Origin of the sequence: Enterococcus sp. AZ040 (assembly GCF_050499185.1) — a bacterium.
In the GTDB taxonomy this organism is placed as follows: Bacteria; Bacillota; Bacilli; order Lactobacillales; family Enterococcaceae; genus Enterococcus_D; species Enterococcus_D entomosocium.
Genome location: NZ_JBMHEW010000001.1, coordinates 1848357 through 1906027, shown reverse-complemented (window position 1 = coordinate 1906027; position 57671 = coordinate 1848357). Strand labels below are relative to the sequence as shown.

General features: G+C 42.3%; 54 protein-coding genes (2 of these 54 cut by a window edge). 45 read left to right on the top strand and 9 right to left on the bottom strand.

Annotation, left to right across the window (positions count from 1 at the left end; all coding sequences use genetic code 11):
* From yqeH to IGK63_RS08785, 9 genes are all read left to right on the top strand, one after another.
* Positions 1 to 1049, top strand: partial view of a ribosome biogenesis GTPase YqeH gene (gene yqeH, locus IGK63_RS08825; RefSeq protein WP_034872547.1) — the 3' portion only. Its footprint begins 70 nt before the window's first position; only the last 1049 of its 1119 coding nucleotides appear in the window; its start codon lies beyond the left edge, outside the window; the stop codon is at positions 1047 to 1049.
* A gap of 15 nt (positions 1050 to 1064) precedes the next feature.
* Positions 1065 to 1376 carry a ribosome assembly RNA-binding protein YhbY gene (gene yhbY, locus IGK63_RS08820; protein WP_008378170.1) on the top strand — a complete coding sequence of 104 codons (312 nt, stop codon included), beginning with the start codon at positions 1065 to 1067 and terminating at the stop codon, positions 1374 to 1376.
* A gap of 12 nt (positions 1377 to 1388) precedes the next feature.
* Positions 1389 to 2030, top strand: a complete 642-nt coding sequence (locus tag IGK63_RS08815) for a nicotinate-nucleotide adenylyltransferase (protein WP_005235597.1) — start codon at positions 1389 to 1391, stop codon at positions 2028 to 2030.
* A complete protein-coding gene (gene yqeK, locus IGK63_RS08810; protein ID WP_016612183.1) occupies positions 2020 to 2619 on the top strand; it encodes a bis(5'-nucleosyl)-tetraphosphatase (symmetrical) YqeK in 600 nt (199 codons plus the stop codon). Before IGK63_RS08815 ends, yqeK begins: the two co-directional genes overlap by 11 nt.
* Positions 2620 to 2630: 11 nt before the next feature.
* Complete coding sequence (rsfS, locus tag IGK63_RS08805) at positions 2631 to 2972, top strand: ribosome silencing factor (RefSeq protein ID WP_034872545.1); 342 nt, start codon at positions 2631 to 2633, stop codon at positions 2970 to 2972.
* Complete coding sequence (locus IGK63_RS08800) at positions 2972 to 3700, top strand: class I SAM-dependent DNA methyltransferase (protein ID WP_016612181.1); 729 nt, start codon at positions 2972 to 2974, stop codon at positions 3698 to 3700. Before rsfS ends, IGK63_RS08800 begins: the two co-directional genes overlap by 1 nt.
* Positions 3701 to 3727: 27 nt before the next feature.
* Positions 3728 to 4894 carry a nucleotidyltransferase gene (locus tag IGK63_RS08795; RefSeq protein ID WP_016612180.1) on the top strand — a complete coding sequence of 389 codons (1167 nt, stop codon included), beginning with the start codon at positions 3728 to 3730 and terminating at the stop codon, positions 4892 to 4894.
* 79 nt (positions 4895 to 4973) lie between these two features.
* Complete coding sequence (locus tag IGK63_RS08790; protein WP_005225911.1) at positions 4974 to 5696, top strand: YebC/PmpR family DNA-binding transcriptional regulator; 723 nt, start codon at positions 4974 to 4976, stop codon at positions 5694 to 5696.
* A gap of 210 nt (positions 5697 to 5906) precedes the next feature.
* Positions 5907 to 6566: a hypothetical protein gene (locus IGK63_RS08785; RefSeq protein WP_034872543.1), complete on the top strand. Its 660-nt coding sequence runs from the start codon at positions 5907 to 5909 to the stop codon at positions 6564 to 6566.
* A 62-nt stretch (positions 6567 to 6628) separates the two neighbouring features.
* On the opposite strand, the gene helD is transcribed toward IGK63_RS08785, so the two are convergent.
* Positions 6629 to 8911: an RNA polymerase recycling motor HelD gene (helD, locus tag IGK63_RS08780; protein ID WP_016612178.1), complete on the bottom strand. Its 2283-nt coding sequence runs from the start codon at positions 8909 to 8911 to the stop codon at positions 6629 to 6631.
* Between the two features lie 140 nt (positions 8912 to 9051).
* Between helD and IGK63_RS08775 the strand changes: the two genes are divergently transcribed.
* The 12 genes from IGK63_RS08775 to rbfA all read left to right on the top strand — a co-directional run bounded on the left by IGK63_RS08775 (position 9052) and on the right by rbfA (position 19534).
* Positions 9052 to 9924, top strand: a complete 873-nt coding sequence (locus IGK63_RS08775) for an aminoglycoside 6-adenylyltransferase (protein WP_034872541.1) — start codon at positions 9052 to 9054, stop codon at positions 9922 to 9924.
* Positions 9894 to 10391: an ASCH domain-containing protein gene (locus IGK63_RS08770; protein ID WP_016612176.1), complete on the top strand. Its 498-nt coding sequence runs from the start codon at positions 9894 to 9896 to the stop codon at positions 10389 to 10391. The genes IGK63_RS08775 and IGK63_RS08770 overlap by 31 nt, the downstream gene beginning before the upstream one ends.
* A gap of 88 nt (positions 10392 to 10479) precedes the next feature.
* On the top strand, positions 10480 to 10656 hold the full coding sequence (locus IGK63_RS08765) for a 2-hydroxymuconate tautomerase (protein WP_005225916.1): 177 nt from the start codon (positions 10480 to 10482) through the stop codon (positions 10654 to 10656).
* Between the two features lie 310 nt (positions 10657 to 10966).
* Positions 10967 to 12907, top strand: coding sequence for a threonine--tRNA ligase (gene thrS, locus IGK63_RS08760; protein ID WP_005235617.1), 1941 nt, complete (start codon positions 10967 to 10969; stop codon positions 12905 to 12907).
* Between the two features lie 174 nt (positions 12908 to 13081).
* Entirely contained in the window at positions 13082 to 13516 is a 435-nt protein-coding gene (locus tag IGK63_RS08755; RefSeq protein ID WP_008378150.1) for a DUF4234 domain-containing protein, read from the top strand.
* Complete coding sequence (locus IGK63_RS08750) at positions 13501 to 13854, top strand: DUF2752 domain-containing protein (RefSeq protein ID WP_034695542.1); 354 nt, start codon at positions 13501 to 13503, stop codon at positions 13852 to 13854. The genes IGK63_RS08755 and IGK63_RS08750 overlap by 16 nt, the downstream gene beginning before the upstream one ends.
* A 207-nt stretch (positions 13855 to 14061) precedes the next feature.
* Positions 14062 to 14535, top strand: a complete 474-nt coding sequence (rimP, locus tag IGK63_RS08745; protein ID WP_008378146.1) for a ribosome maturation factor RimP — start codon at positions 14062 to 14064, stop codon at positions 14533 to 14535.
* 21 nt (positions 14536 to 14556) lie between these two features.
* Entirely contained in the window at positions 14557 to 15771 is a 1215-nt protein-coding gene (gene nusA, locus IGK63_RS08740) for a transcription termination factor NusA (RefSeq protein WP_016612175.1), read from the top strand.
* A gap of 16 nt (positions 15772 to 15787) precedes the next feature.
* Positions 15788 to 16084, top strand: a complete 297-nt coding sequence (gene rnpM, locus IGK63_RS08735; protein ID WP_005225922.1) for an RNase P modulator RnpM — start codon at positions 15788 to 15790, stop codon at positions 16082 to 16084.
* Entirely contained in the window at positions 16077 to 16379 is a 303-nt protein-coding gene (locus IGK63_RS08730; RefSeq protein WP_016612174.1) for a YlxQ-related RNA-binding protein, read from the top strand. The genes rnpM and IGK63_RS08730 overlap by 8 nt, the downstream gene beginning before the upstream one ends.
* A gap of 12 nt (positions 16380 to 16391) precedes the next feature.
* On the top strand, positions 16392 to 19151 hold the full coding sequence (infB, locus tag IGK63_RS08725; RefSeq protein ID WP_061054241.1) for a translation initiation factor IF-2: 2760 nt from the start codon (positions 16392 to 16394) through the stop codon (positions 19149 to 19151).
* Between the two features lie 32 nt (positions 19152 to 19183).
* Entirely contained in the window at positions 19184 to 19534 is a 351-nt protein-coding gene (gene rbfA, locus IGK63_RS08720) for a 30S ribosome-binding factor RbfA (RefSeq protein ID WP_005225925.1), read from the top strand.
* 51 nt (positions 19535 to 19585) lie between these two features.
* Here the strand turns inward: rbfA and IGK63_RS08715 are convergent, their stop codons facing one another.
* Positions 19586 to 20164 carry a phosphatase PAP2 family protein gene (locus IGK63_RS08715; protein ID WP_005235629.1) on the bottom strand — a complete coding sequence of 193 codons (579 nt, stop codon included), beginning with the start codon at positions 20162 to 20164 and terminating at the stop codon, positions 19586 to 19588.
* Positions 20165 to 20286: 122 nt separating this feature from the next.
* Between IGK63_RS08715 and truB the strand changes: the two genes are divergently transcribed.
* The 4 genes from truB (at position 20287) to iadA (ending at position 25315) form a co-directional block, all read left to right on the top strand.
* Positions 20287 to 21213: a tRNA pseudouridine(55) synthase TruB gene (truB, locus tag IGK63_RS08710; protein WP_008378131.1), complete on the top strand. Its 927-nt coding sequence runs from the start codon at positions 20287 to 20289 to the stop codon at positions 21211 to 21213.
* A 2-nt stretch (positions 21214 to 21215) separates the two neighbouring features.
* Positions 21216 to 22169, top strand: coding sequence for a riboflavin biosynthesis protein RibF (gene ribF, locus IGK63_RS08705; RefSeq protein WP_034872685.1), 954 nt, complete (start codon positions 21216 to 21218; stop codon positions 22167 to 22169).
* 239 nt (positions 22170 to 22408) lie between these two features.
* A complete protein-coding gene (gene yfcC, locus IGK63_RS08700; RefSeq protein WP_172634731.1) occupies positions 22409 to 24100 on the top strand; it encodes a putative basic amino acid antiporter YfcC in 1692 nt (563 codons plus the stop codon).
* Positions 24101 to 24130: 30 nt separating this feature from the next.
* On the top strand, positions 24131 to 25315 hold the full coding sequence (gene iadA, locus IGK63_RS08695; RefSeq protein ID WP_005235636.1) for a beta-aspartyl-peptidase: 1185 nt from the start codon (positions 24131 to 24133) through the stop codon (positions 25313 to 25315).
* Between the two features lie 136 nt (positions 25316 to 25451).
* On the opposite strand, the gene IGK63_RS08690 is transcribed toward iadA, so the two are convergent.
* On the bottom strand, positions 25452 to 26318 hold the full coding sequence (locus tag IGK63_RS08690; RefSeq protein ID WP_005235638.1) for an aldo/keto reductase: 867 nt from the start codon (positions 26316 to 26318) through the stop codon (positions 25452 to 25454).
* 117 nt (positions 26319 to 26435) lie between these two features.
* On the opposite strand from IGK63_RS08690, the gene IGK63_RS08685 reads away from it, so the two are divergent.
* From IGK63_RS08685 to IGK63_RS08635, 11 genes are all read left to right on the top strand, one after another.
* Positions 26436 to 27083 carry a hypothetical protein gene (locus IGK63_RS08685; protein ID WP_005235640.1) on the top strand — a complete coding sequence of 216 codons (648 nt, stop codon included), beginning with the start codon at positions 26436 to 26438 and terminating at the stop codon, positions 27081 to 27083.
* Between the two features lie 443 nt (positions 27084 to 27526).
* Entirely contained in the window at positions 27527 to 28717 is a 1191-nt protein-coding gene (gene hemW, locus IGK63_RS08680; protein WP_051154609.1) for a radical SAM family heme chaperone HemW, read from the top strand.
* Positions 28718 to 28899: 182 nt separating this feature from the next.
* On the top strand, positions 28900 to 29943 hold the full coding sequence (hrcA, locus tag IGK63_RS08675; RefSeq protein ID WP_005225934.1) for a heat-inducible transcriptional repressor HrcA: 1044 nt from the start codon (positions 28900 to 28902) through the stop codon (positions 29941 to 29943).
* Positions 29944 to 29981: 38 nt separating this feature from the next.
* Positions 29982 to 30569, top strand: a complete 588-nt coding sequence (gene grpE, locus IGK63_RS08670; RefSeq protein ID WP_005235647.1) for a nucleotide exchange factor GrpE — start codon at positions 29982 to 29984, stop codon at positions 30567 to 30569.
* Positions 30570 to 30621: 52 nt separating this feature from the next.
* Positions 30622 to 32451: a molecular chaperone DnaK gene (gene dnaK, locus IGK63_RS08665; RefSeq protein WP_005235649.1), complete on the top strand. Its 1830-nt coding sequence runs from the start codon at positions 30622 to 30624 to the stop codon at positions 32449 to 32451.
* Between the two features lie 126 nt (positions 32452 to 32577).
* Entirely contained in the window at positions 32578 to 33747 is a 1170-nt protein-coding gene (gene dnaJ, locus IGK63_RS08660; RefSeq protein ID WP_005235650.1) for a molecular chaperone DnaJ, read from the top strand.
* 187 nt (positions 33748 to 33934) lie between these two features.
* Positions 33935 to 35035: a glycerol dehydrogenase gene (locus IGK63_RS08655; protein ID WP_008382170.1), complete on the top strand. Its 1101-nt coding sequence runs from the start codon at positions 33935 to 33937 to the stop codon at positions 35033 to 35035.
* A 406-nt stretch (positions 35036 to 35441) separates the two neighbouring features.
* Entirely contained in the window at positions 35442 to 36407 is a 966-nt protein-coding gene (locus IGK63_RS08650) for a PLP-dependent cysteine synthase family protein (protein WP_016611883.1), read from the top strand.
* A complete protein-coding gene (locus IGK63_RS08645) occupies positions 36397 to 37542 on the top strand; it encodes a cystathionine gamma-synthase (protein ID WP_016611882.1) in 1146 nt (381 codons plus the stop codon). The genes IGK63_RS08650 and IGK63_RS08645 overlap by 11 nt, the downstream gene beginning before the upstream one ends.
* Before the next feature lie 2 nt (positions 37543 to 37544).
* Positions 37545 to 38189: a class I SAM-dependent methyltransferase gene (locus IGK63_RS08640; RefSeq protein WP_218193077.1), complete on the top strand. Its 645-nt coding sequence runs from the start codon at positions 37545 to 37547 to the stop codon at positions 38187 to 38189.
* Between the two features lie 12 nt (positions 38190 to 38201).
* On the top strand, positions 38202 to 38657 hold the full coding sequence (locus tag IGK63_RS08635; RefSeq protein WP_008382180.1) for an S-ribosylhomocysteine lyase: 456 nt from the start codon (positions 38202 to 38204) through the stop codon (positions 38655 to 38657).
* 95 nt (positions 38658 to 38752) lie between these two features.
* Here IGK63_RS08635 and IGK63_RS08630 read toward each other — a convergent pair whose 3' ends face one another.
* From IGK63_RS08630 to IGK63_RS08620, 3 genes are all read right to left on the bottom strand, one after another.
* On the bottom strand, positions 38753 to 39172 hold the full coding sequence (locus tag IGK63_RS08630; RefSeq protein ID WP_242691938.1) for a hypothetical protein: 420 nt from the start codon (positions 39170 to 39172) through the stop codon (positions 38753 to 38755).
* A 66-nt stretch (positions 39173 to 39238) separates the two neighbouring features.
* Entirely contained in the window at positions 39239 to 39445 is a 207-nt protein-coding gene (locus IGK63_RS08625; protein ID WP_429972479.1) for a hypothetical protein, read from the bottom strand.
* A 168-nt stretch (positions 39446 to 39613) separates the two neighbouring features.
* Positions 39614 to 40156, bottom strand: a complete 543-nt coding sequence (locus tag IGK63_RS08620) for a hypothetical protein (RefSeq protein WP_016611878.1) — start codon at positions 40154 to 40156, stop codon at positions 39614 to 39616.
* Between the two features lie 390 nt (positions 40157 to 40546).
* On the opposite strand from IGK63_RS08620, the gene IGK63_RS08615 reads away from it, so the two are divergent.
* Positions 40547 to 40786, top strand: a complete 240-nt coding sequence (locus tag IGK63_RS08615; protein WP_008382185.1) for a hypothetical protein — start codon at positions 40547 to 40549, stop codon at positions 40784 to 40786.
* A 51-nt stretch (positions 40787 to 40837) separates the two neighbouring features.
* Here IGK63_RS08615 and IGK63_RS08610 read toward each other — a convergent pair whose 3' ends face one another.
* Positions 40838 to 41575, bottom strand: a complete 738-nt coding sequence (locus IGK63_RS08610) for an amino acid ABC transporter ATP-binding protein (protein WP_005235668.1) — start codon at positions 41573 to 41575, stop codon at positions 40838 to 40840.
* Position 41576: 1 nt separating this feature from the next.
* Entirely contained in the window at positions 41577 to 43730 is a 2154-nt protein-coding gene (locus tag IGK63_RS08605) for an amino acid ABC transporter substrate-binding protein/permease (RefSeq protein ID WP_034872683.1), read from the bottom strand.
* 270 nt (positions 43731 to 44000) lie between these two features.
* On the opposite strand from IGK63_RS08605, the gene uvrB reads away from it, so the two are divergent.
* The 7 genes from uvrB to whiA all read left to right on the top strand — a co-directional run bounded on the left by uvrB (position 44001) and on the right by whiA (position 54054).
* The gene (gene uvrB / locus IGK63_RS08600) at positions 44001 to 45992 is read left to right on the top strand and encodes an excinuclease ABC subunit UvrB (RefSeq protein ID WP_008382187.1); all 1992 of its coding nucleotides are present in this window, start codon (positions 44001 to 44003) and stop codon (positions 45990 to 45992) included.
* Positions 45993 to 46005: 13 nt separating this feature from the next.
* Positions 46006 to 48822, top strand: a complete 2817-nt coding sequence (uvrA, locus tag IGK63_RS08595) for an excinuclease ABC subunit UvrA (RefSeq protein WP_016611875.1) — start codon at positions 46006 to 46008, stop codon at positions 48820 to 48822.
* A gap of 308 nt (positions 48823 to 49130) precedes the next feature.
* Positions 49131 to 50384, top strand: coding sequence for a hypothetical protein (locus IGK63_RS08590; RefSeq protein WP_016611874.1), 1254 nt, complete (start codon positions 49131 to 49133; stop codon positions 50382 to 50384).
* A 3-nt stretch (positions 50385 to 50387) separates the two neighbouring features.
* Positions 50388 to 51098: an amino acid racemase gene (locus tag IGK63_RS08585; protein ID WP_005235674.1), complete on the top strand. Its 711-nt coding sequence runs from the start codon at positions 50388 to 50390 to the stop codon at positions 51096 to 51098.
* A gap of 113 nt (positions 51099 to 51211) precedes the next feature.
* The gene (gene rapZ / locus IGK63_RS08580; RefSeq protein WP_016611873.1) at positions 51212 to 52102 is read left to right on the top strand and encodes an RNase adapter RapZ; all 891 of its coding nucleotides are present in this window, start codon (positions 51212 to 51214) and stop codon (positions 52100 to 52102) included.
* The gene (locus IGK63_RS08575; protein WP_008382192.1) at positions 52099 to 53100 is read left to right on the top strand and encodes a gluconeogenesis factor YvcK family protein; all 1002 of its coding nucleotides are present in this window, start codon (positions 52099 to 52101) and stop codon (positions 53098 to 53100) included. Before rapZ ends, IGK63_RS08575 begins: the two co-directional genes overlap by 4 nt.
* Positions 53101 to 53118: 18 nt before the next feature.
* Positions 53119 to 54054 carry a DNA-binding protein WhiA gene (gene whiA / locus IGK63_RS08570; RefSeq protein ID WP_005235679.1) on the top strand — a complete coding sequence of 312 codons (936 nt, stop codon included), beginning with the start codon at positions 53119 to 53121 and terminating at the stop codon, positions 54052 to 54054.
* A gap of 88 nt (positions 54055 to 54142) precedes the next feature.
* Here whiA and IGK63_RS08565 read toward each other — a convergent pair whose 3' ends face one another.
* Positions 54143 to 54658 (bottom strand): DsbA family protein, encoded by a 516-nt coding sequence (locus IGK63_RS08565; protein WP_016611872.1) that lies wholly within the window; start codon positions 54656 to 54658, stop codon positions 54143 to 54145.
* Between the two features lie 227 nt (positions 54659 to 54885).
* Between IGK63_RS08565 and nifJ the strand changes: the two genes are divergently transcribed.
* On the top strand, positions 54886 to 57671 hold the 5' portion of the coding sequence (gene nifJ, locus IGK63_RS08560; RefSeq protein WP_429972478.1) for a pyruvate:ferredoxin (flavodoxin) oxidoreductase. The gene runs 898 nt beyond the window's last position; only the first 2786 of its 3684 coding nucleotides appear in the window; it begins with the start codon at positions 54886 to 54888; the stop codon falls past the right edge of the window.

Below are 57671 nucleotides of genomic sequence, written 5' to 3'. Positions count from 1 at the left end.
AATTGGGGTACACCCCGCAATCTGCATTAGAAAAAGGACTTGAATCAGGAGAAGTCTATTGTCAACGCTGCTTCCGCTTGCGCCATTACAATGAGATCCAAGATGTCGCGCTGACAGACGATGATTTCCTACGTTTGCTGAATGAAATCGGGGAAAAAGACGCCTTGATCGTTAATGTCGTCGATATTTTTGACTTTAATGGTTCATTGATCCCAGGACTGCACCGCTTTGTTGGTGATAATCCTGTTTTATTAGTGGGCAACAAGGTGGATATTTTACCGAAATCTTTGAAAAAATCGAAAATGACCCAATGGATGAAGGAACGGGCTTACGAAGTCGGTTTAAGACCCGTCGATGTATTGTTGACGAGTGCCAAGAAACCGGGTGAAACCAAAGCGTTGCTACAAGCGATCGAAACGTATCGTGAAGGTCGTGATGTGTATGTGGTTGGTGTGACGAATGTTGGAAAATCAACATTGATCAATCAAATCATCAAACAAACAGCAGGGATCAACGAGCTGATCACCACTTCGCGATTCCCTGGAACTACATTGGATAAAATTGAGATTCCATTGGACGACGGGCACTTTTTGATCGACACACCAGGAATCATTCATCGTCATCAAATGGCACACTATTTAGGTAAAAAAGATCTGAAAATCGTGGCACCAGCCAAAGAAATTAAACCGAAAGTGTATCAATTGAACCCTGAACAAACCTTGTTCTTAGGGGGACTTGCCCGTTTTGATTTCATACAAGGAGAACGAAGTTCGTTTGTTGCCTATGTAGCGAATGATGTAGCGATCCATCGGACCAAATTAAGTAAAGCCGATGAATTTTATGAGAAACATGTTGGTGGGCTGCTGCAGCCGCCACGAGCAGATGAAGTGGCGGATTTTCCTGAACTCGTCCGTTTCGAATTTTCAATCAAAGAAAAAACCGATATCGTTTTTGCTGGACTTGGCTGGATCACGATCACCAAACCATGTGTCATCGCCGGGTGGGCGCCAAAAGGTGTCGATGTGCTTAGACGTAAAGCATTAGTATAAGGAAGAAGGAAGATTATGGACTTACGAGGAAAACAAAAAAGATTTTTACGAAGTGAAGCGCACCATCTAAACCCGATTTTTCAAATCGGCAAAGGCGGCTTGAATGACGCGATGGTGTCGCAAATTGAAGAAGCACTAGAAAAACGGGAATTGATCAAAGTCTCATTACTCCAAAATACCGATGAGGTTGCTGACGAAGCAGCTGAAACGATCCGTGAGAAAGTTGGCTGTGAAGTGGTTCAGATCATCGGACGAGTGATCGTTTTATTCAAACCGTCTAGTAAAGAAAAATACCAAACGATTTCAAGCAAAGTTCGTTCAATTTAGGAGGGAGAAGGCATGCAAGGACAAACATTTGGAAAGGTACAAACGGTTTTAGAGACACAAACACAAGAACTTGTACCGAAAAAGCAAGTGGGCATTCTTGGTGGAAATTTTAATCCAGTACACTACGCACATCTGGTCATGGGTGAGCAAGTAGGGCAAGCATTAGGGCTGGATAAAGTTTATTTCATGCCTGAGTATTTACCGCCTCATGTTGATGAGAAAAAGACAATCCCCGCTGAGCATCGTTTAGCGATGTTGAAGTTGGCGGTCGCCGATAATCCGCGATTTGCTGTAGAGACCATTGAGTTGGAACGAAAAGGTAAGAGTTATACGGTTGATACGATGCGGGAATTGACAGCTAAGAATCCAGATACTAATTATTATTTTATCATTGGCGGGGATATGGTGAACTATTTACCAAAATGGCATCAAATCGATGAGCTGATGGAATTGGTAACTTTTGTGGGGGTTCGCCGCCCGGAAGTGCCGATCGATAGCCCATACCCGATTATTTGGATCGATATTCCTCTAATGGATGTCAGCTCAACAACAATTCGTAAAAAAGTGCAACAAGGTTGTTCGGTTCGCTACTTATTGCCAGATAATGTGTTACACTATATTCAAGAAAAGGGGTTGTACTTGGATGAAGAGTGAACACTACACACAAGCAGAACGGGAACTTTTGATGCAAAAGGTCCAAATGCAGATGAGTCAAAAGCGCTTTGAGCATGTGTTGGGTGTCGAAAAAACGGCCGTTGCCCTTGCGGAAAAATATGGTGCTTCATCGGTCAAAGCCAGCATCGCTGCTTTGACGCATGATTATGCGAAGGAACGCAGCGATGAAGAATTTCAATTAGTCATTCGTAGAGACGGATTTGAATTGGATCTCTTGAACTGGAACAATGCTATCTGGCATGGACTCGTCGGTGCTGATTTCGTTCAACGAGAATTAGAAATCGATGACGAAGAAATCTTACAAGCGATCCGTTTGCACACAACCGGAGCTGCCAAGATGAGCCTACTAGATAAAATCATCTATGTAGCAGATTATATCGAACCCGGGCGTACGTTTCCTGGAGTCGTTGAGGCTAGGGAAATCGCAATGATCGACTTAGATGCCGCTGTTGCTTACGAAACGAAACATACCTTGCTTCATTTGATCGAAACAGAAGCAGTTATCTACCCAAAAACGATCGAAACCTACAATTTTTGGGTAGCCAAATATAGGAGGGAATTACCATAGATAGTCAGAAAATATTAGAAATTGCTGTAAAAGCCGCCGATTCAAAACATGCCGAAGATATTATGGCATTAGATGTGCGGGAAATCTCTTTGCTAGCAGATTACTTTGTGATCTGTTCAGGAAATAGTGAACGTCAAATCAATGCGATCATTGATGAAGTCATCGATAAAGAAGAAGAAAGTCAAGTATCTGTTCGCCGTGTCGAAGGAAAAGATGGTGGAAAATGGGTCTTGATCGACTTAGGTGACGTAATCGTTCACGTATTCAGTGCCTCAGAACGTGCTTTTTACAACCTAGAAAAATTATGGTCTGATGCGCCGCTTGTGGATCTTAATGAATGGGTCGTGGTGTAATGGCTTACGAAACCTTCGCATTTGTCTATGACGAAGTAATGGATTCCAGTCTCTATAAAAAGTGGCTGGATTTTTCTTGTCGTCATTTAGGAAAAAGAAAACAGCTGTTAGAATTGGCTTGTGGAACCGGTGCGTTAGCCGTTGAATTTGCCAAGGCTGGGTTTGATGTGACTGGGTTAGATCTTTCAGAAGAGATGCTGATGATCGCTAGTCAACGGGCTGAAAAAGAAGAGGCGGCTGTGCAATTTGTTGCGGGTGACATGCTGGATCTCGTAGATATTGGCACCTATCAAGCTATTACTTGCTATTCTGACTCCCTTTGCTACATGGAAGACGAGCAGAGTGTGCAGCAAGTTTTTGATGGTGTTTACAGTTGTTTAGAAGAAGATGGCGTCTTTTTATTTGATGTGCATTCCTTATATCAAATCAATGAAGTGTTTCCTGATTATAGCTACCATTACCAGACGGATGAATTTGCCTTTCTTTGGGAAAGCTATCAAGGAGAAAAAGACCATAGCATTGAACATTTCTTGACCTTTTTTGTTGCACAAGAGAATGGGTTGTTTGAACGCTTAGATGAGCTTCATCAAGAAAGAACCTATCCTCTCGAAAGCTATTTAAGAATGTTAGAAAATGCTGGTTTTGCTAATGTTGAATGCTACGCTGATTTTATCGATACAAAACCAAATGAAAAAAGCCGTCGCTGGTTTTTTGTCTGCCATAAGTAACCGTTATGTAAAACAGGAGGGATGTCGATGAAGGCTTGCGGACTAGTCGTAGAATATAACCCTTTTCACCATGGCCACCAATACCATGTGGACAAAGCCAGGCAAGAAACCAACGCTGATGTCATTGTAGCCGTGATGAGTGGGAATTTTTTACAGCGTGGCGAACCAGCAATCATCGATAAATGGCAACGAGCCCAAGCGGCATTGCAAAATGGCGTCGATTTGGTCGTTGAACTGCCATCCGCTTGGGCCGTCCAGTCTGCTGATTTTTTTGCAGCGGGAGCGATTAGGATCTTACAAAATCTGCAATGTGATTCTTTGTGTTTTGGTACAGATGCGAAACAACCCTTTGACTATGCAAAGTTCGCTCAGTTTGAAAAAGAAAATCAGCGGATGATCGATGACGCATTTCAACGCATAGCTAGGCAAAATGCTACCTATAGTCAAAAAATGAGTATGGTCCTCAGTGAGCTTTATCCTGAGTACCATGCAGAAAAAGACCAGCCGAATCATCTGTTGGGTATGGCGTATGCACGGGAAGTGTTGTGTTATGAAAAACCAATGAGGCTTGTTCCCATTCAACGAATTGCGGCCTCTTATCATTCAGAACAATTTAAGCATCCAACGATCGCTAGTGCCACAGCCATTCGTCAAGGACTCAAACAAGGTGAAGCTGTTGTGGATTTTGTTCCTGAAGCAACACAAAAATTTCTTTCGCAAACAACAGTCGACTGGGAAGCCTTTTGGCCGTATCTTCAATACCAGATCATTTCTGCCCCCCTCGAAAAATTAGCTGCTATTTACCAGATGGAAGAAGGACTAGAATATCGACTAAAACAATATGTGACTGCGGCGGATTCGTTTGCAGATTTTATCAAGTTTTTAAAGACAAAACGCTATACCCAAACGAGACTGCAGCGTCTTGCTTGTTATGTATTGTTCCAAGTGACAAAAGCTGAAATGAAGGAAGCCCAAGCACATCCCTTTATTCGAGTCTTAGGCTATACAAAGCAAGGGCAGCAATATTTAAAAGAAGTCAAAAAAGAGCTGACCCTGCCGCTGATCGCTAAATTCGGTAAGAAAGAAGCACAGCGCTACGGCTTGTCATTGCGGATCGACCAGATTTATCAGCAAGGGAATGCTCAAATCTCAGAACAAAATTTTCGAAGAATTCCGCTTTTTATTGATAAATAAGTGAAAATTGCTTCACAGAACGCCATTTGACAAGTATAATGAATAAGGATTTTTAAAAACAAGAAAGCGAAGTGAAATCATGGGTCGTAAATGGGCAAATATCGTAGCGAAAAAAACTGCTAAAGATGCAAACAATAGCCGAGTTTATGCAAAATTTGGAATCGAAATCTACGCAGCAGCAAAATCGGGTGATCCTGATCCTCACGCGAACCAAAAATTACGCTTTGTTATCGAACGTGCGAAAACCTACAATGTGCCAAAACACATTATTGACCGTGCGATTGAAAAAGCCAAAGGTTCTGGCGATGAACAATACTCAGAACTTCGATATGAAGGATTTGGACCAAATGGATCAATGGTGATCGTCGATACTTTGACAAACAACGTCAACCGTACCGCAGCCGATGTTCGGGCCGCTTTTGGTAAAAACGGCGGGAACATGGGTGTTTCTGGGGCAGTTGCTTATATGTTTGATAACACAGCATTATTTGGCTTTGCTGGTGACGATGCCGATGAGATCTTAGAATACTTGATGGACAAAGAGATCGATGTTCGTGATGTTGTTGAAGAAGATGGACAAATTATCGTTCACGGTGAACCAAGTGACTTCCATGCCATTCAGGAAGCCTTGAAAGAAAAAGGAATCACCGAATTTTCAATTGCTGAAATGCAAATGATTCCTCAAAATGAAGTAACCTTAACTGGCGATGATCTAGAAAAATTCGAAAAAATGATCGATGTATTAGAAGATCTTGAAGATGTTCAAAATGTCTATCACAATGTGGCAGACGCTGAAGAATAAGACATACTGGCAGCCTAGAGGTGATCTGGCTGCCAGTTTTTGGTGTTTTTTTCATCAACCTTCCGTTGTTTAGTCAAGTGAAAAAAACAAGAGAGCGAGAAGCACTTCTCTTGAAAATTCTTCAATATTCATCGTCTTTTCAGTTGGTTTCCAGACATTTTATATGTTATGATTTACTACATAAGCAAACAACTCGTTAGGGGGGCAGACATGGAAGAAAAAATCGTTTTAGAGCCATTTAATCGAATCTTAAGTGGTTTTGAAAAGCTAGCAGAAGTGTCTGTATCGATTTCTGACTGCTCGGCTCTTTGTCGGAAATATCAAAAGTATGGGGTGGAAGGGTATCGTCTAGGCGATTATCGTGGTTCTTCTTATTTGAATCGTTATTTAAATGTCGTCGTTGATCGCGCACCCTTGTTAATTTATAAAGAGCGATTCTTGATTCCTTTGGTCTTTCGCATGTCGGAATACTCTGAACGGCTCTTTATCGATGATTATCGAATGGAAGGGTTCTTCTTGCTGTTGGATTGGCTTTTGGAACACCGACCAGAAAAAGCAATTATTGATTATAAGCGAACGCGTGCTTTACCTCACAGAAAGGAATTGGTGATCGATAGTTCTTATGTGCTTTTTCGATTGACGGAAATTCTCGACGGTGCTGGTTTTCCTCTTAGTCGCTTTACAACGATCGAGGAATTTAGTCAATGGAATCGTACCCATCGTTTGATCGATAATGGCAGTATCGGACGTCATACAAAATTATTTGTTCCAGAAGATCCGGAACACGTTTCTGAGCTGCAGATGATTTTGACAATCGTTGGGATGCGTTATCCAGAAACCCGCTTATTTATTGGCGAATTAAAAGGCTAAAAAACATCACAATCGGCTGGTTTCATTTGAGAATCAGTCGATTGTGATGTTTTTTTGTTAGGTTATTCGTTAATCCGTGATGCTTCTTGAAACTGATAAGTGGCAGGATCAGCTTTCACTAGAAGCGGCAATTCTTCTTGGGTAAGGACGGTCAACTGATGCATCGCCCGTGTCGCCATTGTATAAAAAATCAATTGGTCTTGTTCAGTCACGAAAGTGGTACCTGGTGTCCAGACAAATACTTGGTCAAACTCTAGCCCTTTTGCTAAAAAGGCCGGGAAGATCATGACATTGCGTTTCATGAAGTCTTCTTCAGAGGTGATCAGCTGCACTTGTTCCTGCATTGTTTCTGCCAGCTGGGCATATAACTGCTGGCAATCCTTTGCGGTTTTACAAATGATCGCGGTGCGCCAACGCTGATTCTCAGCTGCCTTTCGAATACTGGTTTCTAGGAAAGCCAGATTTTCAGATTCAGTTCCTTTAACAATTGTTGGTACCGCACCTTTACGAGCCGTCAATTCCACTTGATCACTGCCAACTAAAAATTGATTGGCGAAATCTGTGATTTCTTTAGTCGAACGATAGCTGGTTTTCAATTGATAACGTTTCACGCTTTCGTGGGGGAATAATTCTGCTAATGCTCCGACGATCGTTTCATTGCCATAAACTTTTTGGTTCAAATCGCCGCACAGGGTGATACCAGCCTTTGGATAAAGCTCACGCAGCAGAGCCACTTGTGCTGGTGGAAAATCCTGCATTTCATCGATAAAGATAAACCGAGCTTTTTCTTCGACGTGAACAGGATAAAGCTGTTTGATCAGTAAGAAAAACAAAACGGCGTCTTCTTGTTTGATTTGTCTTTGGCGCATTCCTTGGCGAATGTTGGCAATACTTTGCTGCCAAGCCGCAGCCTCGATGCCAGTTTCTTTGACTGCAGCAGACTCAACCGATTGTAAAAAGTGTAAGTATTGCTTGGCTTGGTTGATAAACTGAAAGTTTTTCACTCCCCGCGTCAAGGAACGGAACTTCTTACGGACGATCTGCTGTCTGAGTTTCTTCCGCAAACGGCGTTCGTTTTCTTCGCTGTATTCTTGATGAGGATCGTTGGTAAATACTTGTTGCAATTGCTCTTCGGTCGCTTCTTTGACCCAGTCTTTTTTGGCTTCATCTTTTTCCAAGCCGCCGATTTTTTTTAATAATTTTGTTTGAAGCAGTTGGGTTCTTTGGTAAATCGGCAATTCATGATTGGTTTCTTGGTACCAGCGGCGAATCTGTTCTTTTGTCAAATAGGTTTGCCCTTGGATTTTTAGATCACGGAACAAGGGGCCGATCGGTGCAATCGAACGGACATAACGGTTGATTTTTTCCACCAAGAAAAGACTACTTTTGATTTTTTCAATGGCATCATCGTCGCCGCTTAAAAAGTTCTCTTCTTGTTGGGTTTCTTTTGTTACTTCATAGCCAGTCAGAATCAATTGGATAAAGTGGTGGAAGGTTCTTGTGGGCACTTCACTTTCCCCTAATGAAGGCAGGACCATGGATATATAGTCAGAAAACAAATGATTGGGTGAAAACAGCAAGACTTGTTTTTCGTCCAGCCATTTGCGATTACGGTAAAGTAAAAAGGCGACCCGTTGCAATAAAGCAGAGGTTTTCCCACTTCCAGCAATCCCTTCGATCAGTAAAAATTTATTGGTGGTATCACGAATAATTTGGTTCTGTGCTTTTTGGATCGTTGAAACGATGTTACGCATTTGAGAAGAAGAGGCCTCATCCAAGATTTCCAATAAAAATTCGTCATTGATGATCTCCGAAGTATCGACCATCGATAAGATCTCACCATTTTGAATTTTAAACTGGCGTTTTAAGAGCAGCTCTACCGTAAAACGGTCGGTGTCTGTTTCGTAGAAGGTTTCACCAAGTTCTCCTTCATAGTAAAGATTAGCGATCGGTGCGCGCCAGTCAATGACGATCGTTTCTTCCTCTTTGTCTCGTAAAGAAGCGATCCCTAAATAGAGGGTCTCGGTTTCTTGCTCTTCTTTGAAATCGATTCGAGCAAAGTAGGGATTGCCTGCCATCGTTGTTAGGGTTTTGACGCGTTTTTCTTGTGATTCTGCGGTTTGATACTTGATCAGCAGTTCTTGTTCATGCTGCTGGTACTCGATAACTGATTCATAAAAGGCTTCACTGTCGCCTCCGCGAATTTTCTTATCGGCGATTTCTTTTAATTGATCATCCATTTTAGCGGCTAATTCTTGTTTTTGCTGCGAAAGGATCGCTTGTTCTCTGTGGATCAGAGCAATGGTTTCATTGACATGTTGTTGTTCTTTTGGACGTTCGTTCACGAAGGATCCTCCTTAAAAAAATTGCGACATAAAATTATAGCATATTTTCCCTGTGAATGTCGTGGAAAAAAAGAAACTATGCTAATATTTATAAAAAGAGCTTAGGTGTTCAAAAACGAAACGAAATAGAGGTGGAAAAGGTGAGAGAAGAAGCAGAATTGCGCCAATTGATCCTGTCTGTTGGGAAACGTGTTGGGGCACGTGCCATCGGTTTATCTGGTTCACGGACCGATCCACAGGCGCCAAAAGATATTTTGCAGGATTTTGACGTGGTCTTCGTGATGGAGGATATTCAGCCTTTGGTCGATGATTCTTCATGGTTAGAAGCCTTTGGATCAATCATGATCAGGCAAACACCGGAAGCTAGCACGATTTATCCGCCGAGTTTGGGCGGGTGTTTTACGTACTTGATGCATTTTTTAGACGGAGTAAGAATCGATCTCATGCTATGTCCACTTGCACTGGTCGATCGTCTTGCTAAAGAACCAGGCTTGCAGCCGCTGCTTGATCCAGACCAATTACTAAGTTTTGCTAATCAAGCAAATCATTCGCATTACTGGATCAAGCGCCCGACCCAAGCCGCTTTTCAAGAACACTGCAACGAATTTTGGTGGGTAAGCACGTATGTCGTGAAAGGGCTGCTTCGAAAGCAACTAATTTATGCTACGGATCATTTATACACCATTTGTTGGCAAGAATTGTTATGGATAGAAGATTTGTTTGTTGCCCATGCTCAGCAATTTCAGGTGAGTACTGGGAAAAATCATAAATACCTGCAGTCGTTTCTAACGGAAAAGGAGTGGCGGGAATTGACCTCATTGCTTGATTTTTCCACGATCACTGCTTGCGGTCAGTCCCTTTTGAAGATGCAAAAACGATTTGATAAGCAAGCAAAGAAAATCAGCGAGAAATTAGGGTTGGCCTATGATTGGCAAGAAGCTGAGAATGTCCAAACATATACGAAGTATTGGAGTGAAAAAAATTGGCAAATGAGACCAGAGAACCAAAAATAAAAGACAGTCAGATTCAAGCGTTTTGGCAGCGGTTTTTAAAAGCAAATCCAAGAAATCAATCTTCTCTGACCTATGAAGATGCTTGGTCCTTTGGTGATACTTCAGAAATGGCGGATGAACTGGCAGCACTTGTTTTAGCTGGCAAAAAGACAGCGACGACCTCCGCCGCTGCGCTCTATGAAATCGAGCAAGAAGCATTGCCACAATCAGAAACGTATAGTGTCCTTTTAGATGGTTCGGATGTACCAAGAGCTGTTCTTTATTTAGAGTCAGTGTCGATCGTGCCATTTGATGAAGTGACAGCAGCGTTTGCCTTTTTAGAAGGGGAAGGAGATCGCACTTTGGCTTATTGGCGCCGTGTTCATGAAGCTTTTTTTCGACGAGCTTATGCCTCAGCGGGGTTGTCTTTTCACGATCAAATGCTATGCGTTTGTGAAAAGTTTTCTGTCGTGTATCAGGAGGAATAAAGACACGTTTTTCTTTGGAAATCATGGGAATAGCTTTTGTCTTTTTGAAAAAGGTGTATAATCAAAAGCAAACAAAGGAGGAAATCGTATGCCATTTATTCATGTCGAACTAGTTGAAGGGCGTTCGCAAGAACAACTGACGAATATGATGAAAGAAATCACTGAGGCGGTCCATAAAAATACGGGTGCCCCTAAGGAGCATATCCATGTCATCATCAATGAAATGAAGCAAGGAACCTATGCTGTGAATGGCGATTGGAAATAATTCTCTTGCTTTTTCTTGTAGGTAGTGGTTTAATTGAGCCATAATCGATCAATAAAAAAGACACCTGAGTTTGAGAGTCTTCGATAAGAGAGGGAAATCTTGGCTGAAAATTTCCTGGAAGAAAACCAAAGGATGACCACTTTTTTAGACCTCTGTCGAAACGGAGGCGGTTGAACCGTTATCTCATGAAGAGGAAAACAGACTTTTTCTGTTTTCGAACAATAGGTGGAACCACGAGTGATCGTCCTAGTATCGTAACCGATACTAGGACTTTTTTATTGATTGAAATCATTCAAAGGAGGACATTCATATGTCATTATTTATTACATTTCCTGATGGCGCAAAAAAAGAATTTGCTGTTGGGGTAACAACTAAAGAGATTGCTGAAAGTATCTCGAAAAGTCTTGCAAAAAAAGCCTTAGCTGGAAAAGTCAATGGACAACTGATCGATCTTTCACGTCCGATCGAAGAAGATGCAACGATTGAGATCGTGACACCCGATCATGAAGACGCCTTAGGTTTACTTCGTCATTCGACAGCTCATTTAATGGCTCAAGCCATGCGCAGACTCTATCCATCGATCCATTTTGGAGTAGGACCTGCAATTGATTCTGGTTTTTACTATGACACAGACAATGGGGAAAACCCAGTAACTGCGGAAGATCTACCAGCAATCGAAGCAGAAATGATGAAAATCATTAAAGAAAATCTGCCAATTGAACGACGTGTATTAACAAAAGAGGAAGCTTTGGCTCTTTTTGCTGAAGATCCATACAAAGTTGAGTTGATCACAGAATTACCAGATGACGAAACGATTACTGCCTATCAGCAAGGAGAATTTGTTGACTTATGCCGCGGCCCTCATGTCCCATCGACAGGTCGTATCCAAGTGTACAAATTGTTATCAGTAGCCGGAGCCTATTGGCGTGGAAGTTCTGATAATCAAATGATGCAAAGGGTATATGGAACAGCCTTTTTCGATAAGAAAGACTTGAAGGAATTTATTCGTTTACGAGAAGAAGCAAAAGAACGCGATCATCGTAAATTAGGGAAAGAATTAGAATTGTTTATGTTGTCCCCTGAAGTCGGCGCGGGTTTGCCTTTCTGGTTGCCAAAAGGAGCAACGATCCGTCGTACGATCGAGCGTTATATCGTGGATAAAGAAGTTAGCCTTGGGTACCAACACGTATACACACCAATCATGGCAAACGTGGATTTATACAAAACATCAGGGCACTGGGATCATTACCACGAGGACATGTTCCCACCAATGGATATGGGGGATGGCGAAATGCTGGTTCTACGACCAATGAATTGCCCGCATCACATGATGGTTTACAAAAATGACATCCATTCGTATCGTGAACTACCAATTCGGATCGCTGAATTAGGAATGATGCACCGCTATGAAAAATCAGGGGCACTATCAGGGTTGCAACGGGTTCGGGAAATGACCTTAAATGATGGTCATACATTTGTTCGTCCTGATCAAATCAAAGAAGAATTCAAACGGACACTGGATCTTATGGTGGGCGTTTACGAAGACTTTAATATTACTGACTATCGTTTCCGTTTAAGTTATCGCGATCCACAAAACAAAGACAAATATTTTGATGACGATGCGATGTGGGAAAATGCGCAAACAATGCTAAAAGCGGCCATGGATGAATTAGAATTGGATTATTTTGAAGCTGACGGTGAAGCAGCTTTCTACGGACCTAAACTAGATGTCCAAGTGAAAACAGCTTTAGGTATGGAAGAAACCTTGTCAACGATCCAATTGGATTTCTTATTGCCTGAACGGTTTGATCTAACATATGTTGGTGAAGATGGCGAAAACAATCACCGTCCAGTGGTGATCCACCGCGGAATCGTTTCAACGATGGAACGTTTTGTGGCTTACCTGACAGAAGTCTATAAAGGGGCATTCCCGACTTGGTTGGCACCAATCCAAGCATCGATCATTCCGGTCTCAGTCGAAGCCCACAGCGACTATGCTTACGAAATCAAAGAACGCCTGCAAGCGCAAGGACTGCGAGTGGAAGTGGATGACCGCAACGAAAAAATGGGGTATAAGATCCGTGCATCACAAACCCAAAAAATTCCTTACCAAATTGTTGTTGGGGATCAAGAAGTCAATGATGCGACAGTCAATATCCGTCGCTACGGCAGCAAGGAGACCCAAGTCGAAGAATTGAATCTGTTTGTTGATGCAATGGCTGCTGAAGTGAAAAATTATAGCCGAGCATAGCTTTTGGTTCAAAGAAAACGAATGATTTTATAGTATAGGCACCTGCTTTCAGCAGGTGCTATTTACCTTTTTTAATCTATATAAAATAAAATGATTAGATTTTTTTTGTTTTTGTGAATAAAATCGTGTATAATTAGTATGTGATAAAAAGGAATAAACTAGAAGGAGTTTGTGATGAATTATAATTACGGAGTTAGAAAGAAATCGGTTGTATCGGTCATTTTATTAACATTTATTACTTGTGGCATTTATACATTCTTTTGGATGTACCAAACAACCAAAGAGCTGGCAGAATACAGCGGGGATAATCGTCTTTCGCCAGAGACGTCGATTTTACTCACGATCCTTACTTGTGGATTGTATCAAATTTATTGGTGGTACCGAATTGCGGATATCTTTATGAGTGCACAACAGCGAGCGAATATGCCTCGTCTGAGTGACAACAAAATTCTTTTTGTCGTCTTGAGCCTGTTTGCTTTTGATTTCATCAACATGGCGATTTTACAAGGTGATATGAACCAAATGTGGGAAGCGGCTGATCAAAATGCCATGACCTCATCTAACAATACAAACGATTCGTCTGATTCAGATGATTGGGTAGATTATTGATTTGTCCGTTTAAATGGTTAACGGGGTTTCCTTGTCCAGGTTGTGGCATGACGCGCGCCTACTTGCACTTATTTCAGGGTGATCTTGAAGGTGCGCTGCATTTTCATCCCTTGTTTTGGTTAGTGCCGATCGTATTCGGAATCGTCTTATTCAAAAAAAATCCGAAAATCAGCAAACTTTACTACAGTCACAACCTGTGGGTGACATTGACACTTTTGGTACTAGTGGTTTATGGTGGTCGGCTCTGGCTTCATTTCCCACATGACGCGCCAATGGACTTTGATCCAGAGAGCATTTTCCCACAACTACTACGTCGGATTGGTCAAGTGATTCACTAACAGCCATTCACCCAAGCATTAAAAATCTTTAAGAAAATGCTTTGTTTTTTTCTGAAAGCGAAGGGAACATGCGACAGTAGTTGAATCTTTATGAAAATTGTGTTATATTTACAATGTAATGATACTTAGAGTGAGTGAGCGGTTTTTTCGCTCACTCTTTTTAATGGAATGAAGTTCGTTTCGTTGAGAAATAAAGGAGGCGATGTTGTGAGTACGGTAGTGGAAACTGTTACAGATATAGTGACCCCTATTCTGGATGCGCAAAAATTTGAATTAGTTGAAGTAGAATTCGTGAAGGAAGGGAAAAATTGGTTTCTTCGTGTGTTCATTGATAAAGAAGGCGGAATCGATATCGAGGAATGTGCCTTTGTCAGTGAACAACTTAGTGAACAATTAGACCAATGCGAACCTGATCCTATTCCACAGGCCTATTTCTTGGAAGTTTCTTCCCCTGGCGCCGAGCGTCCATTGAAGAAAGAAGCAGATTATCAACGGGCAGTCGGCGAGTACATTCATGTTTCTTTATATCAACCGATTGATGGAGAAAAACAGTTCGAAGGCTTTTTACAGTCATTCGACGAAAATCAGCTAGTTATGAAGACCCGAATCAAAACCAGAGAAAAAGAACGAACGATCGACCGGAAAAATATTGCCAAAGCTCGTTTAGCCATTCAATTTTAAACACGGAGGAATGAAAGAATCATGAGTAAAGAAATGTTGAATGCATTGGATGCATTAGAAGCAGAGAAAGGCATTTCAAAAGAGATTGTCATCGATGCCTTGGAAGCGGCATTGGTTTCAGCGTACAAACGTCATTACGGGCAAGCACAAAATGTGGAAGTAGAATTTGATCAGAAAAAAGGCAATATCCACGTCTATGCAGTCAAAGAAGTGACAGAAGAAGTCATGGACTCGCAACTAGAGGTTTCATTAAAAGAAGCGATGACAATCAACCCCGCTTATGAAATCGGCGACAAAATCCGCTTTGAAGTAACGCCTAAAGACTTTGGTCGTATTGCGGCGCAAACGGCAAAACAAGTCATTTTGCAACGGGTCCGTGAAGCGGAAAGAAACATTATCTATAACGAATTTAGTGCGTACGAAAAAGACATTTTGCAAGGAATCGTTGAACGCCAAGACAATCGTTATATCTATGTAAACTTAGGCAAAATTGAAGCCGTGCTTTCAAAACAAGACCAAATGCCAAATGAGTTTTATCAACCCCATGATCGGATCAAAGTATTCGTTTCTCGTGTTGAAAATACTTCAAAAGGACCTCAAGTATTCGTTAGCCGCAGCCATCCAGATTTGCTGCGCCGATTATTTGAACAAGAAGTGCCAGAAGTATATGATGGTACTGTAGAGATCGTAAGTATTGCTCGTGAAGCAGGGGATCGTGCCAAAGTTGCTGTTCGTTCCTTTGATGCCAACGTCGATCCAGTCGGCACTTGTGTTGGCCCTAAAGGTCAACGGGTTCAAGCGATCGTTAATGAACTAAAAGGCGAAAACATGGATATCGTGGAATGGGATGAAGATCCAGCGATCTTCATCGCCAATGCGTTGAATCCAGCAGAAGTCAGCGACGTTATTTTTGATGTTGATAATCCGAAGGCTTGTACTGTTGTCGTGCCTGATTACCAACTATCATTAGCGATCGGTAAACGCGGACAAAATGCTCGCCTAGCAGCCAAATTGACTGGCTTCAAAATCGATATCAAATCAGAAACAGACATGGAAGAATTTTATGCGAAGCTGGATGAAGGCGACTATATCGATGAGTATGATGCCAACGCTTCAGAAGCTGCTGAAGAAATCAGCACAGAAGCAACAGAATCTGCAGAAACAGTTGATGAAGCGATCCTTCCATCAGACATGACTGCGGATGATTATGAAAATGTTGAGTTTGACGAAAAATAGTTGAGGTGAGATCGTGATGAAAAAACGAAAAATTCCTTTACGAAAATCAGTGATTTCAGGCGAAATGCTACCTAAGAAAGAAATGCTTCGTATCACTCGTTCAAAAGAAGGCGTTGTTTCCATCGATCCGACAGGAAAAATGCCAGGTCGGGGAGCTTATATAGCGATCGAACCGGCTGAAGCCCAGAAAGCATGGGATAAGCGTATCTTGGATCGAGTGCTGGAAACGAAATTGACAGATGAATTTTACCAAGAACTATTGGACTATGTAACGCACCAAAAAGCGCGAAAAGAGTTATTTGCAAATGAATAAAACCAAAGCATTAAATATGTTAGGACTAGCCATGCGTGCTGGGAAATTAGTAACTGGTGAAGAAATGACTTTAAAAGAGATTCGCAATGAGAAAACTGCTTTAGTCATTATCGCCAGTGATGCTGGTAAAAATACACAAAAGAAAATTAAGGACAAAAGTTCTTATTACGAAATTCCGCTCCTAGATGCATTTTCTGCTGATGAAATCAGTGCGGCCATTGGGAAACCAAGAATGGTCATTGGCATCTTAGATCAAGGATTTGCAAGGAAGGTGCAGGAATTAATATTAGGTTAGGAAGGTGATTGCATGGGAAAAAAAAGAATTTATGAACTTGCAAAAGAATGGAATAAGTCGAGCAAAGAGGTTGTTGAAAAAGCACAATCTTTAGGCTTTGATGTCAAAAATCATATGGGCGCGATCTCAGATGGAGAGGCGCAAAAATTGCAGCAGTCATTAGGCGGCAATCCAAATGGTAAAACATCTGCAAACTCAAATCCCGCAAATCAGAAACCAGCCAACCAGCCGGAAAAACAAGAACAAAAGAAATTTAAAACGCAAAGAAATAATCCTAACTTCCAAAACCGTCATAACAATCAAAGTCAACAGCGAACTACGCAAAGCAATAACCGTCCTGCTGGTCAAGGACAAGTAGATCGCACGAACAGTCAAGGAAGTAACAGACCAAATAACCAAGGAAGTCATAATCGAGTGAATAACCAAGAGAATCGTAACAATCAAGGGCAACAAAACCGCCCAACAAACCAAGGACAACAAAACCGTCCGAATAATCAAGGGCAACAAAATCGCCCAACAAACCAAGGACAGCAAAACCGTCCGAATAATCAAGGGCAACAAAATCGTCCGAACAATCAAGGACAGCAAAACCGTCCAAACAACCAAGGACAACAAAATCGTCCGAACAATCAAGGACAGCAAAACCGTCCGAATAATCAAGGGCAACAGAATCGCCCAACAAACCAAGGACAACAAAACCGTCCGAATAATCAAGGGCAACAAAATCGCCCAACAAACCAAGGACAGCAAAACCGTCCAAATAACCAAGGGCAACAAAACCGTCCGGCCGCTCAATCTGCAGGAAATACGCAAGGGGCAGACCGTAACAATAACCGTCCGCAAGGATCGAATGATTCTCGTGGAGGAAATCAAAACCGCGGCAAGTCAAACTACGGTGGACGCAACAATAATTTCAACAATAACAATCGCAACAAATTCAATAAAAAAGGCAAAAAAGGCCGTCAGCAGACGGAAAAGAAACCGCCAGTTCCAGCACGTAAATTCCGTGAGCTACCAGAAGTATTGGAATATTCAGAAGGCATGAACGTAGCGGATATCGCGAAAAAAATCTACCGTGAACCAGCAGAGATCATCAAGAAACTCTTTATGATGGGGGTTATGGTCAATCAAAACCAACCTTTAGATAAAGATACGATTGAACTGCTTGCTACCGATTACGGAATCGAACCACAAGAAAAAGTTCAAGTGGATATCGCAGACATCGATAAATTCTTCGAAGCAGAAGAACAAATTGAAGATAATTTAGTATCACGACCACCTGTTGTGACGATCATGGGTCACGTTGACCACGGGAAAACAACATTGCTTGATACTTTACGTCATTCACGCGTAACAAGTGGTGAAGCTGGGGGAATTACGCAGCATATTGGCGCTTACCAAATCGACATCAATGGCAAACCAATTACTTTCTTAGATACTCCTGGACACGCGGCCTTCACTAGTATGCGTGCACGGGGAGCAAGTATCACCGATATCACGATTCTTGTTGTCGCAGCTGATGATGGAGTGATGCCACAAACAGTGGAAGCGATCAACCATGCGAAAGCAGCAAAAGTGCCGATCATCGTTGCAGTAAACAAAATCGATAAACCAGGTGCTAACCCACAACATGTGATGCAAGAATTAAGTGAACATGAGTTGATCCCAGAAGCTTGGGGTGGCGATACGATCTTCGTTGAAATCTCAGCGAAATTTGGGCAAAACATTGAAGAATTGCTTGAAATGATCCTCTTAGTAGCAGAAGTCGAAGATTTGAAAGCTGATCCTACCCAACGGGCGATCGGTACAGTCATTGAAGCGCGCCTTGATAAAGGAAAAGGTCCTGTAGCAACACTATTGGTTCAACAAGGGACTCTTCATGTAGGTGATCCAATTGTTGTAGGGAATACTTTCGGTCGTGTTCGCGTAATGACGAATGATTTAGGTCGTCGTGATAAAGCAGCTGGACCTGCTACACCAGTCGAAATCACAGGATTGAATGATGTGCCTCAAGCAGGTGATCGTTTCGTTACTTTTGAAGACGAGAAAACAGCTCGAGCAGCGGGTGAAGAACGTGCAAAACGTGCTTTGATGGAGCAACGCGCATCAAGCAGTCGTGTGACATTGGATAACTTGTTTGAAAGTCTAAAAGAAGGCGAACTGAAAGAAGTAAATGTCATCATCAAAGCAGACGTACAAGGTTCAGCTGAAGCATTAGCTGCTTCATTGAAGAAAATCGATGTTGAAGGTGTGCGAGTGAACATCGTCCATTCAGCTGTTGGTGCAATCAATGAAAGTGATGTAACGCTAGCAGCAGCAAGTAATGCCATCATCATCGGATTCAACGTCCGTCCAACACCGCAAGCCAAACAGCAAGCGGAAGCGGAAAAAGTCGATATTCGTTTGCATCGCATCATCTACAAAGCGATCGAAGAAATCGAAACTGCGATGAAAGGGATGCTTGATCCTGAATTCGAAGAAAAAATCACTGGTCAAATGATCGTTCGTGAAACATACAAAGTATCTAAAGTGGGCACGATCGCAGGTTGCTACGTAACGGAAGGCAGTATTCGCCGTGACAGTGGCGTCCGCGTGATCCGTGACGGCATCGTTATCTATGAAGGCAAACTTGCCAGCTTGAAACGCTTCAAAGATGATGTCAAAGAAGTGAAGCTAGGGTTTGAATGTGGCGCGATGATCGAGAAATTCAACGATCTTAAAGTTGATGACGTGATCGAAGGCTATGTCATGGAAGAAGTACCGACAAAATAACGGAATGACAACTATACAAGGAGGCTTTTTGAATGGCTAACTATCGAGATCGCCGAGTGGCACAAGAAATCTTAAAAGAAGTCAATCAAATTCTTCGTAAAAAAGTTCGTGATCCTCGCGTGCAAGATGTGACGATCACAGATGTACGAGTAACTGGAGATTTACAGCAAGCAACGATCTTTTACAGCACCCTAACGGACTTAGCTTCAGATAAGCAAAAAGCCCAAGCAGGACTGGAAAAAGCAACTGGCTTGGTTCGTCGTGAATTAGGTCAAGCGTTAACGCTCTATAAAGTTCCAGAAATCCAATTCGAATTGGATGAATCAGTACAATACGGGAATAAAATTGATGAAATGATTCGCGCATTGCACTCAGAAGAATAAAAAAAAGAGCAGCTTCCAATCGAAGCTGTTCTTTTTTATTTGAAAAGAGCATCAGGTATTCATCAGTAAAGTTACCAGTCCAGCAACACCTGTCCCCAAGAGCCAGCCTCCGATCACATCTGTTAAAAAATGGATCCCTAAGTAGACTCTGCTAAAGCCGATCATAAAGCTTAACAAAACTGCCAGCAGAGTCATCGGAAGGACTGCTGAGGGAACCAATTGTCCAAGATTCAAGGCGATCGTTCCGTACATGGCAGCGGATGTGGCAGCATGGGCACTAGGAAAGCTGTGATCTTTTTCTTCAACTAAACGATGATCGATCGGACGATCTCGTCGGACGATCCGTTTGATCAGGTAAGCAGCTGCTGATACTATGAAGATACTGACTGCTGTTTTTGGTGCAAGATCCGCCCGCGATGATGGAAAGACAAACAATAGTAAAGCGATCGCAACTGTCGGAAAGGCTTTTCCTAAATTGGTAAAAAAGTGCATCATGCGCGTCAAAGAAGGCGTACGGCTTTGGATGATCTGCAAAGCAAACGCTTCTTCCCAACGCTGCATCGTGCCGAGCTGAATCATGATCAAAAAGATGGCAAATCCAATAAATGACCCTATCGTTAAAACAACCATTTTAGGACCTCCTTATATGCTTAGTTTATCATGTAATGAGAAGGAGCGAAAAGGATTTTGTCGTGCAATGAATTTTTTTTATATGTTATAATAAGCAAGTTGAAGTGAAATGGAGGAATACGATGGACGGGATTTTACCATTATGGAAAGAGCGTGGACAAACAAGTCACGACTGCGTGTTTAAATTACGAAAAATATTAAAGACAAAAAAAATCGGACACAGCGGCACACTAGATCCTGACGTGGATGGTGTCTTGCCCATTTGTATCGGAAAAGGAACGAAGATCGTCGAATACTTGGTTGATTCTGGAAAAGTCTACACCGGGGAAATCACCTTGGGCTTCAGTACCACTACAGAAGATCGATCGGGGGATATCGTTGAACAACAAGCACTAACTCGTCCGTTTACGAAGACAGAAATCGATCAGGCAATGAAAGAGTTGACGGGGACGATTACCCAGATCCCGCCGATGTATTCGGCGGTCAAAGTCAATGGCAAACGACTTTACGAATATGCTCGCAACAATGAAACTGTCGAGCGACCACAGCGCAAAGCAGAAATTTATTCCTTCAAACGAATTTCAGAGCCGGTTTTTCATGAGGACAATACGCAAAGCTGGCGTTTTGAAGTTTCTTGTGGAAAAGGGACTTATGTTCGCACGTTAGCGGTCGACACAGGGAAATTGCTGGGTGTACCCGCGCATATGTCTGATTTGACTCGCTTAAAAAGCGGTGGTTTTTCTAAAGAACAATCTTACACGATTGCAGAGGTGCAAAAGGCAGTCGATGAACAACGTGTTTCGGAACTACTGCTACCGGTGGAATATGGGGTATCGGAGTTTGTTCAAGTGACGATCGATGCGGACCTCTGGCAGAAAGTAAAAAATGGCATGCGCTTGCCTTTCAGCGTGTTTGGATTACAAGAGCGCCCAGAGGAATTAGTGGCGATTTTTTATCGAGAACAATTGATCAGTATCTATAAAGCTCATGACAAATACCAAGATATGATGAAACCGGTAAAAGTCATCCGTACAGAAATAGGAGAATGAACATGGAAATCATTGAAATGAGACACCCTTATGATCACGAAACGATTCCTGATGAGGAGATCGTCTTAGTGTTAGGCTTTTTCGATGGCGTACATCTAGGTCATCAGAAAGTCATTGAAACAGGACGAAAGATCGCAGAAGAAAAAGGGTTAAAATTGGCATTAATGACCTTTAATCAACATCCCTCGATCGTTTTTCAAAAAGTCGATCCTGAAAAAATGCAATACCTGACCAGCTTGGCTCAAAAGGAAGCGCATATGGAAAAGCTTGGAGTAGATATTCTTTATATCATTGAGTTTACTTCTGCTTTTGCAAATCTGGCACCACAGGTGTTTGTGGATGAATACATGATCGGTCTGCATGCAAAAGTTGTTGTTGCTGGATTCGACTATACCTACGGCAAGAAAGAGATAGCCAACATGGCGCTGTTACCAACATATGCAGAAAATCGTTTTGAAGTTGTGACTGTCGCGCAAGAATCGTTTGATGAAGAAAAGGTTAGCTCCACACGCATTCGCTCTGCCCTACAAAATGGCGATATGGCACAAGTCAATCGCTTGTTAGGGTATATTTATGAATTTGAAGGAACCGTCGTTCACGGTGATGCTAGAGGACGAGATCTTGGGTTTCCAACCGCGAATATCAAAGTAAAGAGCACCGTTCGGTTGCCAAAAGAAGGCGTCTATGTGACGGAAATCAAAGTCGGTGACAAGTGGTATCCATCGATGGGATCGATTGGTCACAATGATACGTTTGGTCAGGGGCGCCAGTTAACAGTTGAAATCTATATTCTCGATTTTCACCAAGATATCTATGGTGAAACCGTGGCGATCCGCTGGCATCATTTCTTACGTGATCAAGTCGCTTTCAATGGCGCACAAGCGTTGATCGAACAATTAAAGCAAGATGAACGAGACACTGAAACTTATTTTGATGGGCTTTCTGAAGAAAACTAAGCATTCGTAGTGAAAAGAAGCGTTTCTGGCTTCTTTTCACTTTTTCTTTTTCTTTCTTTTTATAACGTAGTTTATTTGAATTCTAATGCTTTCCCCATGAGGAAAAAACGTTTTTTCGATATACTAAAAAATAGGCAAAAATGATAATTTATGCAGAACGCTGCAAAGGGAAAGGGAGAGAAAAAGTGACAATTGGAAAAAAAGCGAAAAAGGGGAAAGAAAAGAAAGATTTAACTAAAATGAAAACGCCTCATACGTATGTCATCATCTTTGGGGTCGTATTGTTGGCGTGGTTGCTGACTTTCTTAGTTCCCGCCGGGAAATTCAGTACACAAGAAATCGAGTATACCGATGCAAATGGGGAAATAAGTACCAGAACGGTCTTGATGCAAGATTCGTTTCGTTATGCCTACCCGTTAGATAACGAATACGTCTATCAACAGTTGAATCAATTGGAAGAGGATCCACAAGAGTTGGAAGAATTAGATGTCGATCCTGAGGCTTTAGCAGCTGTTTTAGCTGAAGGGCCTAAAGAGTTGTCCCAGAGTCAATTAGACGAGGTGGGACTAACCGATGACACCCTTTACAGTCTTTACGGCGAAAAAATTTATGATACTTCTGAAAAACTGCACAAAACAGCCAAGGTTTGGGGAACTGATGACTTTAACGGTTTCGGCTTCTTAAATTTTGTTTTTGAAGGATTGGTTTCTGGTGATAAATACGGCTCAGCAGTTGGGATCGCAGCACTGATCCTAGTGGTCGGTGGTGCGTTTGGTATTATCATGCAGACCGGAGCGATTGATGCGGGGATCTTTGCATTTATCAGCAAAACTCGTGGATTAGAACGCTTGGCATTGCCGCTGTTGTTCTTTGCTTTTTCATTTGGGGGCGCTACCTTTGGGATGGCAGAAGAAGTCATTCCGTTTTCGATGGTCATGGTGCCTTTCGTGATCGCATTGGGGTATGATTCGATCGTGGCGGTCACCGTCACCTATGTCGCCTCCCAGATTGGAAATGCCACCTCGTGGATGAGTCCATTTAGTGTGGCAGTTGCTCAAGGGATCGCAGGTATTCCCGTTCTTTCAGGCGCAACGTTCCGAATCATCATGTGGGTCGTGGTTACCGCACTATCCGCAGGGTACCTCATGATCTATGCCGAAAGAATTCGCAAGAATCCTGAGAAATCGCTAACGTATCAATCGGATGCGTATTTTAGAAATCATCTTGAAAAAACCTCCAGTGAGCAAAAACCATTTTTATTAGGTCATAAATTGATCTTGGTTGAAATGCTGGCGGTTTTGATCTGGATCGTATGGGGTGTGACGCAGAAAGGCTACTATATTCCCGAGATTGCTTCTCAATTCTTTGTTATGGGCTTAGGGGCAGGAATCATAGCGGTTCTTTTCAAATTAGAAAATATGGGCTTGAATGATGTGGCGAGTGCCTTTCAATCTGGTGCCTCAGAATTGGCAGGAACTGCAATCGTTGTAGGGATGGCCAAAGGGATTCTTCTGGTTCTCGGCGGTTCTGATGCCAATGTGCCGTCAGCGTTGAATACGATTTTGCACAGCATCGGCGGATTGTTAAGCAATGTTCCAGCTTTTATTGGTGCCTGGTTCATGTACATTTTCCAAAGCTTCTTCAATTTGATCGTGACTTCAAATTCAGGTCAAGCTGCATTAACCATGCCGATCATGGCGCCATTAGCCGATCTTTTAGGTGTCTCTAGACAGATCGCTGTCTTGGCTTATCAATTAGGCTCGGGCTTTATGGATGCCTTCACTCCAGTATCGGCAAGTCTGATCGGTGTCTTAGGTGTCGCAAGAATCGAATGGGTGAAATGGGCGAAATTCCAGATCAAAATGCAAGGTTTCTTATTTGTATTAGGAACGATTTTTATCTTTATTGCGGTCGCAATCGGCTTGCAATAAGAAGCAATCAGGCACAAGGAGGAAGCACTTATGAAGGTGATACGACAAGCAGAGGTTTACGCTCCTGACTATTTAGGAAAAAAAGATATTTTATTAAATGAAGACAAGATCATTGCTATTCAAGATTCGATTGAAGGAGGATTCTCAGGTGTTCCTCTTGAAGAAATCGATGGCACAGGGTTACTCGCTGTGCCCGGCTTTATTGACTGCCACTTTCATATCTTAGGAGGTGGCGGGGAAGGCGGCTTTCAAAACCGGACACCAGAAGTGAAATTGAGTCAATTGACCTCTGCAGGAGTAACGACAGTGGTTGGCTGTTTAGGTACTGACGGAGTAGGCAGAGATATGACTGCCTTGATCAGTAAGGCGCGTGGACTAGAGGCGGAAGGCATCACGACTTATCTTTATGACGGTTCGTATCGATTGCCTTTGACGCCCATCACGGATTCCATCATCCAAGATTTTTTGACTATCGATAAAATTATTGGTATCGGTGAAATTGCCGTTTCTGACCATCGTTCTTCACAACCAAGTTTCGAAGAATTTACCCGCGCGGTGGCGGATGCTCGTGTCGGTGGGATGCTTTCTGGAAAAGCAGGCATCGTAAACGTCCACTTAGGTGGAGGAAAGAAAAAATATGAGCTGCTTTTACGAACCATCGAAGAGACAGAGATTCCAATCAGCCAATTTTTACCGACACATGCCAATCGGACCAGCGAGCTTTTCGAAGCAAGTATTGCTTTTGCAAAAATGGGTGGAACGATCGATTTTACGGCGAGTGAAGATCCTGATTTCTGGGAAAAAGAAGACGATGAGGTTCGCTTCAGTAAAGGATTGAAACGTTTGTTAGCAGAAGGGATCGGGCTGGATCAATTTACCATGACCTCTGATGGGCAAGGCAGCCTCCCGTACTTTGATGAAAACAATCAATTCATAGGTCTGGGTGTCGGCAGTTCGCGAGCGCTGATGGTAGGCATTAAAGAAGCAGTCCAAAAAGAGCAGATTCCATTGGAGATCGCCATTCGAGCAATCACTTCCAATCCAGCGAAAGTATTGAAGCTTGATCAAAAGGGACGTCTTGCAGCAGGGATGGATGCTGATATTTGCTTGCTGAACAAAGACTCATTAGCAGTAGAAACGGTTCTAGCAAAAGGCAGAACAATGGTAGAAGAACAAGAAGTAAAAGTGTGGGGTACCTTTGAACAACTAACATAAGAAGAATTCAGTTTTAACAGACTAAGAAACGGTTGTTTTTCTAAACAGAGTTGTAGAAGAAAATAAGCAGCCCGATCCATGACCAGCATTTACTGGACTTGATCGGACTGCTTTTTTCAATTAAACGCAAGTATTCTTAAGCTTGCAACTCATCCAATTTCTTCATGTCTTCTTCAGAAATTTCAAAGTCAACTTTGGCATTGTCAGCAATGTATTCTTCATGAACGGATTTTGGCAATGGCAGAATGTCTTTTTGTAGCAAGTAACGAATTGAAAGTTGTGGAATCGATTTTCCATAGGCTTCAGCAATCGTCTTCACTGCATCGTTATCGAGTAAACGACCAGTAGCGATTGGTGAATAGCCTTCCACTAAAATTTCGTGCGCTTTGCAAAATGTCAATAGTTCTTCATTTGTGCGGCCAATATGGTAAATAAACTGGTTGACCATCGGTTTCACATCGCAATGATCAAAAATATTTTGCAAATCTTTTTGATCGAAGTTGGAAACACCAATCGATTTTACTTTTCCACTTAAGTAGGCTTCTTCTAATGCTTTCCAAACATCGATGTTTTCAAGATAAAAATCTTTGTTTTCTGGATTGTTTCCCATGATTTTCCAAGGACGAGGGGCATGGATCAAAATCAAATCGATATACCCTAAGTCAAGTTTTTTTAGAGAAGCATCAATGCTATCAACCGCTTCTTGGTAGGTCTTTAACTCAGCAGGTACTTTCGTGGTAACAAAAATTTCATCGCGGGCAACGCCTGAATCGCGCACAGCTTTCCCAACCGCTTCTTCGTTTTTGTAAGCTGCCGCTGTATCGACATGTCGATAACCATTTTGAATGGCAAATTTTGTTGCGTTGTAAGCATCTTCTGGAGAAGATTGCCAGGTTCCAAGGCCAATCTTAGGAATTGCCAGTTTGTTCTGCAAGGTAAATGTTTCTTGTAATATCACGTATCTCAACCTACTTTCATCGCTTTTTTTTGTTACATCTTCCATTATAAAACGTTTTCTTGTTTGAAACAAATCAGACGCTGAAACTTTTGAGGGAAATTGACTTTCAAAAGGATCTTTGATACATTATCAGCAACCTAAACACAGAAAGATGTGGAAAAAATGGATTTTGTTAAAGAAGATTTTGCCTATTATCGGCGCTCTTTTGAATTGATGTATCGCAGTTATTTCCGTAGAAGAATGATTGCCCTTGGTGTGGCGATTTTGATTATCTTAGGTTATTTACTTTTGTTACAAGAAAGTTTGCTTTTAAATATCATTTTGCTAGTTATATTGCTAGGCATAATGGCGTGGTTGGTTTCACTTTATCAGCGAGCGAGTGAGGTCGTACTTGCTTTCGAAGAAGAAAATCAGGTGCCGCAAATTCATCAACTGACAGAATTTGAGGATCATTATGCGTTCCAAATGAATGATGGAACAACGATGCGCGTGAAGAAAAACGGCAATCGCAACTTTCCTTCCAATAATAAGCAGTACACGTTGATGGCAGGCTATAAAAAAGTTTTCTTTGTGCAACAACCCTTGATGATTTTTTATTATGACCTCTTGGAGATGAAGTATGATGAAGCGTATCGTTTGAAACGAAACCGCCAAAACGGGTTCAATCGTTGGTCGCGTTATTTCAGTTTTCGCTCCTTTAAGGGATCGATTGGCAATGTCTTTCAATTCTTGCTGGGAAATATTTTCTTCTTATTTATTGCGTATCGGTTGATCCGCTATCTGATCGATATTTTGCTGCACATTTTATAACTGTTACCAAGGTGAAGATTCTCATCGTTTTCATAGACTGGTGAAAAAGATGATAGGACTTAATTTTTTTAAAAAGGTATACTTAAGTCAGATAAGACAAGCAATTGTCTTTCATGAATAAGAGTCCTGCTCTTGTTAAGTAAGCCGTCAACAACAGCTTATCTATTGTGGCGCTAACAGTTTGGGGGAAGTGTTAGTTCTTGTAACAAACAGATTTTTTTCTGGGCGGGATAAGAACAAAAGCGGTATTTTACCGTACTTAATAAGAGTAGTGCTCTTTATTTTTTCTATGAATATTTGAAGACATCACTTCTTGGAAGTGGTGTTTTTTCTTGCTTAAAAATAGTCCAAGTGATAGGAGAATTCTAAGAACTATGCTACAATGAGTGCCGGTGCTCTCAGCGGTGGGAGCAAAAAAGAAGGTAGAGGAGAATTACTTAGGAATGCCTGAAGGTCAAACAATAAACGATCCATCTACAAAAAGCGCGCAAAATATTTCTGCGTATATACATATACCTTTCTGTGAACATATATGCTACTACTGTGACTTCAACAAAGTGTTTTTAGAAGGGCAGCCAGTGGATGAGTACATCGAAGCGTTACTAAAAGAAATTGAGCTGACCCTCTTGCGTCAGCCTCTCAATGAGGCGAAAACGATTTATATCGGCGGCGGGACGCCAACGTCGCTTTCGGCGAACCAACTGGATCGATTGCTGTCAGGTGTGCATGAATTGCTGCCAACACACACAACCAAAGAGTTTACAGTGGAAGCAAATCCTGGTGATTTGAGTGAAGAAAAAATGCTGGTTTTGAAAAACCATCAAGTCAATCGCTTGTCGATGGGGGTCCAGACCTTTGATAATCGCTTGCTTAAAAAAATTGGCCGCAAGCATACCGCTGAAGATGTTTATTCAACTATTCAGCTGCTGGAAAAACATGATTTTCAGAATGTGACGATCGATTTGATTTATGCACTTCCGGGACAAAGCATAGAAAGCTTCCGTGATACACTGACGCGAGCGATTGATCTCGGGTTGCCTCACTATGCGATGTATTCTTTGATTTTAGAAAACAAAACCATGTTTATGAACTGGGTTCGCCAAGGGAGAATGGCACTGCCTTCTCAAGAAGCTGAAACGCAGATGTTTGATGAGGCGATCGCGGCGATGACAAAAGCTGGATTGAACCAATATGAAATCAGTAATTTTGCACGACCAGGGTATGAGTCCTTACATAATCTAGTGTATTGGAACAATGAACATTATTTTGGCTTTGGGGCAGGCGCCAGCGGGTATCTTGGACAGACTCGCTACAAGAACAAAGGTCCAATCCAGCATTATTTGAAACCATTACAGGAAAATCAGTTGCCAATCCACGAAATCGAAGAATTGACAACCAGCAATCAAATGGAAGAGGAACTGTTTTTAGGCCTTCGTAAAAAGGTCGGCATTTCAAAAATACAGTTTGCAGAAAAATTCGGGAAGTCTTTTCAGGAAATCTATGGTTCAACGAGCGAACAGTTGATTCAAAAAGGCTGGTTGGCTAGTCAAGGTGACCGTGTCTTTTTAACGAAAGCTGGGATGTTTATTGGCAACGAAGTGTTTGAAGCATTTCTCTTGGATGCAGAAAAATAAGAAAGAACGAGTAAGAGAAGTAGCCATTTCGTGCTGCTTCTTTTTTTGATTTCTTTTTTAGCACTCTCTTAGAAAGAGTGCTAAAAAAGTGATGCAAATACTTGACATTCCTAGCAAATATGGTATATTTATAATCGTGTTAGCACTTAATAGGAATGAGTGCTAACGGAGGAGTGGATAAAATGTTGACACCTAGACAACAAATGATTTTACACCTCATCATCCAAAATTATACGAATACTGGTCAGCCCACGGGCTCGAAGCGATTGATGGAAGATGGGGTTGAAGCTAGCTCTGCCACCATTCGTAATGAGATGAAGGCGCTGGAAGAAGCTGGACTTCTGTTAAAGACACATTCATCTTCAGGGCGTGTGCCGTCAATAAAAGGGTATCGCTATTACGTTGATCACTTATTGAAGCCATCGGAGGTTGACCAAAACGAAATTCAAACCATTCGTCATTCTTTTGGAAAAGATTTTCATGAAATCAATGAAATCATCCAGCAGTCTGCCACGATCTTGTCCAACTTGACTAGCTATACAGCGTTGTCTCTCGGGCCAGATATGAAGGAAAGGAAATTGACCGGTTTTCGAATCGTCCCATTGAATGCACGACAGATCATCGCGATCATCGTGACGGATAAAGGGAATGTCGAAAATCAAGTCTTTACTCTTCCTGAATCGATGAGCAGCGAAGATTTGGAAAAAATGGTAAGGATCATCAACGACAAATTGATCGGTGAGCCTCTAATGACGGTCTACCATCGTTTAAGAACCGAGATTCCTATGATTCTGCATAAGTATTTTCAAACGACTGACGGAATCGTTGATCTATTTGATACGATGCTGAGCCACATTTTTGAAGAAAAAATCTTCGTCGGCGGGCGAATGAATCTTCTGGATTTTGAACCGACGCAAGATGTTAGTCAGTTCAAATCGATGTATTCATTTATGAAAAATGCAGATCAGCTGACACAGCTGCTGGCGCCAAGAGATTCTGCGATTCAAATCAGAATCGGCTCTGAGCTTGGCAATGACTTGTTACAAAATATGAGTTTGATCCAAGCTAGCTATGAAATCGAAGGTCATGGACAAGGAACGATCGCTTTATTAGGTCCATCAAGTATGCCGTATTCACGGATGTTTGGTTTGATGGAAGTTTTTCGAGGCGAGTTAGCAAAAAAATTGGCCGATTATTATCGCGCATTAGACGCTGCCAATGAATAAGCGGCAATGAAACAAATCGTAGAAGGGATGGTTGAAACGTGACGGAAAAAGAAGAGCGTTTAGATGAAGAATTAGATAAAACTGCTGAAGAAACCGCAGAAACAACTGAATCTTCAAATGAATCAACTGAAACTGAAGCACAGACTCCTCAACCAGAGGAAGAAACAGTGGAAAAAAGCGAATTGGAACTTTTGCAAGAAAAGAATAATGAATTGGAAGATCAATTCCTGCGTGCTCGTGCAGAGATCGCAAATATCACTTCACGTAACCGCAACGAGCGGGAACTTTTACAAAAATACCGCTCGCAAGATCTTGGCAAAAAACTGTTGCCAGCAATCGACAATTTGGAACGAGCGATGGCAGCAGATGTCGATCAAGACCAAGCGGCGAATTTGAAAAAAGGCGTTGAAATGGTTCTTGAAAGTCTGCGTCAAGCCTTAAAAGAAGAGGGAATCGAAGAGATTCCTGCTGAAGGTGCAATGTTCGATCCGAACTTGCATCAAGCGGTGCAGACTGTACCTGCCTCTGATGAAACACCGGCAGACACAATCGTTACTGTCTTGCAAAAAGGGTATAAATTGCATGATCGTGTCTTGCGTGCAAGCATGGTCATCGTTGCACAATAGTTCTTTCTATCTATAAGTAGATGTTTAAATTAAAAAAGGGAGTGTATTACTTATGAGTAAAATTATCGGTATCGACTTAGGAACAACAAACTCAGCTGTTGCTGTCCTTGAAGGCGGCGAAGCAAAAATCATTACGAATCCAGAAGGAAACCGTACCACACCTTCTGTTGTCTCATTCAAAAATGGTGAGATCCAAGTAGGGGAAGTTGCAAAACGCCAAGCAGTGACAAATCCTAATACGATTTCTTCTATTAAACGCCATATGGGTGAAGCTGGATACAAAGTAGAAGTTGAAGGCAAATCGTATACACCACAAGAAGTTTCCGCAATGGTTCTTCAATACATCAAAGGATTTGCTGAAGACTATTTAGGGGAAAAAGTTGAAAAAGCAGTCATCACTGTTCCTGCATACTTCAACGATGCACAACGTCAAGCAACCAAAGATGCTGGTAAAATTGCCGGTCTTGAAGTAGAACGGATCGTCAATGAACCAACTGCCGCAGCTTTAGCTTATGGGTTAGATAAAACAGATAAAGATGAAAAAATCTTGGTCTTTGACTTAGGTGGCGGTACTTTCGACGTATCGATCCTTGAATTAGGTGATGGCGTCTTTGACGTATTATCAACTGCTGGGGACAACAACCTAGGTGGGGATGACTTTGATAACAAAATCATCGATCACATGGTAGCAGAATTCAAAAAAGAAAACGGCATTGATCTTGGAAAAGACAAAATGGCTTTGCAACGTTTGAAAGATGCTGCTGAAAAAGCGAAAAAAGACTTGTCAGGTGTAACAAGTACACAAATCAGCTTACCGTTTATCACAGCTGGCGATGCTGGTCCATTGCACTTGGAAATGACCTTGACTCGTGCGAAATTTGATGAATTAACAGCAGACTTAGTAGAACGTACAAAAATTCCAGTACGTCAAGCTTTGAAAGATGCTGGTCTATCACAATCAGAAATCGACGAAGTGATCTTAGTTGGTGGTTCAACTCGTATTCCGGCAGTAGTTGATGCTGTACGTAAAGAAACCAATAAAGAACCAAACAAATCAGTAAACCCAGATGAAGTGGTAGCGATGGGGGCTGCGATCCAAGGTGGCGTGATCACTGGGGATGTGAAAGATGTTGTCTTACTAGACGTTACACCATTATCATTAGGTATCGAAACGATGGGTGCTGTCTTCACAAAACTGATCGATCGTAACACAACGATCCCTACAAGTAAATCACAAGTCTTCTCAACTGCAGCAGACAATCAACCAGCCGTTGATATCCATGTCTTGCAAGGGGAACGTCCAATGGCTGCTGATAACAAAACATTAGGAAGATTCCAATTGACGGATATTCCACCAGCACCTCGTGGCATCCCTCAAATCGAAGTAACATTTGATATCGATAAAAATGGGATCGTTAATGTTTCTGCAAAAGATTTAGGTACACAAAAAGAACAAAAAATCACGATCAAATCATCTTCAGGTTTATCAGATGAAGAAATCGAACGCATGGTAAAAGATGCTGAAGCAAATGCTGAAGCCGACAAACAGCGCAAAGAAGAAGTTGATCTACGCAATGACGTCGATGCATTGTTGTTCACTGTTGATAAAACATTGAAAGAGCTTGAAGGCAAAGTGGATGCAGACGAAGTCAAAAAAGCGGAAGAAGCTCGTGATGAGTTGAAAGCTGCGGTTGAAGCAAACAACTTAGAAGAAATGAAAACGAAACGTGATGCTTTGAATGAAATCGTACAAAACTTAACCGTTAAATTATACGAACAAGCAGCACAACAACAAGCACAAGAAAATCCAGAAGCTGCACAAGGCGGCGCAGACGATGTGGTTGACGCCGACTTTGAAGAAGTAGACGGTGACGATAAATAATCGCTGTTTGTGAAAAAGCCAAAGTCACCGCTTTGGCTTTTTCTTATGAATTTGCGAAACGTATTTTTCTAGAGCGAATTATATGCTAAAATACGAGAGACGCAAGAATAGAGTGGAGGGAAGCCAATGGCAGACAAAAGAGATTATTATGAGGTCTTAGGTCTACAAAAAGGGGCTTCGGATGACGAAATCAAAAAAGCTTATCGTAAGCTTTCAAAACAATATCATCCAGACATCAATAAAGAACCTGATGCAGAAGCAAAGTTTAAAGAGATTTCTGAGGCCTATGAAATATTAAGTGATTCCCAAAAAAGAGCTGCTTATGACCAGTATGGTCATGCTGGTACCGATCCGAACTACGGAGGCGGTTATGGCGGTGGATTCGGCGGCTTTAACAGTGGCGGATTCTCCGGTGGCGGTTTTGGTGGATTTGAAGACATTTTCGAATCGTTTTTTGGTGGTGGAGGCGGCAGAGCAGCCAATCCTAATGCACCTCGACAAGGAGCAGACTTGCAATATGCGGTTGATCTTTCCTTTGAAGAAGCGATTTTCGGAGTGGAAAAAACTGTTCAATACAATCGTGAAGAAACCTGTCATACCTGCGGCGGGAACGGGGCAAAACCAGGTACTTCACCAGAAACCTGTCATAAATGTCATGGTGCAGGTACTATCAATGTTGAACGTCAAACACCGCTTGGTCGTGTAATGAGCCGTCAAACCTGTGATGTTTGTCATGGAACTGGGAAAGAAATCAAAGAACCATGTACAACCTGTCATGGTACTGGCCATGAAAAGAAAAAACATAATGTAAAAGTCAACGTGCCTGCAGGTGTCGAAGATGGACAACAAATGCGTTTATCTGGCCAAGGGGAAGCTGGAACCAATGGTGGTCCTTATGGGGACCTATACGTTGTTTTCCGTGTGGAAGAAAGTGATATTTTTGATCGTGACGGTTCAGAGATTTATTACGAGTTGCCGTTGAACTTTGTCCAAGCAGCTTTAGGAGATGAGGTCAATGTGCCAACCGTTCACGGGAATGTGAAGTTAAAAATCCCAGCTGGGACCCAAACAGGTACGAACTTCCGCTTACGCGGTAAAGGAGCACCTCGCTTACGGGGAGGAGGCAATGGCGATCAACAAGTCAAAGTGAAGCTGATCACACCTAAGAACTTAAATGAGGAACAAAAAGAAGCATTGCGGGCTTATGCAAAAGCTAGTGGTCATGAAACCACCGAACAACAACCAGAAGGGTTTTTTGATAAAATGAAAGATGCTTTTGGTGGGAAAAAGAAATAACAAGTAAATAATCCAATTCATGCCCTTATAAAACCATCAGTTTTATAAGGGCATGAGTGTTTGTATGGCTATAAATGTGCAGTATGTGCGAGAATCGAATCTTCTTGGCCATCTTTTTTTCTTTTCCTTTGAAATCGCTTGCTTAGTGTGTCACAATAAAAGTAGACCAATTGAAGGAGGAGATACAATGGAAAGAATATTTGCGAGTCCGTCACGATACGTTCAAGGAAAAGGAGTATTGAAGGATGGTTTATCTCACATTAAAGATCTAGGAAAGAAAGTGCTGCTTTTGACCGATGAAACAGTTTGGAAAATTGCCGGGGAAGATTTATTTGAAAATCTCAAAGCGGCTGATTTAGGTCCGGTAAAAGAAATTTTTGGTGGAGAAGCTTCTGCAAATGAAATCGATCGTATCGTCTCTAAAGCCAAAAGCGAATCCATTGAAGTAATTGCTGCATTAGGTGGCGGGAAAGCCATCGATACTGGGAAAGCTGTTGCGGATGAATTAAACATACCGATTGCTGTTTTGCCAACGATCGCTTCTACTGATGCACCAACTTCGGCACTTTCTGTTATTTATACAGATGAAGGTCGCTTTGAAAAATATCGTTTTTACAACAAAAACCCTGAACTTGTCTTAGTGGATACAGCCGTTATTGCGAAAGCGCCTGCCAAATTACTTGCAGCGGGTATTGCGGATGCACTAGCAACCTATGTCGAAGCACGCGCCGTTGCCCGAAGCCATAGTAAGAATATGGTGGGTGGTATTCAACCAATTGCCGGCATGGCAATCGCTGAAAAATGCGAAGAGATTCTTTTTGAGAATGCACTGAAAGCCTATCAAGCAAATAAAAAACAAGTCGTTACCGAAGCTTTTGAACAAATCGTGGAAGCCAACACTCTGTTAAGTGGTTTAGGCTTTGAAAGTGCTGGTTTGGCAGCAGCTCATGCGATCCATAATGGCTTGACAGCCCTTGAAGGAGACGTCCATGATTTGACTCATGGGGAGAAAGTTGCTTACGGGACACTTACACAATTGATGCTGGAAAACGCGGATCCTGATGAAATTGACCAATATATTGAGTTGTATCAGGCGTTGGAATTACCAACGACATTAGCTGAAATGCATCTTTCTGATGTTAGCGATGCAGAGCTTATGAAAGTCGGTAAACAAGCAACCATCGAAGGGGAGACGATTCACAATATGCCGTTCACGGTATCCGCAGAAGATGTTGTAGCCGCGATCAAAGCCGTGGATGCCTATGTGACTGCTTATTATCCTCTTTAATGTTATTTTATAAACGTTCATTGATCGATACTTGTTGATTAAAAAAAATATTTGACAAAAAAAAAGAGTCGTGCTATTTTGATAACAAGCAAATTAAAGGAGGGAACAAGACATGACGAACTTCAACACACAAACTACCTGTTGTTGTTGTATGGTGCAAAAAGCAGCATACCCATTTGTCATGCCTATTATTAGTTCCTTTGTCGCAGCAGATCGCTGATTTTTTTAGTGATTCGCTTCTATCCGGATAAGACGACATTTTTTTGGGGTACTGATGTAATAGTCAGTACCCCTTTTTGTTTGCTTTTTTTTACCGCTTTCAATGGCGACGGCTGATGATTGCAAGCCAAAATATGTATATGAAGCTTACAAGTTTTGCCTAAAAATCTGAATAAGGAGTCAAACGATGATCGTTAAAAATGTAAAAGAATTGATAGGGCATACCCCGCTCTTTGAATTTGATGCCGCAGCTTTAGGCGGAAAAAAGGGAAGTAAAATCTATGCGAAACTTGAATATTTAAATCCTGGTGGCAGCATTAAGGACCGCTTAGGAAAGTACTTGATCGATGAGGCATTTCGAGAGCGTACAATCAATCATGAGACAACAGTAATTGAACCGACAGCCGGAAATACCGGGATTGGCTTAGCTATTGCCGGGATCGAGCATGGACTAAAAATGATTTTTGTTATTCCGGAGAAATTCAGCATTGAAAAGCAGCAATTGATTGAAGCATTAGGCGCAACTATCGTTCATACACCAACGGAAGCTGGCATTCAAGGGGCAATCGAAAAAGCAAAGGAATTAGCAAAAGGACAGCCGAATAGTTTTATGCCATTGCAGTTTCATAATCAGAACAATCCCGCAGCCTATCAAGCAACATTGGGGCCTGAGATCTATCAGGAATTACATGGAAAAATTGACAGCTTTGTTGCAGGCGCTGGCAGTGGTGGTACTTTTGCGGGTGTCGCGACGTACTTAAAGAAGCAAAAATCAAGCACTCGTCTTGCTGTTGTTGAACCGGAAGGATCAATCTTGAACGGCGGTCCTGCCCATGGCCACGAGATTGAAGGGATCGGTGTTGAGTTCATTCCACAATTTTTTGACGATTTGCTTATTGATAACATTTATACGATAAGTGATGCCGAAGGCTTTGCCTTTACTCGTTACTTGGCAAGAAACTATGGTCTGCTTGTTGGAAGTTCAAGTGGAGCCGTGATGGCAGCATCAGTAAAAGAAAGCCTCGAATTACCAACCGGAAGCTCGATCGCCACAGTCTTTCCCGATGGTGGCGACCGCTATCTATCAAAAAAGATTTATGCTGGCGAATCAGCAATCACACCATTCATAGGAGGAACAAACAATGCATTTTAATACAAAAGTAATTCACGGCGGTATCAGCGAAGACGAACTCACCGGTGCAGTCAGTGTGCCAATCTACCAAACATCTACCTATCGGCAAAATGCTCTAGGTCAGCCAAAGCAATATGAATACAGTCGTTCAGGCAACCCAACTCGTTTTGCCTTAGAAGAATTGATTGCGGATCTTGAAGAAGGCGCTCAAGGGTTTGCTTTTGCCTCTGGATTAGCAGCCACCCATGCGATCTTCACGCTTTTTCAGACAGGAGATCATGTCATTTTAGGAGATGACGTTTATGGGGGGACATTTCGTTTGCTTCATCAAGTATTAGAAAAAAGTGGGTTGACTTATTCACTTGTCAAAACCGATGATTTAGTTGCTATTGAAACAGCAATTCTTCCGGAGACCAAAGCGATTTTTCTGGAAACACCGACGAACCCGCTGTTAAAAATCACGGATATCAAATCGGTTGCGAGACTAGCTGCCCAGCACGATCTCTTGACGATCGTGGATAATACCTTTGCGACGCCATATTTTCAAAAGCCGCTACAATTAGGCGCAGATATTGTGATTCACAGTGCTACCAAGTATCTCGGTGGACACAGTGATGTAGTAGCTGGATTAGCGGTTGCCAAAGAGCCGCTAATCGCCGAAAGAATTGCCTTTTTACAAAACGCTATTGGCGGTGTATTGGGGCCTCATGATAGCTGGTTGATCCAACGAAGCATCAAAACACTTGCTTTGCGGATGAAAGCACATCAAAACAATGCGATGAAAATTGCCCACTACTTACAAGCACATCAAGCTGTCGTAAAGGTCTATTATCCAGGATTGATTGACCATGAAGGTCATGAGATCGCCAAATCACAGATGTCTGGGTATAGCGGTATGATATCTTTTGAACTAAACGATGAATCGAAAACAGCAGAATTTGTTGAATCATTAAAGATTTTTACTTTAGCAGAAAGCTTAGGTGGCGTGGAAAGCTTGGTAGAAGTGCCAGCCGTGATGACCCATGCCTCGATCCCTAAAGAAATTCGTGAGCAATCTGGGATCAAAGATGGCTTGATTCGGTTGTCGGTGGGCATCGAAGACGGTGAGGATCTGCAGGCAGATTTAGAGCAAGCGTTTGAAAAGGCAGGTAGCTAGTGATGGGGAGAGAGTTTATTCCAATTTTTTCTGACTGGGCAGCTGAGTACGATGAAACAGTTGCAGGTAAGGATGAAGAATATCGAGCGGTTTTTTTCAAATATGAACAGTTACTCGCTGAAATAGCTGAAAAAGCAGGGCAGTCTGTGGTAGAATTTGGTAGTGGCACTGGAAATCTAACACAAGCTCTGCTTGATCAAGGAAAAAACGTGCTGGCAATCGAGCCATCGCCAGAGATGCGGCGGATCGCCAAGTCAAAACCCAGTCTTTCTAAAGTGACTTTTGTAGATGGTGATATGGAGATTTTTCCTGAAATCACGGATGTAATCGATACGATCGTTTCTACCTATGTTTTTCATCATCTTACGGAGGACGAAAAACAACGGGCAATCGGCAAATATGCGGCGATGCTGCCAAAAGGCGGGAAAGTGCTTTTCGGGGATACGATGTTTCTTTCCCTAGCCCGAAAAATGGAGCTAATCGATGAAGCGCGGCAAGCTGGACACCAGCGACTAGCCGCTGATCTGCAACGGGAGTACTATCCAGTTACTGCGGATATCGAACGATATTTTCGCCAACATGGGTTTACCAGTCGTTTTAAGCAAATCAATGAGTATGTTTGGCTTGTGGAAGCACAAAAAGAGTAGGAGAGAAGTACAATGAAAATGAATGTTGAAAGCTTTAATTTGGATCATACGAAAGTCAAAGCACCTTATGTACGGGTTGCCGATAAAAAACAAGGAACAAATGATACCATCATCAAATATGATGTTCGTTTGAAGCAGCCGAACCAAGCACATATGGATATGGCAAGTCTGCATTCTTTAGAACATTTGACGGCAGAGTTGATTCGTAATCATGCAGATTATATCGTGGATTGGTCACCCATGGGATGCCAAACCGGCTTCTATCTGACTGTCTTGAATCATGACGATTATGAAGAGATTTTGACAGTCCTAGAAAAAACCATGAAGGATGTTTTGCAAGCAACTGAAGTACCTGCCAGCAATGAAGTGCAATGCGGTTGGGCGGCGAACCATACCTTAGAAGGTGCGCAAAAATTAGCGCAAGAATTTCTTGATGAACGTGACAATTGGTCGACCGTTTTTGCCTAAACAAAATAGAAGTAGAAAAAAGGTGCCTGCGTTTGTATTCGCGGACGCTTTTTTTGTTAATCCCGCAAAGAGAGGGGGGATTCACTATTTTTCATTTATGGTTCTACCGCTTGGACGGTGATGCCGACTCCATTCGGATTGTAGGTATGACTAATGTAAAACTCAAATCCTTCATGAACAAAGAAAAGTCTCCGAATGGCGCTAACGTCCCTGATGTGAGCATCTAAACCATACTGTACGATCAATGTCTCTTTGATCTCCTCAACATCAGCCTCTTTCTCGAATTGTGAGAAATCAATACCGAAAAATTCTGGAACATCAACCAATGTGATTTTCGCTAATCTTTCATCACCAGAATCATCAAAGTCAAAATCAAAGCTGATTTTGGACAGTTTATCCCGTGAACCTAAAGGCACTCTTTTTGTCTCGAGAGCGCTGCTATCAACCATCATTGATAACAAATCAATGGCTGAATCAGGTAAGCGAGTGGTTACTTTTCTTACTTCATCAACCATTGCTCCTTGATCGGGAGAAAAAACTTTTCTAGTCTCTTCTGTGACGATCACATTTTCGCGGCGCCGCTATCGGTTGATGGCACTGCGCTCTTGGTTTACCCGATCACTACGTTTGATGAGATCGAGGCCAAGATCGCTGATGGACTCAGGGGAAGGTCTTTCTTCCAGTAAAGCAGTTAAGTAATCGATCTCTAAAAACTGCTCGTAGGCAGCTGCCGGCTGGTTTTCGCTGTAGAAGAGGGCAGCGCCAAGCAAAAAACAACTGATACCCAAAGAAAGCAAAAGGCTTCTTCTGCTATGCTCCCGGATTTTTTTTCTAAGTCGACTCAGTTTCATTTGATCCTTCAACTCCCAAGTTTTTTAGATGACTTCTGATAAAAGTGGTGATTGAATTTCATCCTGCGTTTTACCAATATCAGTCACGTGAGATCGCTTAATGGATTACTTAATTTCTGTTTCAGAAAACTGATCATGCCAGGCCACATCAGAAACGATTCGGTTAATAAGAGTGACAATGATTGCTTCACCATCGGAATTGATCCAGGCATTGGATTCCATACCTACGACTGCTAGTCGCCAAGAAGGAAGGCCACCCATGATTTCAAGAACTTGATCGCAAGACATTCCTATTTGCAGTTGATGGAGCAAGTCTTTGTTGACTGTTCGATTCCACCGTCGCGGCAGCCCGATCTGCAATTGTTCACAATACGAAAATTGAGGGGCAGCTGTTTCGGTACTGCTCTGAGTTTGTGCAACGTCATCAGAAGAAGGAGTTGTTTCTGATGCGGGTTCTGATGCATGGTTCTCAGTTCTGGAAGAAGAAGCTCTGGTTTCTGAATCAGCTGACAAAGATTGAGAAGACGACGTTGCTTCTGGTGAAAAACTGCTTTTGGTGTTGTCATCCATGATTTCGTCAATCAAGGTACAGCCAGTGAGAAAGAGGGAGAGTATCATTAGTGGGAAAAATAAAATGATGGTTTTCATAAGATAGGTTCCTCCAAAATGATTTTCTTGGCCTTCCTTTGTTATTTTAATGTTGGTTTTTTATTAGGAAAACCCCGTCATTTGCTATAAAATAAAAAAGAAAAATGTTTGTATACCTATTTTGGTTTGGAGGGAGTGTTGTTTAATAAGTGTAACATGTTGCTTCTGATCTGGCTACTTGATTTCAAATGTCCTTTCATGGTTTTAGTAAAATTAGTATCTGCAGCTTACGATGGTGAAAAGGAAATGCTATAATAGATTTAACTACTCAATAAAAATTTGCTATTTTAAAGGTGAACCCTGTTTACTCTTACCAGGTCAACAGGAACCAGCATACCGGTTGCTAAGAATTTATGTAAGGATTCATAACAAGGAGAGGAGGGAATGAAGATGAGCATCTTAAAGCAGTGGCAAGCAAAACATCAAGCGAAAAAAGAAGCGAAAAAACAAGCGTTACGTTTAAAAAATGCGCAACTTCGTGCAGCAGGGAAAGAGCCATTGAAGGGTTGGGGAAAGATGGTTGATACTGGCGTCGGAGGGGCGAACAAAGCCAACCCTATCGATACAAAAGTTTTTTTAGGTGAAAATCAAAAGCGGATTTCAGAAGAAACCAAACGAAAAAATCAATAAAAAAAAGACCTCTGCAACAGTCCGAGAAAAGAGCTGTTGCAGAGGTTTTTTTTAGATATTCAATACTTTGTCTAAGAAATCTTTCGTACGATCGTGCTTAGGGTTGGAAAAGATTTGCTCAGGTGTACCGTCTTCCAAGAAATTACCGCCATCAATAAACATCACACGGTTTGCTACTTCTTTGGCAAAGCCCATCTCATGAGTAACGATTACCATGGTCATTCCTTGTTTTGCCAAATCCTTCATAACATTGAGTACATCCCCAACCATTTCGGGATCGAGTGCGGAGGTTGGTTCATCGAACAGCATCACATCGGGATTCATGGCTAAGGCTCTAGCAATCGCCACCCGTTGTTTTTGTCCTCCAGATAGATTGTCAGGGTACATGTCTTTTTTATCAGCCAGACCTACCGTCTCTAATAAACGAATCGCGTTTTGTTCCGCTTCTTGCCGAGAAGCATTTTTTAGATCCATCGGGGCTAGAATGATGTTTTCTAAAACTGACAAGTGAGGGAAGAGATTGAAATGCTGAAACACCATGCCGATATGTTGACGAACAGCATTGATATTGGTGTTTTTATCCATCAGATGTGCGCCGTCAACGATAATATCGCCGCTGGTTGGTTCTTCTAAGCGGTTCAAACAGCGTAAGAACGTCGATTTCCCAGATCCTGAAGGACCGATCACACAAACGACTTCTCCTTCAGCGATTGAAACATTGATATTGTTCAATACGGTATTGTCGCCGTATTTTTTTACAAGATTTTCAACTAAGATTTTTTCTTTCATGCTATTTCACCTTCTTTTCTAAAACTTTTGCAAGTTTCGTTAAAGCTGTGATCACGACTAAATAAATAATCGCGATGATCAAGTAGACATAGGTACTTTGTGTGGTTCGGGCAACGATGATTTTCCCAGTTTGCAATAATTCTACGACTCCGATAACCGAGATGATCGTTGTATCTTTCAACGAGATAACGAATTGGTTAACGAAAGAAGGAATCATGATTTTGATCGCTTGCGGTAAAATGATTTTCTGCATTGTCCGAGTGTAGGTCATCCCCAAACTACGAGAGGCTTCCATCTGACCTTTTGGCACCGCGTTGATCCCACCACGGACGATCTCAGCGATGTAGGCACTGGCATTTAAGGTCAATGTAATGACCCCGGCTGCAAAGTCCGGAATCGTGATACCAATCGCATCGGAGAGGCCGAAGAAGATGAAGAAAGCCAATACCATCATAGGAATACCACGAATGATATCAACATAGATCCCTGCAAAAACCCGCAATGCTTTGATTGGAGCAACACTAAATAGTCCAAAAATGATTCCGATCACTAATGCTAAGGCAAAAGAAATCAATGCTAGTAAAAGGGTATTCCATAATCCTTTTAATAAGACGTTATAGTTGTTGCTGATCAAACCAGTGATCGTTGATTCATCCACTCGTTTTTCTGTGGCAGATCCATCTTCAATGTATTTATTGATGATTTGATCGTACTCCCCAGTCCGTTTCATTTCTTTCAATGCTTCATTGAACATTTGGATCAGTTCAGGATTTTGGCCTTTTTTCACCGCAAAACCGTACTGACCACCAGATTCTTTTTCAATCGGTGTCACTAGTTTTTGACCTTGGCTGATGGCATAACCAATCACTGGATAATCATCCATCATGGCATCAATTTGTCCGCCGTTAACAGCCGCATATAATTGATCGGCAGCATCATAATATTTGATCGAATAGCCATATTTCTCTTCGTTGGCGATCAAGAAGTCTGCACTTTCTGTCCCAACTTTTGCACCGACGGTTTTTCCATCTAAATCTTCATAGGATTTGATGGAATCATTGCCTTCTTTTACAGCAATCTGAATACCACTTTCAAAGTAAGAATCAGAGAAGTCGTAGGATTGACGACGCTCATCAGTGATTGTCATCCCAGCGATCATCCCATCTGCTTGGTTACCATCCAACGCTTGCAAAGCTCCGGAAAAACCGATGAAATTGAATTCGATGTTGAACCCTTGCAATTCTGCCGCCCGGTTCATTAAATCAACATCGATCCCTACATACTCATTGTCTTCATTTTGGAATTCAAATGGAGCGAAGGCTGAGTCACTGGCAATTCGGTAAACATCTTTCTTTGGTTCGACTTTCACCATTTCACTAGTGCCTGCATCTGTATCAGACGTTGTGATGTAAGTATTGACGATTTCGTCGTATTTGCCGGAAGCTTTCATATTGGCTAAACCAGCATTGAATTTTTCAAGTAGTTCTTTGTTTTGGCCTTTTCTGACGGCAAATCCGTAAGAAGCGCCTTTTTCAGGTTCGCCGACAAGTTTCATCGGTTCGCCATTGTTGATAGCATAGCCAAGCACTGGATAATCATCAAAAGCGGCTGCCACAGTACCATTGCGTACAGCGCCATATAGTCCAGTAGCGTCATCATATAATTTGATGTCGTAGCCATATTGGTCTTTATTGCTTTCTAGAAAGCGGGCACTTTCGGTACCAACCTTTGCACCGACCGTTTCGCCTTCAAGATCCTCGTAGCTAGTAATACTGTCATTGTCAGCAGCTACCGCCATTTGAATCCCACTATCGAAATAAGGATCTGAGAAATCAAAGGTTTCTTTACGTTCCTCTGTGATACTCATCCCAGCGATCATGCCATCTAACTGATTTGATTGCACGCCTTGAATGGATGCGTCAAAACCTAAAGGACGTAAATCAACTGCAAAACCTTGATCTTCTGCGATCGCATTTAATAAATCTATATCGATCCCAACGTATTCATTATTTTCATTTTGGAATTCGAAAGGAGCAAATGTTAAATCTGTTCCTATCTTATACGTAGTTTCCTCCGCACTTGCTGACTTTACTGAGAGCGTAAAAATGCTGATAATCAGCGCGATTAAAGCGAAGGACATGTGTTTTCTTTTCAAGAAAATTCCCCCTTTAGATATAACGTATTTATAGATTATATGGATTTTTTCTTCAACACACAAGTCTTTCTCTTTAAAAATATGACAAAATCGTTTAAACCTCACATTAGATGTTAGAAAATCAAACATGTTAAGTTATGCTTAATCGCATGAAACTTTCATAGCAAATGATGGCGAAAGTATGTTCGCTATGATATACTTATTTATGGAAAAGCGGCAGCGAGTTTTTCTTTTTTTGTTGTCGTTTAGAATAATCGAGGGGGAATGAAGATGATCGAAAGAACAACTTCCCATGAATTTGACTTAGTATCAAAATATCAACCAGCTGGGGATCAACCAGAAGCGATCCATCAATTGGTTGACGGGGTGGTCGGTGGAAAAAAAGCACAGATTTTGTTGGGAGCCACTGGGACCGGTAAGACTTATACGATTTCTAATCTAATCAAAGAAGTCAATAAACCGACATTGATCATTGCCCATAATAAAACATTGGCTGGACAATTATATGGCGAGTTCAAGGACTTCTTTCCAAATAATGCAGTCGAGTATTTTGTCAGTTACTATGATTACTATCAACCAGAAGCGTATGTTCCTTCCAGTGATACATACATCGAAAAAGACTCCAGTGTCAACGATGAAATCGATAAGCTCCGTCACTCGGCGACAAGTTCTTTATTAGAGAGAAACGATGTGATCGTTGTAGCTTCTGTCTCTTGTATTTTCGGTTTAGGTTCGCCGATCGAGTATGCAAGACAAGTTGTTTCTTTACGAGTAGGGATGGAAAAGTCTCGGGATCAACTATTAAAAGAATTGATCGAGATCCAATTTGAACGAAACGACATCGATTTTCAACGGGGGCGTTTTCGCGTGCGCGGCGATGTTGTGGAGATTTTCCCAGCTTCTCGTGATGAGCGAGCGTTACGCATTGAGTTTTTTGGCGATGAAATCGATCGGATTCGTGAAGTTGATGCCTTGACGGGCGAGATCATGAGTGACACCGAACATGTGTCGATCTTTCCAGCAACCCACTTTGTGACCAATGAAGACCATATGGAACATGCGATCGCTTCAATCCAAAGTGAACTCGATGAACGACTGAAAGTTTTGCGAGCAGAAAATAAGCTGCTGGAAGCACAGCGTTTAGAGCAGCGAACCAACTATGATATTGAAATGATGCGAGAAATGGGGTATACCTCAGGGATCGAAAACTACTCTCGCCACATGGATGGACGAAAAGAAGGGGAACCGCCTTATACGTTATTGGATTTCTTCCCAGATGATTTTCTATTAGTAATCGATGAATCACACGTAACGATGCCCCAAGTTCGTGGGATGTATAATGGTGACCGTGCTAGAAAACAAATGTTAGTGGATTATGGCTTCCGTTTGCCTTCTGCACTGGACAACCGTCCGTTACGCTTGGAAGAATTTGAGAAACATGTCAATCAAATCGTCTATGTGTCAGCAACACCTGGCCCCTATGAATACGATCAAACCGATACCGTCGTTCAACAAATCATTCGACCAACTGGTCTGTTAGATCCGGTGATCGAAGTACGACCGATCATGGGTCAAATTGACGACCTCGTGGGAGAAATCAATGAGCGAGTCGAGCGAAATGAACGGGTCTTTGTGACGACCTTGACGAAAAAAATGTCTGAAGATTTGACGGATTACTTCAAAGAATTAGGGATCAAAGTCAAATACTTGCACAGTGACATCAAAACATTGGAACGAACAGAGATCATTCGAGACCTGCGCCTCGGTGAATTTGATGTACTGGTCGGAATCAACTTACTGCGAGAAGGGTTAGACGTGCCGGAAGTTTCTCTGGTTGCGATTCTTGATGCCGATAAGGAAGGCTTCCTGCGCAGCGAACGCTCATTAGTCCAAACCATTGGACGGGCAGCCCGAAACTCTGAAGGAAAAGTAATCATGTACGCTGATAAAATGACTGATTCGATGCAGCGAGCGATCGATGAAACGGCGCGACGCCGAAGTATCCAAGAAGCCTACAACGAAGAACATGGGATCGTACCGAAAACCATTATTAAAGAAATTCGCGATCTGATCGCGATCACAAAAGTGGCAGAAGAGACCGGTGAATACACCACGACTTCTTATGAAGAACTGAGTCGTGAGGAAAAAGCAACCTTGTTGCTGAAGCTAGAAAAAGAGATGAAAGATGCTGCGAAAGCATTGGATTTTGAAACGGCTGCTACCTTAAGAGATACTATTCTTGAGCTAAAAGCTGCTGATTAGAAGGAGAAACACTATGGCAAATGATAAAATCGTGATCCATGGGGCACGGGCCCATAATTTAAAAAATATCGATGTGACGATTCCCAGAGACCAACTCGTTGTTGTTACTGGTCTTTCGGGTTCAGGGAAAAGCTCCTTAGCTTTTGATACGTTGTATGCCGAAGGACAACGCCGATATGTAGAAAGTCTATCGGCGTATGCCCGTCAGTTTTTAGGTCAAATGGATAAACCAGACGTAGATAGCATTGATGGACTTAGTCCAGCGATTTCTATCGATCAAAAAACCACCAGCAAGAACCCGCGATCAACAGTAGGGACGGTTACTGAGATCAATGATTATCTGCGGCTTCTTTACGCTAGAATCGGTCACCCGATTTGTCCAAATGATCACATCGAGATCACAAGTCAGTCGGTTGAGCAAATGGTGGATGAAGTTTTGGTATTACCAGAACGTACCAAGATCCAATTGTTGGCACCGATCGTTTATCAAAAGAAAGGGCAGCACAAAAAAGTCTTCGAACGTATCCAAAGAGAAGGCTATGTAAGGATGCGCGTAGACGGTGAAGTCTATGATGTTTCTGAAGCGCCTGAATTAGAAAAAAATAAAAAGCACGATATTGCCATCATCATCGACCGAATTGTTGTGAAGGAAGGCATACGTTCACGCCTGTTTGATTCTTTTGAAGCGGCATTACGGTTAGCGGACGGCTATGCGGTAGTCGATGTGATCGGCCAAAAAGAAATGCTCTTCAGTGAACATTATTCTTGTCCTTATTGCGGTTTTACGGTTGGAGAATTAGAACCACGCCTCTTTTCATTCAACGCGCCTTTTGGTGCTTGTCCAGACTGTGATGGTCTTGGCGTGAAGCTAGAAGTCGATGTCGACTTAGTGATTCCCGATCAAAGCAAAACGTTGCGTGAAGGCGCACTATTGCCATGGAATCCAATCAGTTCACAATATTATCCGCAAATGCTGGAACAAGCCTGTCAAGAATTCAATATCGATATGGACACACCATTTGAAGAATTGCCAGAAGAACACAGAGATATTATCTTGAATGGTTCGAATGGGGAGATGTTCCATTTCCATTATGAGAATGATTTTGGTGGGGTGCGTGATGTTGAGGTCGCTTTTGAAGGGATCTTACCAAATATCAAACGCCGTTATCATGAAACCAACTCTGATTTTACCCGTGATCAAATGCGTTTGTATATGACAGAGTTGACTTGTAAAACCTGTCATGGCTATCGCTTGAACCCTCAAGCGCTGTGTGTGCAAGTCAATGGGAAGCATATTGGTGAAATGAGTGAGATGGCGATCAACAATGCCTTGAACTTTGTCGAAGAATTGAAACTAACGGAACAAGAGCAAATGATTGCACGTCCGATCGTGAAAGAAGTCGATGATCGTTTAAGCTTCTTAAAAAATGTCGGATTGGACTATTTGACCTTGAGTCGTGCGTCAGGCACACTCTCTGGTGGGGAAGCGCAACGAATTCGCTTGGCAACACAAATCGGCTCCAATTTGTCTGGGGTGCTTTACATTCTTGATGAGCCATCGATCGGTCTTCACCAACGAGACAATGATCGCTTGCTAGATTCATTGCGGAAAATGCGTGATCTCGGGAATACCCTGATTGTCGTTGAGCATGACGAAGACACGATGCGGGCAGCAGACTACTTGATCGATGTCGGTCCGGGTGCAGGACATGCAGGTGGCGAGATCGTCGCTGCAGGCACTCCCGATGAAGTCGCTGCCAATGAGTCTTCTTTAACAGGTCAATACTTATCTGGAAAACGAGAAATCCCAACACCGACGGAACGCCGCAAAGGCAATGGTGAAAAGATTCGTGTGTCCGGTGCCTCTGAGAATAACTTGAAAAACATTTCGGTCGATTTTCCATTAGGAAAGTTCGTCGCAGTTACAGGGGTCTCTGGCTCTGGTAAATCAACATTAGTCAATGAAATTTTGAAAAAAGCCTTGGCGCAAAAAATCAATCGGAATTCGAACAAACCTGGCCGCTTTAAAACCATTACTGGTTATGAAGCTATTGAGAAATTGATCGATATCGATCAGAGCCCGATTGGTCGGACACCTCGAAGCAATCCGGCAACGTATACCAGTGTCTTTGATGACATTCGTGATTTATTTGCTAAAACCAATGAGGCGAAAGTCCGTGGTTATAAAAAAGGCCGCTTTAGTTTTAATGTAAAAGGTGGACGCTGTGAAGCATGTAAAGGGGACGGAATCATCAAGATCGAGATGCACTTCTTACCTGATGTCTACGTACCTTGTGAGGTTTGTCATGGCAAACGTTATAACTCAGAAACGTTAGAAGTTCATTACAAAGGAAAAAATATTTCGGAAATCTTAGATATGACCGTGGAAGATGCAGTGGAATTTTTCCAACATATTCCCAAAATCCATCGAAAATTGCAAACGATCGTCGATGTCGGTTTAGGTTATGTCACTATGGGACAACCAGCGACTACTTTGTCTGGTGGGGAAGCGCAACGGATGAAGCTTGCCAGTGAACTGCACAAAAATTCCAATGGCAAGAGTTTTTATATCTTAGATGAACCGACGACTGGTCTGCATACGGATGATATTGCCCGTTTGTTGAAAGTTTTGGAACGATTTGTCGACGCTGGCAACACCGTTTTAGTGATCGAACACAACTTGGATGTCATCAAATCAGCGGACCATGTGATTGACCTAGGTCCAGAAGGTGGCGAAGGCGGTGGGACGATCATTGCAACTGGTACACCAGAAGAAATTGCTGCGGTTTCAGACAGCTACACCGGTCATTATTTGAAAAAAGTCCTTTAAGCAGATGAAAAAGCACTCACTTTTTCACTTGTCTGTCAATAGGTTTCACTAAAGTTTAAGGAAGCGTGAAATATCTGCAAATTTCATGATAAGGGCTTGAAATCAAAATTTTATTTGTTAGAATAGCAATAGGTATACGTATATTCGCATTGAATAAACTGCCTATAAGTTCTATCCGTTCAAAGTGGGAGAAAGCAATCAAAGATAGATACTTTGATTGCTTTTTTCTTTGTGGTATTATAATGCTATTGTAATTAAACGAAACGAGAGAGGTCGTTTTTCGTATTCAAAAGAGAGAGTGATTTTTGATGAGTCAGGAAAATTTTCTTCCCATATTATTAGGAAGCGATATGAATGTTTATGGTATGGCCAGAGCGTTCCACGAAGCATATGGTATTCAATCAGTTGCCTATGCAGGCGCCGAACTTGCGCCAACCCGCTTTAGTAAAATTGTAAAAATCAATCAAGTGGAAGGTTTTGACCATGATCCCGGATTCACTGAAACGTTGATCAAGTTAGGAAAAAATACTTACAACGATCCTGCGATGAAATATTTGTTGATTCCTTGCGGCGATGGTTATGCGGAACTGTTGGCGAAGCATAAAGAAGAATTGGCGCCCTATTATACCTTTATCGCTAACGATTATTCTTTACTAAAACGGTTGATCAACAAAGTAAGCTTTTACGAAGTCTGCGAGGAATATGGCTTGCCTTATCCTAAGACCTTCATTTTAACGCCTGAACTGTTGACGGAAGGAACGTTCAAAGGAGAGCTGCCTTTTGATTTTCCTGTGGCATTGAAACCGGCAAATAGTGTAGCATGGCTGTCAGTTGATTTTGAAGGACGCAAAAAAGCCTTTATTATTGATAATCGAATAGAATTTGAAGAAATCGTTTCTCGCATTTATCAAGCGGGTTATCAATATGAAATGATCGTCCAAGATTTTATTCCCGGTGATGACAGCAACATGCGGGTTTTAAATGCCTATGTTGATGAGAATCACGAAGTTCGCGTGATGGGCTTAGGTCATCCTTTACTAGAAGACCCAACCCCTGGAGCTGTTGGGAATTACGTAGTGATCATTCCAGACGAAAATGATCAAATTTATCAAATGATCCGTAAGTTTTTAAAAGAGATCGAGTATGTTGGATTTGCCAATTTTGACTTGAAATATGATGCGCGAGACGGGCAATATAAACTATTTGAAATCAACTTGCGTCAAGGAAGAAGCAGTTTCTTTATTACCTTAAGCGGATTGAATTTGGCAAAGTTTATCACTGAAGATTTAGTCTTCGAAAAACCTTATACAGAAACGGTTTATGGCAAAGCTGACGCGCCAGAAGCGAAATTATGGCTAGGGGTACCAAAAAACATCTTCTTGACTTATGCAAAAGAAAATCCTGCGAAAGAACGAGCAAAAAAATTATTAGCAGAAAATCGCTGGGGAACGACCGTCTTTTATAAAGAAGACTTATCTCTGAAGCGTTGGATTCTGTTAAAGAGAATGTTCCATCTATACAACAAACGATTCAAAACGTATTTCCATACGAAAGAAGGCTAGAAGATGGAGAATTTTTTTAGTATTTTAGGCGGCATGGGAACGTTAGCGACGGAAAGTTTCGTCCGCATTTTAAACCGACGGACACAGACCCATAAAGACCAAGATTACTTGAACTATGTTTTATTCAATCATGCGACAGTACCGGATCGGACGGCATATATTTTAGACAATACGTTAGAAAACCCTGTTCCTTATTTAATGGACGACATCGAAAAACAAAATTTATTAAAGCCAAATTTTATTGTGTTGACTTGTAACACAGCGCATTATTTTTTTGATGAGTTGCAAGCGGCTACTGAGATTGAGATTTTGCATATGCCTCGTGAGGCAGCGAAAGTCGTTTTTGAAAAAGGCGTCACTGGAAAAGTGGCCTTTCTTGGGACAGAAGGCAGTGTCAAAGCCGGCATCTATGAGAAAGAATTGCGCCAGTTGGGACTTGATGTCTATCTCCCAGAGCCAGCGATCCAAAAAAAGGTCAATACATTGATCTATGATCGAATCAAAGAAAATGATCATCTGGATCAAGAACTTTACTTTGAGATACTGGAAGAAGTCACCGAACGCATCGGCTGTGAAAGCGTAGTACTTGGATGTACCGAGTTATCCTTGATGGATGAATTTGTGACTGACAATCCTTATCCAGTCGTGGATGCCCAATCCATTTTAGTTGATCGGACGATTGAAAAAGCATTGGCAAATCGCCAAGCAATCTAAAGCTGATAGCGACGTTAGCGGCATTTTTTGAGCTAACGTCTTTTTTTATGCCGGTGTTCCAATGATACGCCCGGCATGATATAATAGAGTTGTTTCAGAAAGGAGTTTTACCTATGACTGAAGTGGATCATTTAGAATTGGTCATTATTACTGGGATGAGCGGAGCCGGCAAAACGGTCGCTATCCAGAGTTTTGAAGATATGGGGTACTTTTGTATCGACAATATGCCCCCAAGCTTGATCCCTAAATTTTGGGAACTGATCAAAGAATCAGGAAAAGTGACAAAAATTGCCTTAGTTGTCGATCTGCGTTCAAGATCGTTTTTTGAAGAAATCCAAAGTATGCTGATCGATATTGAAAACACGAATTTTATCGACACACGGATGCTCTTTTTAGATGCATCGGACAATGAATTGGTGTCAAGATACAAAGAAACGAGAAGAGCACATCCTTTGGCGATGGATGGCTTAGTTACGGAAGGCATTCGCAAAGAGCGAGCGATCTTAAACGATTTGAAGACGCGTGCCAGTATTGTTATCGACACAACGTCGTTGACCCCACGGCAACTGAGAGAAAAAATCAATCAAGAATTTCGTGCTTCTCATGAGACAGGGTTTCGTATTGAAATACTTTCGTTTGGCTTCAAGTATGGCTTGCCGATCGATGCTGATATCGTGATGGATGTTCGTTTCTTACCGAATCCCCATTACATTCCAGAGTTGCGTCCTTTAACGGGTAAAGATGAACCCGTGTATGATTACGTCATGTCTTTTCCAGAAACGGAAGAATTCTATCAGCAATTTAGTACACTGTTGCAAACGATCATGCCAGGCTATGTCAAGGAAGGCAAAAGCAGCTTGACGGTGGCTATCGGCTGTACTGGGGGTCAACACCGTTCGGTTGCATTATCGGAGCGCATCGGTGCGGTTTTGGCAGAAGACTATCGCGTCAATATTACTCATCGCGACAAAGATAAGCGCAAAGAGACGGTGAATCGTTCATGAAAATGAAAACGTACCGGATCAGAAAGCCGAAGATCGTTGTGGTAGGTGGCGGAACTGGGTTACCAGTCATCCTGAAGAGCTTGCGGAATCAAGGTGTCGACATCACAGCGATCGTTACGGTCGCTGATGATGGCGGTAGCAGCGGCGAGATCCGCAATTTGGTTTCCTCTATTTCACCACCGGGGGATCTGCGCAATGTTCTGGCGGCTCTATCTGATATGCCGCAATTGTATAATGATATTTTTCAATACCGTTTTAAAGCGGAAGACAAATTTTTAGCCAATCATGCCCTTGGGAACTTGATTATTGCGGCGATTGCTGAAATGCGTAGCAGTACCTATGAAGCCATTCAAATTTTGTCGAAAATCATGCATATCGATGGACGAGTATATCCTTCCTCAGATCTGCCATTGGTGTTGCACGCTGTTTTTAAAGACGGCACCGAAGCGGTAGGCGAGTCCAAAATCGCGGTTGATCGCAAAACGATCGAACGGGTCTTTGTTCGTAATCAAGAAAACAATGATGAGCCGAAAGCAGCTCGTAAAGTTGTTTCTTCAATTATGGAGGCAGATATGATCGTCTTGGGTCCTGGTAGTCTCTTTACTAGTATTTTGCCCAATCTCATGATCAGCGAGATCGGCCAAGCAATGTTGGAAACACAAGCTGAAACGGTTTATATTTGTAATATCATGACCCAAAAAGGTGAAACCGAACACTTTAGTGATGCCGACCATGTGCGAGTCTTGCATAAGCATTTAGGCAAACCCTTTATTGATACGGTGTTAGTCAACACCGAGAAAGTTCCAGAAGGATATATGGACCCAGAGATTTATGATGAATATCTTGTACAAGTGAAACACGATTTCCAAGGACTGCGAGAAGAAGCCAGCCGTGTCATTTCAGCTGACTTTCTGGAGCTTAGAGATGGCGGAGTTTTTCATGACGGAGATAAAGTGATTGAAGAACTTCTACGTATCGTTTACGGGGCCAAAATCTAAGAAAGGAGGGATTTTTTTATGTCCTTTGCAGCAGAAGTAAAAAAAGAATTGACTGCATTAGAAGTTCATCGCGAACATGCCAAGGCAGAACTGGCAGCTTTGATTCGGATGAATGGGTCATTAAGTATCAACAACCAGCAATTTGTTTTAAACGTTCAAACAGAAAACGCGGCGATTGCCAGACGCATCTACTCTTTACTAAAAGATCATTACGACGTGCGCAGCGAGTTGCTGGTCCGTCGCAAAATGAAATTAAAAAAGAACAACGTCTACATCGTTCGTTTGAAGCAAGAGACAAAGCGCGTGCTTTTGGACTTAGATATCATGGACGGGCTGATGTTTCAAAGCCATGTTTCTGATGAGATCATGGGCAATACTCAAAAAATGCGTTCCTATTTACGAGGGGCTTTCATGGCATCAGGATCGATCAACAATCCAGAAACTAGCCGCTATCACTTAGAGATTTATTCCATCTACGAGGAGCATAACCAAGATATTTGCGATATGCTAAACGCATATGGTTTGAATGCCCGTGCATTAGAACGTAGAAATGGGTATATTTCTTACTTGAAAGGCGCTGAGAAAATCGCTGATTTTTTGACACTGATCGGCGCCACCAATTCCATGTTGAAATTCGAGGACGTGCGGATCGTGCGAGACATGCGTAACTCAGTCAACCGTTTGGTGAATTGTGAAACCGCCAATATGAACAAAACGATCGATGCTGCTTCGAAGCAGATCGACAATATCGAGTTTATTCAAGATCGAGTTGGCTTGCAAGCTCTACCTGAAAAGCTGCAAGAAATCGCCGAATTACGTTTGGAACATCCCGAGGTCAGCTTGAAAGAGCTAGGAGAAATGATTCCATCAGGAGCGATCTCGAAATCAGGGATCAATCATCGCATTCGAAAAATCAACGAATTTGCCGATCATCTTCGTGAACAAGTCAGCTAGTCGAATGGAATAAAAATGAATCAAAAGAGCAGGAGCAGATTTGACGTGGATGTTCGCGTCAAATCTGCTCCTGCTCTTTTATTTGTGGTTACTCATTGATCAATGCAGTTAATTCCTCAGCAGTGATCGATTCATCAAAAATGTGCCCATCTAAGATAATCGTTGGCACAAATTGAATGTTGGCGTTTTTCGCTTCTTCCACAATTTCTCCGGCGATCGCAGGATGATTTTGTTCAGATAGCCCTAAGGTATTTTTCGCATATTCTGCCACTTCATTTAAAGATAAATGACCCCATTCGTCTTGTGTTTGATAAATTTTTGTAATCTCAGCGATCGTTGCCTGAGGATCTGTACTGGAAACAAACCGATGCATCACATTGCCTCGTTGCAATGATTCTTTTTCTTTGTCGAATAATTTGATGACACGGCGTAGTTTCCCAGCTGTGACAGCTTCACTTAAGATCGGTAACGATTCCTCAAACCATTGCCGACAATAAGGACAACGCAAATTCATAAATTCGACGATCGGTTTAGCGGAAGGGTCTCCGATATGTATCCCTGTTACCGCATTTGTTTCTTGTGCTTTGATGATTGAAATATCCATTAAGATTCCTCCTTTTTCTTTTAGTTTACCGAAGTTTCTACTGAAAGAAAAGCCTCAGGTCTTTTGATCCGAGTCTGTGAAATGAGGAGGGAAATTAGCTAAATACTATGTATTTCGTTTCACGAAATAAAGAAAATTACCCAGCCGGTGCTTTTATATTCCTTGATTTTCAGCTATAATGAATTGTGTTTTATTGTGCAAAATGATGATTAAAGGAAGTTATATAGATGAGAAAAAGAAAAACAATGGATGGCAATACGGCAGCTGCCTATATTTCCTATGCCTTTACGGAACTTGCGGCGATCTATCCGATAACCCCTAGTTCAACCATGGCTGAATTAGTGGATCAGTGGTCTGCTCAGGGAAAGCATAATCTTTTTGGGCAGCCGGTGAAAGTGGCTGAAATGCAATCTGAAGCAGGGGCGGCGGGTGTGGTTCACGGCTCATTAAAAACCGGCGCCTTAACGACGACCTATACGGCATCTCAGGGACTTTTGTTAATGGTACCAAATATGTACAAGATTGCTGGGGAAATGCTGCCAGGCGTCTTTCATGTCGCCAGCCGAGCAGTAACAACCAATGCCTTGAATATTTTCGGAGATCATACCGACGTAATGGCCACTCGACAAACAGGCTTTGCTATGCTAGCGGAAAGCAGTGTTCAAGAAGTAATGGATTTAGCGCCAGTCGCTCATTTAGCAGCAATTGAAGCCAACATTCCATTTTTAAACTTTTTTGATGGTTTCCGAACCAGTCACGAGATTCAAAAAATCGAGGTGCTGGACTATGAAGAACTCGCACAACTGGTTAATCATGAAAAGTTGGCTGCTTTTCGTCAAAAAGCGATGAATCCGAATCACCCAACAACGAGTGGGACGAATCAAAATCCTGATATCCATTTTCAACAGCGGGAAACGATCAATCAGCACTATCAAACATTGCCTGAGATCGTTCGTTTTTACATGAAGAAAATCAATGCTTTAAGAGGAACCAACTATGATTTAGTGGATTATTATGGTGCTGCGGACGCCGAAGAAGTTATCGTTTCGATGGGGTCCTCGACGCAAACGATCCAGCAAACGGTGGATCATTTGTGCGCTTCTGGACGCAAGGTGGGAGTCTTGTCGATCCATCTGTATCGACCATTCCCATTAGAAGTCTTCTTAGAAAAAATGCCTGCTACCGTCAAAAGTATCGCTGTATTGGATCGCAGCAAAGAACCTGGTGCCAACGGAGAGTCTTTGCTTTTGGATGTGCAAAGTGCCATGTATGATGCAGCGATTCGGCCGACGATCATTGGTGGACGCTATGGTCTTGGGTCAAAAGATGTAACGCCTGATCAAATCGTTGCCGTTTATGACGAATTGATTAAGCCAAAAGCGAGCCAAAAGAAACGCTTCACCATTGGGATCACGGATGATGTGACGCAATTGTCGTTGCCCTCAAAAGGCACGCTAGATCTAACTGATCCATCCACCTTCCAAGCGAAATTCTGGGGATTCGGCTCTGATGGGACCGTTGGGGCGAATAAGTCAGCAATCAAAATCATCGGTGATCATACCGAAAAATATGTGCAAGGCTATTTCCACTATGATTCGAAAAAATCTGGTGGTCTAACGGTTTCCCATCTGCGATTTGGGGATACCCCCATTCGTTCTACCTATCTGATCGAACACGCGGATTTCGTTGCATGTCATACGCCTGCGTATTTGCATACGTATGATTTGCTGAAAGGACTCAAAAAAGGCGGAACCTTTTTATTAAATACGACCTGGTCACAAGAGCAAATTTTAAATAATCTACCGAAGAAGATGAAACGTTATCTTGCTGAAAACGAGATCCGTTTTTATACCATCAACGCCATGCAGTTGGCAATGGAAGTTGGCTTAGGTGGGCGGATCAATACCGCGATGGAAACAGCCTTCTTTTACTTGGCAAACATCATTCCGACCGAGGAAATCTTGCCGATTTTAAAAGAAGAGGCGCTGAAAAGTTATCGGCACAAATCGATGGCGATCGTTGAAAAGAACCAAGCAGCCATTGATCGCACCATCGAATTATTACAAGAAATCCCTGTTCCAAGCGAGTGGGCAACAATCGAAGTGCCGGAAAGGACATCCACTGCTATGACACAATTTGTGCGGGAAATTGTGGAACCCATCAACCGTCAAGAAGGCAATCAACTATCCGTCGGCACCCTCGTAAGGAACCAAATGACTGAAGGGGTGATCCCTGTCGGGACAACAGCGGTTGAGAAGCGGGGCATCGCTGTTGAAGTGCCCGAGTGGCTATCAGATCGCTGTACCATGTGCAATGAGTGTGCCTTCGTCTGTCCTCATGCGGCGATCCGCCCGTTTTTGGCAGATGAAGATGAATTAACCGAAGCACCGGAAGGCTTTATCGTCAGAGAGATGCGAGGAGCGAACGGCCAAAAATATCGAATTCAAGTTTCCGTTGAAGATTGTACAGGTTGCGGCCTTTGTGTGGAGGCATGTCCCGCCAAAGGGAAAGCCTTGACGATGCGTCCTTACGAAGAACAAAAAGAGCAAGCTTTAAATTGGGCTTTTGCGATGACTTTACGCCAAAAGGAAAATCCAGCAAAACCAGGAACTGTTTTGGGCTCCCAATTCAATAAGCCCTTATTGGAGTTCTCTGGTGCTTGTGCGGGCTGTGGGGAAACCCCTTATGTCAAACTTCTGACCCAAATGTTTGGTGATCGCATGATGATCGCCAATGCGACCGGTTGCTCTTCGATTTGGGGTGGAACCTCACCAGTATCCCCTTATACAACCAATCACTTAGGACAGGGTCCAGCTTGGTCAAACTCGCTGTTTGAAGACAATGCCGAATATGGCTATGGCATGTTCTTAGCCAACCAAACCCGACGGGAGAAATTAGCAGCCCAGTTGCAGTCATTGAAAGCCGCTGTATCAGAAGAATTGCAGGCTTTGATTGATGATTGGGACCTTCATCGAGAAGAAAGTGCTGGGACACAGCAGCGAGCAGCAAAATT

What these genes read in the sequence shown, in the direction of transcription:
- yhbY (WP_008378170.1), top strand. Translation starts at nt 1,065, where the DNA reads ATGGACTTACGAGGAAAACAAAAAAGATTTTTACGAAGTGAAGCGCAC.
- IGK63_RS08815 (WP_005235597.1), top strand. Translation starts at nt 1,389, where the DNA reads ATGCAAGGACAAACATTTGGAAAGGTACAAACGGTTTTAGAGACACAA.
- yqeK (WP_016612183.1), top strand. Translation starts at nt 2,020, where the DNA reads ATGAAGAGTGAACACTACACACAAGCAGAACGGGAACTTTTGATGCAA.
- IGK63_RS08800 (WP_016612181.1), top strand. Translation starts at nt 2,972, where the DNA reads ATGGCTTACGAAACCTTCGCATTTGTCTATGACGAAGTAATGGATTCC.
- IGK63_RS08795 (WP_016612180.1), top strand. Translation starts at nt 3,728, where the DNA reads ATGAAGGCTTGCGGACTAGTCGTAGAATATAACCCTTTTCACCATGGC.
- IGK63_RS08790 (WP_005225911.1), top strand. Translation starts at nt 4,974, where the DNA reads ATGGGTCGTAAATGGGCAAATATCGTAGCGAAAAAAACTGCTAAAGAT.
- IGK63_RS08785 (WP_034872543.1), top strand. Translation starts at nt 5,907, where the DNA reads ATGGAAGAAAAAATCGTTTTAGAGCCATTTAATCGAATCTTAAGTGGT.
- IGK63_RS08765 (WP_005225916.1), top strand. Translation starts at nt 10,480, where the DNA reads ATGCCATTTATTCATGTCGAACTAGTTGAAGGGCGTTCGCAAGAACAA.
- thrS (WP_005235617.1), top strand. Translation starts at nt 10,967, where the DNA reads ATGTCATTATTTATTACATTTCCTGATGGCGCAAAAAAAGAATTTGCT.
- IGK63_RS08755 (WP_008378150.1), top strand. Translation starts at nt 13,082, where the DNA reads ATGAATTATAATTACGGAGTTAGAAAGAAATCGGTTGTATCGGTCATT.
- nusA (WP_016612175.1), top strand. Translation starts at nt 14,557, where the DNA reads ATGAGTAAAGAAATGTTGAATGCATTGGATGCATTAGAAGCAGAGAAA.
- rnpM (WP_005225922.1), top strand. Translation starts at nt 15,788, where the DNA reads ATGAAAAAACGAAAAATTCCTTTACGAAAATCAGTGATTTCAGGCGAA.
- IGK63_RS08730 (WP_016612174.1), top strand. Translation starts at nt 16,077, where the DNA reads ATGAATAAAACCAAAGCATTAAATATGTTAGGACTAGCCATGCGTGCT.
- infB (WP_061054241.1), top strand. Translation starts at nt 16,392, where the DNA reads ATGGGAAAAAAAAGAATTTATGAACTTGCAAAAGAATGGAATAAGTCG.
- rbfA (WP_005225925.1), top strand. Translation starts at nt 19,184, where the DNA reads ATGGCTAACTATCGAGATCGCCGAGTGGCACAAGAAATCTTAAAAGAA.
- IGK63_RS08715 (WP_005235629.1), bottom strand. Translation starts at nt 20,164, where the DNA reads ATGGTTGTTTTAACGATAGGGTCATTTATTGGATTTGCCATCTTTTTG.
- truB (WP_008378131.1), top strand. Translation starts at nt 20,287, where the DNA reads ATGGACGGGATTTTACCATTATGGAAAGAGCGTGGACAAACAAGTCAC.
- ribF (WP_034872685.1), top strand. Translation starts at nt 21,216, where the DNA reads ATGGAAATCATTGAAATGAGACACCCTTATGATCACGAAACGATTCCT.
- yfcC (WP_172634731.1), top strand. Translation starts at nt 22,409, where the DNA reads ATGAAAACGCCTCATACGTATGTCATCATCTTTGGGGTCGTATTGTTG.
- iadA (WP_005235636.1), top strand. Translation starts at nt 24,131, where the DNA reads ATGAAGGTGATACGACAAGCAGAGGTTTACGCTCCTGACTATTTAGGA.
- IGK63_RS08690 (WP_005235638.1), bottom strand. Translation starts at nt 26,318, where the DNA reads ATGGAAGATGTAACAAAAAAAAGCGATGAAAGTAGGTTGAGATACGTG.
- IGK63_RS08685 (WP_005235640.1), top strand. Translation starts at nt 26,436, where the DNA reads ATGGATTTTGTTAAAGAAGATTTTGCCTATTATCGGCGCTCTTTTGAA.
- hemW (WP_051154609.1), top strand. Translation starts at nt 27,527, where the DNA reads ATGCCTGAAGGTCAAACAATAAACGATCCATCTACAAAAAGCGCGCAA.
- hrcA (WP_005225934.1), top strand. Translation starts at nt 28,900, where the DNA reads ATGTTGACACCTAGACAACAAATGATTTTACACCTCATCATCCAAAAT.
- dnaK (WP_005235649.1), top strand. Translation starts at nt 30,622, where the DNA reads ATGAGTAAAATTATCGGTATCGACTTAGGAACAACAAACTCAGCTGTT.
- dnaJ (WP_005235650.1), top strand. Translation starts at nt 32,578, where the DNA reads ATGGCAGACAAAAGAGATTATTATGAGGTCTTAGGTCTACAAAAAGGG.
- IGK63_RS08655 (WP_008382170.1), top strand. Translation starts at nt 33,935, where the DNA reads ATGGAAAGAATATTTGCGAGTCCGTCACGATACGTTCAAGGAAAAGGA.
- IGK63_RS08650 (WP_016611883.1), top strand. Translation starts at nt 35,442, where the DNA reads ATGATCGTTAAAAATGTAAAAGAATTGATAGGGCATACCCCGCTCTTT.
- IGK63_RS08645 (WP_016611882.1), top strand. Translation starts at nt 36,397, where the DNA reads ATGCATTTTAATACAAAAGTAATTCACGGCGGTATCAGCGAAGACGAA.
- IGK63_RS08640 (WP_218193077.1), top strand. Translation starts at nt 37,545, where the DNA reads ATGGGGAGAGAGTTTATTCCAATTTTTTCTGACTGGGCAGCTGAGTAC.
- IGK63_RS08635 (WP_008382180.1), top strand. Translation starts at nt 38,202, where the DNA reads ATGAAAATGAATGTTGAAAGCTTTAATTTGGATCATACGAAAGTCAAA.
- IGK63_RS08630 (WP_242691938.1), bottom strand. Translation starts at nt 39,172, where the DNA reads ATGGTTGATGAAGTAAGAAAAGTAACCACTCGCTTACCTGATTCAGCC.
- IGK63_RS08620 (WP_016611878.1), bottom strand. Translation starts at nt 40,156, where the DNA reads ATGAAAACCATCATTTTATTTTTCCCACTAATGATACTCTCCCTCTTT.
- IGK63_RS08615 (WP_008382185.1), top strand. Translation starts at nt 40,547, where the DNA reads ATGAGCATCTTAAAGCAGTGGCAAGCAAAACATCAAGCGAAAAAAGAA.
- IGK63_RS08610 (WP_005235668.1), bottom strand. Translation starts at nt 41,575, where the DNA reads ATGAAAGAAAAAATCTTAGTTGAAAATCTTGTAAAAAAATACGGCGAC.
- uvrB (WP_008382187.1), top strand. Translation starts at nt 44,001, where the DNA reads ATGATCGAAAGAACAACTTCCCATGAATTTGACTTAGTATCAAAATAT.
- uvrA (WP_016611875.1), top strand. Translation starts at nt 46,006, where the DNA reads ATGGCAAATGATAAAATCGTGATCCATGGGGCACGGGCCCATAATTTA.
- IGK63_RS08590 (WP_016611874.1), top strand. Translation starts at nt 49,131, where the DNA reads ATGAGTCAGGAAAATTTTCTTCCCATATTATTAGGAAGCGATATGAAT.
- IGK63_RS08585 (WP_005235674.1), top strand. Translation starts at nt 50,388, where the DNA reads ATGGAGAATTTTTTTAGTATTTTAGGCGGCATGGGAACGTTAGCGACG.
- rapZ (WP_016611873.1), top strand. Translation starts at nt 51,212, where the DNA reads ATGACTGAAGTGGATCATTTAGAATTGGTCATTATTACTGGGATGAGC.
- IGK63_RS08575 (WP_008382192.1), top strand. Translation starts at nt 52,099, where the DNA reads ATGAAAATGAAAACGTACCGGATCAGAAAGCCGAAGATCGTTGTGGTA.
- whiA (WP_005235679.1), top strand. Translation starts at nt 53,119, where the DNA reads ATGTCCTTTGCAGCAGAAGTAAAAAAAGAATTGACTGCATTAGAAGTT.
- IGK63_RS08565 (WP_016611872.1), bottom strand. Translation starts at nt 54,658, where the DNA reads ATGGATATTTCAATCATCAAAGCACAAGAAACAAATGCGGTAACAGGG.